The organism is Sporosarcina obsidiansis, assembly GCF_009651005.1.
GTDB classification, from domain to species: domain Bacteria; phylum Bacillota; class Bacilli; order Bacillales_A; family Planococcaceae; genus Sporosarcina; species Sporosarcina obsidiansis.
This window is the reverse complement of the sequence record NZ_WHVW01000003.1, coordinates 57,672-115,342: the sequence shown is the minus strand read 5'-3', so window position 1 is coordinate 115,342 and position 57,671 is coordinate 57,672. Positions and strand designations below refer to the sequence as shown.

60 protein-coding genes and 2 pseudogenes (2 of these 62 cut by a window edge) are annotated in these 57,671 nt (G+C 41.5%); 21 read left to right on the top strand and 41 right to left on the bottom strand.

What is annotated here, in order from left to right:
- The 8 genes from GD002_RS04105 to GD002_RS04070 form a co-directional block, all read right to left on the bottom strand.
- On the bottom strand, positions 1 to 810 hold the 5' portion of the coding sequence (locus tag GD002_RS04105; RefSeq protein ID WP_153731067.1) for an ethanolamine ammonia-lyase reactivating factor EutA. 666 nt of this gene lie to the left of the window's left edge; only the first 810 of its 1,476 coding nucleotides appear in the window; the start codon lies at positions 808 to 810; its stop codon lies beyond the left edge, outside the window.
- 502 nt (positions 811 to 1,312) lie between these two features.
- Positions 1,313 to 1,810, bottom strand: a complete 498-nt coding sequence (locus GD002_RS04100) for a EutP/PduV family microcompartment system protein (protein WP_194841466.1) — start codon at positions 1,808 to 1,810, stop codon at positions 1,313 to 1,315.
- Positions 1,811 to 1,822: 12 nt separating this feature from the next.
- Positions 1,823 to 2,164, bottom strand: a complete 342-nt coding sequence (gene eutS, locus GD002_RS04095; protein ID WP_153731065.1) for an ethanolamine utilization microcompartment protein EutS — start codon at positions 2,162 to 2,164, stop codon at positions 1,823 to 1,825.
- Between the two features lie 32 nt (positions 2,165 to 2,196).
- Positions 2,197 to 3,456: an ethanolamine utilization protein EutH gene (gene eutH, locus GD002_RS04090; protein WP_153731064.1), complete on the bottom strand. Its 1,260-nt coding sequence runs from the start codon at positions 3,454 to 3,456 to the stop codon at positions 2,197 to 2,199.
- A gap of 159 nt (positions 3,457 to 3,615) precedes the next feature.
- Positions 3,616 to 4,185, bottom strand: a complete 570-nt coding sequence (locus tag GD002_RS04085; protein ID WP_153731063.1) for an ANTAR domain-containing response regulator — start codon at positions 4,183 to 4,185, stop codon at positions 3,616 to 3,618.
- On the bottom strand, positions 4,154 to 5,608 hold the full coding sequence (locus GD002_RS04080) for a sensor histidine kinase (RefSeq protein WP_153731062.1): 1,455 nt from the start codon (positions 5,606 to 5,608) through the stop codon (positions 4,154 to 4,156). Before GD002_RS04080 ends, GD002_RS04085 begins: the two co-directional genes overlap by 32 nt.
- A 146-nt stretch (positions 5,609 to 5,754) precedes the next feature.
- On the bottom strand, positions 5,755 to 6,687 hold the full coding sequence (locus GD002_RS04075) for an alpha/beta hydrolase (RefSeq protein WP_228548288.1): 933 nt from the start codon (positions 6,685 to 6,687) through the stop codon (positions 5,755 to 5,757).
- Positions 6,688 to 6,852: 165 nt separating this feature from the next.
- A complete protein-coding gene (locus GD002_RS04070) occupies positions 6,853 to 6,996 on the bottom strand; it encodes a YfhE family protein (protein ID WP_153731060.1) in 144 nt (47 codons plus the stop codon).
- Positions 6,997 to 7,146: 150 nt separating this feature from the next.
- Here GD002_RS04070 and GD002_RS04065 point away from each other — a divergent pair, with 150 nt between their 5' ends.
- Together GD002_RS04065 and GD002_RS04060 are read left to right on the top strand one after the other, a co-directional pair.
- Positions 7,147 to 8,097, top strand: a complete 951-nt coding sequence (locus tag GD002_RS04065) for an alpha/beta hydrolase (RefSeq protein ID WP_153731059.1) — start codon at positions 7,147 to 7,149, stop codon at positions 8,095 to 8,097.
- Positions 8,098 to 8,159: 62 nt separating this feature from the next.
- Positions 8,160 to 8,549 (top strand): OsmC family protein, encoded by a 390-nt coding sequence (locus tag GD002_RS04060; RefSeq protein ID WP_153731058.1) that lies wholly within the window; start codon positions 8,160 to 8,162, stop codon positions 8,547 to 8,549.
- A 66-nt stretch (positions 8,550 to 8,615) separates the two neighbouring features.
- Here GD002_RS04060 and GD002_RS04055 read toward each other — a convergent pair whose 3' ends face one another.
- The 4 genes from GD002_RS04055 to GD002_RS04040 are packed head-to-tail and all read right to left on the bottom strand — an operon-like array spanning position 8,616 to position 10,947.
- Positions 8,616 to 8,978, bottom strand: coding sequence for a DUF3139 domain-containing protein (locus GD002_RS04055; RefSeq protein WP_153731057.1), 363 nt, complete (start codon positions 8,976 to 8,978; stop codon positions 8,616 to 8,618).
- 21 nt (positions 8,979 to 8,999) lie between these two features.
- Positions 9,000 to 9,302, bottom strand: coding sequence for a hypothetical protein (locus GD002_RS04050; protein ID WP_153731056.1), 303 nt, complete (start codon positions 9,300 to 9,302; stop codon positions 9,000 to 9,002).
- 25 nt (positions 9,303 to 9,327) lie between these two features.
- Positions 9,328 to 10,479 carry a PstS family phosphate ABC transporter substrate-binding protein gene (locus tag GD002_RS04045; RefSeq protein WP_153731055.1) on the bottom strand — a complete coding sequence of 384 codons (1,152 nt, stop codon included), beginning with the start codon at positions 10,477 to 10,479 and terminating at the stop codon, positions 9,328 to 9,330.
- 15 nt (positions 10,480 to 10,494) lie between these two features.
- The gene (locus GD002_RS04040) at positions 10,495 to 10,947 is read right to left on the bottom strand and encodes a helix-turn-helix transcriptional regulator (RefSeq protein ID WP_153731054.1); all 453 of its coding nucleotides are present in this window, start codon (positions 10,945 to 10,947) and stop codon (positions 10,495 to 10,497) included.
- A 173-nt stretch (positions 10,948 to 11,120) separates the two neighbouring features.
- Between GD002_RS04040 and GD002_RS04035 the strand changes: the two genes are divergently transcribed.
- The gene (locus tag GD002_RS04035; RefSeq protein ID WP_153731053.1) at positions 11,121 to 12,443 is read left to right on the top strand and encodes a sodium-dependent transporter; all 1,323 of its coding nucleotides are present in this window, start codon (positions 11,121 to 11,123) and stop codon (positions 12,441 to 12,443) included.
- Between the two features lie 38 nt (positions 12,444 to 12,481).
- On the opposite strand, the gene GD002_RS04030 is transcribed toward GD002_RS04035, so the two are convergent.
- The 3 genes from GD002_RS04030 to GD002_RS04020 form a co-directional block, all read right to left on the bottom strand.
- A complete protein-coding gene (locus tag GD002_RS04030; protein WP_153731052.1) occupies positions 12,482 to 12,964 on the bottom strand; it encodes a GAF domain-containing protein in 483 nt (160 codons plus the stop codon).
- Between the two features lie 93 nt (positions 12,965 to 13,057).
- Complete coding sequence (locus GD002_RS04025) at positions 13,058 to 13,312, bottom strand: PepSY domain-containing protein (RefSeq protein WP_153731051.1); 255 nt, start codon at positions 13,310 to 13,312, stop codon at positions 13,058 to 13,060.
- A 123-nt stretch (positions 13,313 to 13,435) separates the two neighbouring features.
- Positions 13,436 to 14,737 (bottom strand): MFS transporter, encoded by a 1,302-nt coding sequence (locus GD002_RS04020; protein ID WP_153731050.1) that lies wholly within the window; start codon positions 14,735 to 14,737, stop codon positions 13,436 to 13,438.
- 209 nt (positions 14,738 to 14,946) lie between these two features.
- Here GD002_RS04020 and GD002_RS04015 point away from each other — a divergent pair, with 209 nt between their 5' ends.
- Entirely contained in the window at positions 14,947 to 15,885 is a 939-nt protein-coding gene (locus tag GD002_RS04015) for a magnesium transporter CorA family protein (protein ID WP_153731049.1), read from the top strand.
- Between the two features lie 99 nt (positions 15,886 to 15,984).
- Here GD002_RS04015 and GD002_RS04010 read toward each other — a convergent pair whose 3' ends face one another.
- The 5 genes from GD002_RS04010 to GD002_RS03990 all read right to left on the bottom strand — a co-directional run bounded on the left by GD002_RS04010 (position 15,985) and on the right by GD002_RS03990 (position 20,691).
- A complete protein-coding gene (locus GD002_RS04010; protein ID WP_153731048.1) occupies positions 15,985 to 16,413 on the bottom strand; it encodes a YugN family protein in 429 nt (142 codons plus the stop codon).
- Between the two features lie 228 nt (positions 16,414 to 16,641).
- Positions 16,642 to 17,676 carry a tRNA 2-selenouridine(34) synthase MnmH gene (gene mnmH, locus GD002_RS04005; RefSeq protein WP_153731047.1) on the bottom strand — a complete coding sequence of 345 codons (1,035 nt, stop codon included), beginning with the start codon at positions 17,674 to 17,676 and terminating at the stop codon, positions 16,642 to 16,644.
- Positions 17,677 to 17,697: 21 nt separating this feature from the next.
- Entirely contained in the window at positions 17,698 to 18,744 is a 1,047-nt protein-coding gene (selD, locus tag GD002_RS04000) for a selenide, water dikinase SelD (RefSeq protein ID WP_153731046.1), read from the bottom strand.
- Between the two features lie 169 nt (positions 18,745 to 18,913).
- Positions 18,914 to 19,582, bottom strand: coding sequence for a GNAT family N-acetyltransferase (locus GD002_RS03995; protein WP_153731045.1), 669 nt, complete (start codon positions 19,580 to 19,582; stop codon positions 18,914 to 18,916).
- Positions 19,579 to 20,691: a mandelate racemase/muconate lactonizing enzyme family protein gene (locus GD002_RS03990; protein WP_153731044.1), complete on the bottom strand. Its 1,113-nt coding sequence runs from the start codon at positions 20,689 to 20,691 to the stop codon at positions 19,579 to 19,581. The genes GD002_RS03995 and GD002_RS03990 overlap by 4 nt, the downstream gene beginning before the upstream one ends.
- A gap of 573 nt (positions 20,692 to 21,264) precedes the next feature.
- Between GD002_RS03990 and GD002_RS03985 the strand changes: the two genes are divergently transcribed.
- Positions 21,265 to 22,077 carry a dimethylarginine dimethylaminohydrolase family protein gene (locus tag GD002_RS03985; RefSeq protein ID WP_153731178.1) on the top strand — a complete coding sequence of 271 codons (813 nt, stop codon included), beginning with the start codon at positions 21,265 to 21,267 and terminating at the stop codon, positions 22,075 to 22,077.
- A gap of 49 nt (positions 22,078 to 22,126) precedes the next feature.
- Here GD002_RS03985 and GD002_RS03980 read toward each other — a convergent pair whose 3' ends face one another.
- The 6 genes from GD002_RS03980 to GD002_RS03955 all read right to left on the bottom strand — a co-directional run bounded on the left by GD002_RS03980 (position 22,127) and on the right by GD002_RS03955 (position 27,083).
- Entirely contained in the window at positions 22,127 to 22,843 is a 717-nt protein-coding gene (locus GD002_RS03980; protein ID WP_153731043.1) for a hypothetical protein, read from the bottom strand.
- On the bottom strand, positions 22,840 to 23,589 hold the full coding sequence (locus GD002_RS03975) for a hypothetical protein (protein ID WP_153731042.1): 750 nt from the start codon (positions 23,587 to 23,589) through the stop codon (positions 22,840 to 22,842). Before GD002_RS03975 ends, GD002_RS03980 begins: the two co-directional genes overlap by 4 nt.
- On the bottom strand, positions 23,561 to 24,469 hold the full coding sequence (locus tag GD002_RS03970; protein ID WP_153731041.1) for an ATP-binding cassette domain-containing protein: 909 nt from the start codon (positions 24,467 to 24,469) through the stop codon (positions 23,561 to 23,563). Before GD002_RS03970 ends, GD002_RS03975 begins: the two co-directional genes overlap by 29 nt.
- On the bottom strand, positions 24,469 to 24,831 hold the full coding sequence (locus tag GD002_RS03965) for a GntR family transcriptional regulator (protein WP_153731177.1): 363 nt from the start codon (positions 24,829 to 24,831) through the stop codon (positions 24,469 to 24,471). The genes GD002_RS03970 and GD002_RS03965 overlap by 1 nt, the downstream gene beginning before the upstream one ends.
- Positions 24,832 to 25,011: 180 nt before the next feature.
- The gene (locus GD002_RS03960) at positions 25,012 to 26,634 is read right to left on the bottom strand and encodes an MDR family MFS transporter (protein ID WP_153731040.1); all 1,623 of its coding nucleotides are present in this window, start codon (positions 26,632 to 26,634) and stop codon (positions 25,012 to 25,014) included.
- Positions 26,631 to 27,083 carry a MarR family winged helix-turn-helix transcriptional regulator gene (locus tag GD002_RS03955; RefSeq protein WP_153731039.1) on the bottom strand — a complete coding sequence of 151 codons (453 nt, stop codon included), beginning with the start codon at positions 27,081 to 27,083 and terminating at the stop codon, positions 26,631 to 26,633. Before GD002_RS03955 ends, GD002_RS03960 begins: the two co-directional genes overlap by 4 nt.
- A gap of 152 nt (positions 27,084 to 27,235) precedes the next feature.
- Here GD002_RS03955 and GD002_RS03950 point away from each other — a divergent pair, with 152 nt between their 5' ends.
- Positions 27,236 to 27,568, top strand: a complete 333-nt coding sequence (locus GD002_RS03950) for a DUF5658 family protein (RefSeq protein ID WP_153731038.1) — start codon at positions 27,236 to 27,238, stop codon at positions 27,566 to 27,568.
- 63 nt (positions 27,569 to 27,631) lie between these two features.
- On the opposite strand, the gene GD002_RS03945 is transcribed toward GD002_RS03950, so the two are convergent.
- Entirely contained in the window at positions 27,632 to 27,988 is a 357-nt protein-coding gene (locus GD002_RS03945) for a hypothetical protein (RefSeq protein ID WP_153731037.1), read from the bottom strand.
- A gap of 219 nt (positions 27,989 to 28,207) precedes the next feature.
- Here GD002_RS03945 and GD002_RS03940 point away from each other — a divergent pair, with 219 nt between their 5' ends.
- Together GD002_RS03940 and GD002_RS03935 are read left to right on the top strand one after the other, a co-directional pair.
- On the top strand, positions 28,208 to 28,873 hold the full coding sequence (locus GD002_RS03940; RefSeq protein WP_228548287.1) for an MOSC domain-containing protein: 666 nt from the start codon (positions 28,208 to 28,210) through the stop codon (positions 28,871 to 28,873).
- 20 nt (positions 28,874 to 28,893) lie between these two features.
- A complete protein-coding gene (locus GD002_RS03935) occupies positions 28,894 to 29,643 on the top strand; it encodes an alpha/beta fold hydrolase (RefSeq protein WP_153731036.1) in 750 nt (249 codons plus the stop codon).
- Positions 29,644 to 29,672: 29 nt separating this feature from the next.
- On the opposite strand, the gene GD002_RS03930 is transcribed toward GD002_RS03935, so the two are convergent.
- Positions 29,673 to 30,719, bottom strand: coding sequence for an NAD(P)/FAD-dependent oxidoreductase (locus GD002_RS03930; RefSeq protein WP_153731035.1), 1,047 nt, complete (start codon positions 30,717 to 30,719; stop codon positions 29,673 to 29,675).
- Positions 30,720 to 30,838: 119 nt separating this feature from the next.
- Here GD002_RS03930 and GD002_RS03925 point away from each other — a divergent pair, with 119 nt between their 5' ends.
- The 6 genes from GD002_RS03925 (at position 30,839) to GD002_RS03900 (ending at position 36,270) form a co-directional block, all read left to right on the top strand.
- Positions 30,839 to 31,636: an ABC transporter ATP-binding protein gene (locus GD002_RS03925; protein WP_153731034.1), complete on the top strand. Its 798-nt coding sequence runs from the start codon at positions 30,839 to 30,841 to the stop codon at positions 31,634 to 31,636.
- Positions 31,636 to 32,568, top strand: coding sequence for an iron-hydroxamate ABC transporter substrate-binding protein (locus GD002_RS03920; RefSeq protein WP_153731033.1), 933 nt, complete (start codon positions 31,636 to 31,638; stop codon positions 32,566 to 32,568). The genes GD002_RS03925 and GD002_RS03920 overlap by 1 nt, the downstream gene beginning before the upstream one ends.
- A 67-nt stretch (positions 32,569 to 32,635) precedes the next feature.
- Entirely contained in the window at positions 32,636 to 33,646 is a 1,011-nt protein-coding gene (locus tag GD002_RS03915) for a FecCD family ABC transporter permease (protein ID WP_153731032.1), read from the top strand.
- Entirely contained in the window at positions 33,643 to 34,650 is a 1,008-nt protein-coding gene (locus GD002_RS03910) for a FecCD family ABC transporter permease (protein ID WP_153731031.1), read from the top strand. The genes GD002_RS03915 and GD002_RS03910 overlap by 4 nt, the downstream gene beginning before the upstream one ends.
- 158 nt (positions 34,651 to 34,808) lie before the next feature.
- A complete protein-coding gene (locus GD002_RS03905; RefSeq protein WP_153731030.1) occupies positions 34,809 to 35,618 on the top strand; it encodes a polyphosphate polymerase domain-containing protein in 810 nt (269 codons plus the stop codon).
- On the top strand, positions 35,587 to 36,270 hold the full coding sequence (locus GD002_RS03900; RefSeq protein ID WP_153731029.1) for a DUF4956 domain-containing protein: 684 nt from the start codon (positions 35,587 to 35,589) through the stop codon (positions 36,268 to 36,270). Before GD002_RS03905 ends, GD002_RS03900 begins: the two co-directional genes overlap by 32 nt.
- Before the next feature lie 150 nt (positions 36,271 to 36,420).
- Here GD002_RS03900 and tnpA read toward each other — a convergent pair.
- A pseudogene (gene tnpA, locus GD002_RS18155) lies at positions 36,421 to 36,552 on the bottom strand (IS66 family insertion sequence element accessory protein TnpA); the annotation flags it as partial.
- A 353-nt stretch (positions 36,553 to 36,905) separates the two neighbouring features.
- Between tnpA and GD002_RS03895 the strand changes: the two are divergent.
- Complete coding sequence (locus tag GD002_RS03895; RefSeq protein ID WP_153731028.1) at positions 36,906 to 39,950, top strand: efflux RND transporter permease subunit; 3,045 nt, start codon at positions 36,906 to 36,908, stop codon at positions 39,948 to 39,950.
- A 62-nt stretch (positions 39,951 to 40,012) separates the two neighbouring features.
- Here GD002_RS03895 and GD002_RS03890 read toward each other — a convergent pair.
- The 5 genes and pseudogenes from GD002_RS03890 to GD002_RS03870 form a co-directional block, all read right to left on the bottom strand.
- A pseudogene (locus GD002_RS03890) lies at positions 40,013 to 40,222 on the bottom strand (IS3 family transposase); the annotation flags it as partial.
- Positions 40,223 to 40,420: 198 nt separating this feature from the next.
- Positions 40,421 to 41,977 (bottom strand): ABC-F family ATP-binding cassette domain-containing protein, encoded by a 1,557-nt coding sequence (locus GD002_RS03885; RefSeq protein ID WP_153731027.1) that lies wholly within the window; start codon positions 41,975 to 41,977, stop codon positions 40,421 to 40,423.
- A gap of 43 nt (positions 41,978 to 42,020) precedes the next feature.
- Positions 42,021 to 42,431 carry a type VII toxin-antitoxin system HepT family RNase toxin gene (hepT, locus tag GD002_RS03880; protein ID WP_153731026.1) on the bottom strand — a complete coding sequence of 137 codons (411 nt, stop codon included), beginning with the start codon at positions 42,429 to 42,431 and terminating at the stop codon, positions 42,021 to 42,023.
- A complete protein-coding gene (mntA, locus tag GD002_RS03875) occupies positions 42,406 to 42,816 on the bottom strand; it encodes a type VII toxin-antitoxin system MntA family adenylyltransferase antitoxin (RefSeq protein WP_153731025.1) in 411 nt (136 codons plus the stop codon). Before mntA ends, hepT begins: the two co-directional genes overlap by 26 nt.
- 108 nt (positions 42,817 to 42,924) lie before the next feature.
- Positions 42,925 to 43,392 carry a RidA family protein gene (locus GD002_RS03870; protein ID WP_153731024.1) on the bottom strand — a complete coding sequence of 156 codons (468 nt, stop codon included), beginning with the start codon at positions 43,390 to 43,392 and terminating at the stop codon, positions 42,925 to 42,927.
- Positions 43,393 to 43,529: 137 nt separating this feature from the next.
- Between GD002_RS03870 and GD002_RS03865 the strand changes: the two genes are divergently transcribed.
- Positions 43,530 to 44,291 carry a glucose 1-dehydrogenase gene (locus tag GD002_RS03865; RefSeq protein WP_153731023.1) on the top strand — a complete coding sequence of 254 codons (762 nt, stop codon included), beginning with the start codon at positions 43,530 to 43,532 and terminating at the stop codon, positions 44,289 to 44,291.
- Positions 44,292 to 44,344: 53 nt separating this feature from the next.
- Here the strand turns inward: GD002_RS03865 and GD002_RS03860 are convergent, their stop codons facing one another.
- Positions 44,345 to 45,829: a BCCT family transporter gene (locus GD002_RS03860; RefSeq protein ID WP_153731022.1), complete on the bottom strand. Its 1,485-nt coding sequence runs from the start codon at positions 45,827 to 45,829 to the stop codon at positions 44,345 to 44,347.
- 364 nt (positions 45,830 to 46,193) lie between these two features.
- On the opposite strand from GD002_RS03860, the gene GD002_RS03855 reads away from it, so the two are divergent.
- The 5 genes from GD002_RS03855 (at position 46,194) to GD002_RS17880 (ending at position 50,927) form a co-directional block, all read left to right on the top strand.
- Positions 46,194 to 47,081, top strand: coding sequence for a LysR family transcriptional regulator (locus tag GD002_RS03855; protein WP_153731021.1), 888 nt, complete (start codon positions 46,194 to 46,196; stop codon positions 47,079 to 47,081).
- 118 nt (positions 47,082 to 47,199) lie between these two features.
- A complete protein-coding gene (locus tag GD002_RS03850) occupies positions 47,200 to 48,603 on the top strand; it encodes a YfcC family protein (protein ID WP_408020075.1) in 1,404 nt (467 codons plus the stop codon).
- 20 nt (positions 48,604 to 48,623) lie between these two features.
- Positions 48,624 to 49,790 carry a M20 metallopeptidase family protein gene (locus tag GD002_RS03845; RefSeq protein ID WP_153731020.1) on the top strand — a complete coding sequence of 389 codons (1,167 nt, stop codon included), beginning with the start codon at positions 48,624 to 48,626 and terminating at the stop codon, positions 49,788 to 49,790.
- On the top strand, positions 49,787 to 50,131 hold the full coding sequence (locus tag GD002_RS17885) for an enolase-like domain-containing protein (RefSeq protein ID WP_255425126.1): 345 nt from the start codon (positions 49,787 to 49,789) through the stop codon (positions 50,129 to 50,131). Before GD002_RS03845 ends, GD002_RS17885 begins: the two co-directional genes overlap by 4 nt.
- Positions 50,100 to 50,927, top strand: a complete 828-nt coding sequence (locus tag GD002_RS17880) for a mandelate racemase/muconate lactonizing enzyme family protein (RefSeq protein WP_255425125.1) — start codon at positions 50,100 to 50,102, stop codon at positions 50,925 to 50,927. The genes GD002_RS17885 and GD002_RS17880 overlap by 32 nt, the downstream gene beginning before the upstream one ends.
- A 44-nt stretch (positions 50,928 to 50,971) precedes the next feature.
- Here GD002_RS17880 and GD002_RS03835 read toward each other — a convergent pair whose 3' ends face one another.
- The 6 genes from GD002_RS03835 to GD002_RS03810 form a co-directional block, all read right to left on the bottom strand.
- Complete coding sequence (locus tag GD002_RS03835; RefSeq protein WP_153731019.1) at positions 50,972 to 52,594, bottom strand: ABC transporter substrate-binding protein; 1,623 nt, start codon at positions 52,592 to 52,594, stop codon at positions 50,972 to 50,974.
- A 273-nt stretch (positions 52,595 to 52,867) separates the two neighbouring features.
- Positions 52,868 to 54,124 carry a Zn-dependent hydrolase gene (locus tag GD002_RS03830; RefSeq protein ID WP_153731018.1) on the bottom strand — a complete coding sequence of 419 codons (1,257 nt, stop codon included), beginning with the start codon at positions 54,122 to 54,124 and terminating at the stop codon, positions 52,868 to 52,870.
- Positions 54,108 to 55,484, bottom strand: a complete 1,377-nt coding sequence (locus GD002_RS03825) for a dihydroorotase (protein WP_153731017.1) — start codon at positions 55,482 to 55,484, stop codon at positions 54,108 to 54,110. Before GD002_RS03825 ends, GD002_RS03830 begins: the two co-directional genes overlap by 17 nt.
- Before the next feature lie 26 nt (positions 55,485 to 55,510).
- A complete protein-coding gene (locus GD002_RS03820) occupies positions 55,511 to 56,785 on the bottom strand; it encodes a TRAP transporter large permease (RefSeq protein WP_153731016.1) in 1,275 nt (424 codons plus the stop codon).
- 1 nt (position 56,786) lies between these two features.
- Positions 56,787 to 57,287, bottom strand: coding sequence for a TRAP transporter small permease (locus GD002_RS03815; protein ID WP_153731015.1), 501 nt, complete (start codon positions 57,285 to 57,287; stop codon positions 56,787 to 56,789).
- Positions 57,288 to 57,301: 14 nt separating this feature from the next.
- Positions 57,302 to 57,671 carry the 3' end of a polysaccharide deacetylase family protein gene (locus GD002_RS03810; RefSeq protein WP_228548286.1) on the bottom strand. Its footprint extends 557 nt past the window's final position, so the window shows 370 of its 927 coding nt (coding positions 558-927); the start codon falls outside the window, past its right edge — the gene reads right to left on this strand; it ends in the stop codon at positions 57,302 to 57,304.

Here is a 57,671-nt window from a genome sequence, read left to right as displayed (position 1 = left end):
ATCAATAGGCTGTTTCCAATTGGGCTCATGCCCTAGCAATAACACTTGATCTTGAGCATGCACATTCTTTTTCAAAATACGAGCTAACGATTCGGCCATAAAGTTCGTAACAAATTCTACAGCTGAAGCATTTTGCGGATCGCCAATTTGTAAAGCATAGCCTTGATCTCCCAACAACTGTTCAATAGGCGGTGAAATTGCTCTCACTTTACCTTGTTCAAATTCGATTAGGCGCCCACCAATATGCATGGTGCATGTGCCAAGCAGTTGTTTATCTTGGTACACGGCAATATTCGCTGTTCCACCGCCAATATCAATATTGGCAATGACACGACCACCTTTTCCAGACTCGTCATAGCTACCTGATCCCTTTGCTGCAATAATACCTTCTAAATCGGGCCCTGCCGTCGCTACAAGAAAGTCCCCGGCTTCATCCGACAGTTGGTGAAGCATCTCGCTAGCATTGCGCTTGGTAGCCGTTTCGCCTGTAATGATGACGGCACCTGTCTCAATTTGAGAAGGTAGAATGCCTGCCTTTTCATATTCAGAGCGAATGATTTCCTGAACGCCTGCTACATTAATCGTTACCGCATCTTGCAGTGGCGTTCGGAAGACTGGACTTTTATACAATATTTCTTTGTCCGTTATTTCAATTCGCGGCACATGCGTAACTCCTGCAACATTTCGCAAAGAGAACCGACTGATAATCAGTTTCGTCGTGCTTGTGCCAATATCAATGCCTGCACTGATGATCGTCTCGTGCTTATTGAAATTGTTCACGCCCACACCTCTTTCTGATGTATCGTTCATTTCATTAGAAATCTGAAACTTCCTTATTTTTCTTTATGTCGTTTGGCGCTTGATCCATTATGGGTTTGGCGCGGTCTTCTATGTGTTTGGATCGGTCCTGCACACTTTTGGAGCGGTGTTTCAATTGATTGGCGCTGTTCGCCATGAGTTTGGATCGGTTCTTCACAACTTTAGATCGTTTCCACTCATTATTGGCGCGTTCCTTACTCTTTCTCCTCCAGTGCCTGTCGAGACTAAACGGCGCTTTCAACTTTTGATAACATCTAGCTGCTAGCGCCAGTCTCTCGGGTCACTTCGGTCTTTCCGAAAAGGTGCAAAGTGCGCACCTTTGTCGGTAAGCCCTCCAGTGCCTGTCGAGACTAAACGGCGCTTTCAGCTTTTGATATAAAAAAACGCCTTTACAGACCCACAGAGATTCCATGGGACGTAAAGGCGCCTTTGCCATTTTTATTCACTTGTATGATCTTCACTATATCAAATTTCCTGACATGTGTAAAGCCTATCAACCAAGGAACAATAAGCGTTCGTCGGCCATCTCTTGAACGTATTGCCGCATGGAAACCAGATCATTCATCTTCGTTAATTCCTTCAAATGGTCGATGCCCACACCCGTTACTGAGGAGGTGATGACGACTGGACCTTGGTTCATGACCGTCTTCAACATACTGAGCGCTCGATCAATATCCGCTTCCGAACGGTCGCACTTCGTAACGACACCAATCGGCAGCTTGGGAATTCCCATACTGAAACCTGGCGGAAAAATGAGCTTTTCGCTAGTTGCATCTTGCAAATACAGCACATGCGAGACTTCCAACGCGGTAGCCATTATATTTTTATAAAACATAGGATTTTCCGAATACTCGCCAGGAGTATCGACAATCCAATCATAATAATTGAGCGTCTGCGTTTTGACAGCTTCGACTTTTCGACCTAACAAGGCATTCGTCAACGTGGACTTCCCTGCTCGCACCGCACCGATCAGCATGGCCTTGTTTCGCATCGTCACCACTCCTTATGACTTCGTAATGGCTGCTGGTGTGTAGCCCAACATTTCAGACAAGAACCGATTAATCTCTAGCATGGCCATTTCAACTTCTGACACACTACCAACAATTACTAGACTACCTGTAAATCGATCTAAAAAGCCAATACGAACATTAGCAGCTTTCGTCGCCAAGTCTCCCGCAATGATGACCGTTTCACTTGGTGTACAAGTGAGGATGCCTAATGCACCCGCTTCTTGAATTCCTAGTTTCTGAAACATATCAGGATCTGGGTTTGCAATTAAATGACTGAGTGTAAGCTGTTTCCCCGGAACAAACTCCTGTATAAATCGTTTCTTTTCTTCGCTCATTCTACACACTCCCTATCTAACTGGTACTATTCTTACGCCTTTGCAGTAGGAGCTTCTTTTACTTCTTCATATTCACCCGCACGGATAATTCCCGCTTCACGGTCTTGCTTTTCCAACTTCAACGCAGTCGGAACAGACAGCTTGTAAGCGATAATAATCGCACAAATACCGGCACTTAACTTACCAATTATAACAGGTAGAATGATATTCGGCTGGAAATTCGCTGTGAATGACAAGTGATCGCCGAGTAAGAATGCAGCACAAACAGCAAACGCAATATTGATCACCTTGTCTTTTGGTCTCATGTAACGAACCAACGAGAACATTGCCAAGATATTTGCGACAGTTGCTAGTAGACCTGCACTTCCTTCAGGAGACAGACCAATTTTTTGTCCGGCAGTTTCCAAAGGTCTTGCTGCATATTTACGAATCAAATAAATCATCGGGAATGCACCCGCTAACATGATTCCAATATATCCTGCTGTTTCAAGTGCACGGAATTGATCAGCTTCATCCGCCATAATCGGATCAAAGCCCCATGCGCCAAAGATTGTAGTGAAAACACCTGTAAATATTTCTACAATAGAGAACACTAGCACAAGTTTAATCGCCGCGTCCATTACGCGACCAAATATCATAAATCCGTTGATCATCATACGAGGGAAGAACTTTAATCCCAAGGCGATCAAGATAACAAAAATTAATAATGGCAATAAGTTTATGAAAATCTGTAAATAACTAATAGCAAACTCATAATTAGAGGATGCTGTTGTGCTGATGACATCGCGTACATCCGTATTGAACAAAACAACTAAACAAGAAGCGATAAACGCACCAATTGGAATTGTTAGTACGCCAGACATAATACCAAGCGCCATATACTTATGATCCCGCTTATCAAGCATCGCAAGTCCCATCGGAATAGAGAATACAATCGTAGCACCCGACATAAAACCGACGATCAATGCCATAATCCAACCTTCATTTGTCACTTTCAAGGCTTCCGCTAACTGATAACCACCCATATCTGACGCCAAAATCGTTGTGGCGGCAATCGCTGGATCTGCACCAATCGAATCAAATATAGGTCCGATAAATTTACTGATAAACCATGTTAAATATGGAATAGATGCCATGATTCCTGCTGCTGGAACGAAAATATGCCCCACTGCGTGTAAACCTGACATGAACTCCGCACCTAATCCTTCTTCCGGATTTTTTATTGCGGCAAATGCACCTGCGATTGCACAGGCCATGATAATATATACGATTACCGTACCTATCATTTCCATTTAGGTTTCCCCCTTTTAATGTAATATTGAGCACTACTTACGGTACTAAAGCCAGCAAACCACCACCTTTTTATTGGATATATTCTCAATAAATAGTAAAAAGACGACGAAAAAGCGCCTAAAGAATATAGCTCTTTAAGCGCCTTTGCTTAGATCTATTTACTTATGTGAATCAATAATTTCCTTGGCAATCGACTCCATCGTCATTTGCCGTGACATACTCGCATCCCGCATTTGCTTAAATGCTTGCTGCTCGGTTAATTGCTCCGTGTCCATCAAGATGCCCTTTGCACGTTCGACAATTTTTCGTTTTTCGACCTCTTGTTTCGCTTGTCGGACGTTTTCCTTCAGCCGCTTTGCTTTATCTGATTGATGAAGCGCCACTTCAACTGCCGGAATTAAATTAGATTCCGAAATAGGCTTAACCAAATAGCCGACCACATTGTCTTGCTGTGCTTTTTCCACAAATTCTTTTTGGCTATATGCCGTAATGATCAAAATGGGTAAATCCAGTTGCTCTCCAATAATTCGGCTCGCCTTCAAACCGTTCATCTTCGGCATCTTGATATCCATTAAAATCAAATCCGGCTTATGCAGGAAAGCCAATTCAATAGCTCTGTCTCCGTCTCCGGCTTCGCCTACTACTTCATAACCATGGTCTTGCAGGGTCATTTTCAGGTCCATCCGAATAATCGATTCATCTTCCGCTATGACGATCCGTTTTCTCATCAAATAGTTCCACCTCCGCGCCCACTGGAAAAATGATTACTGCATGAGTCCCAATCTCCCTAGGCACGTACAAAAATTCACCATTCAAGTCATTCAGCACCAAGTTATGGATGATTTCCGTCCCTAATGAAGTTTGTGGATTCCTCATTCCAACGCCGTTGTCGGAAACATGAAGTTCTACAAAATCATTATCCACGATAAATTCTACATCAATAATCCCTTGGTCTCTATCCTTAAATGCGTGTTTTAAGGAATTTTGTATGAGCTCGTTAACGATTAGCGCGATTGAAACCGCTTTCTTAGAGGTTGTTATTATTTTATTGCCATTTGGCTCAATAATCAAGTCCACTTTTAAATTTATTTCATTTAACACCATCGTAGAGCAAATTTTTCTTGTTAAATTTATAATATTTACATCATCATCATCTGCATCTTCTTTAGCAAGAATAATTTCATAGACAGAGGAAATACTATAGATTCTGTTTAATGTTTCTTCAAATGCGGCGCGACTTTCTGCAGGCACACCATTGCGCATTTGCAATCGCAGCAAGCTTGCAACCGTTTGTAGATTGTTTTTTACCCGATGATGAATTTCTTTAATGACAACAGATTTCATCATTAATTCTTTTTCTTTCGTCCGAAGTTCCGTGATGTCTTGAATAATCAGTAGAGTTTCTTTAGACTTGTTTTTTTCACGCATTTTTATTTTTTTCACAATTAAACTTTTCCGCTCAATCGTCATTTCAAATACAAATACGTCATCTTCTTGCTCAAATACCGTCTTCAAAAACGGTAACATTTCTAATAAATTCCGATTAAGCACTTCATCTTTCCCACTCATTTCGGAAATAAGTTTTAAGCCAGATGGATTAGCGTACACGAGTCGATTAGCAGCGTCTGTCAAGATGAGCATTTCCATCAGTAAATCTGAAACTACACCTAGTCCAGAACTCGTCAACTGGTCTTCCGCCGTTTCCGTGATAACCGAAAAGTTCTGTGACTGCTCATTAGGGAGTGGCATAGCGACTTCCTTCTCCTGAATCAGTACCCCGATCACTTGGTGACAGGTATTCTTGATCGGCACCACAGTCTGATCAACCATCTTGCCTTCTTGCGTCACCGCCTGCCGAATAATCGACTTTTTTCCATTCCGATATGAATAAAAAACACCCGGCTCAAATGATTCGAAAACAATCTTGCCTACGACCGAATTGTCATATAAGGACACACTGCCGATAGGGAATGCCTCAGCCACCACGATCGCTTGATTATGTGGCTTGATCTTGCAATCTATAAACATATACGCCCCTGATAAATCTGCATACGTCTGCAAGCTATACGCCATTTCTTGCAAAATCAGAATGTCCTTGTCTGTCAAGTCTGTATGCTGTTTGCATAGCTGTTCCACTGTTGCTTTAACCAACTTTTCACAACCCCACTCTAAGAAACCTATCCCTAGGACTTTGTAAATTATTATAGGACTGATTTGTTGGAAGGTCAATTGGAGGAGAGTTGATTGAACGCCAACTTATCCATTCAACCAATCAAGCAGCTGTTCTGCCAATGTAATTATGGCAAGTAGGAATTAAGAAAATCATATACTTTTGCCTTATAAGCATTCTCATCCATCACAAACGCTTCCCCATGATTCGCGCCATCTACTAAAAGCAGCTCAGCATCACTAGCTGTTACGTCAAAGAGTTTTCTCGTCATATCCGTAGGTACAAACGTATCCGCCTTGCCATGAATATAGAGAATCCGCACGTCCGCACGTTTTACTGCGCTCAGTGCGTCTGCTTCCTTCAATGAATAGCCCGCTTTCACTTTCGTCAGCATGCTCATATTATCTAGTAGCGGAAAAGCTGGTAAATGAAACATTCGGTCCATCTGGTATGCAAATAATTGATAGACCGATTGATATGGACTATCAGCAATGATGGCTTTCACTTGTTTAGGCAATTCTTCTCCGCTTGCCATTAAGACCGTTGCTGCTCCCATGGATAAGCCATGGTACACCATTTCGGTATCTGACCCAAGCTTCTGTTCCAGAAGTTTCGTCCAGTCAATCAAATCTAAGCGATCCGGCCAGCCAAATCCATAATAGTCACCGCCACTTTTGCCGTGCCCTCTTGCATTTGGCATGAAAATATTGAATCCTAATTGCTCATAATAAAATTGACCATACAACCCCATCTGTTTCGCATTTCCTAAGTAACCATGTGTCAGGATGACTAGATTATTGGAAGGTTGTTTGGCAGGTAAATAGTATCCTTGCAGATCCAAGCCATCTCTTGACGTCATCTTCAGCTCTTCAAAGTCTTGCTCTGCCACCCACTGCCGCCAATTACCATTCAGAAATACTTCCATTGTCTCAGCAGATACTTTTAAATCTGCATTTCCAGTTAAGAAGTCTTTCGGTCCTCGTTTAATTGCCAAGTTGTAAAAGAAAAAACTTCCCGCTATTTGAAAGACTATAAAGAAGGCAACAACAAGAATTAACATCCTCTTCCAGCCTATTTTTCTCACATTCATTTCCCTTTCATTCTCTCTGTCTAAGTATTTATTCTTATTATACAATGAAAAAGAAAGTTTGTTTATGACGATTTAGTGAGAAAAGCCCCAACAAATTCAAGAATCTGTTGGGGCTTTCGTTAGAATAAATTTTCTTTAGTTAGTAGAACGTGATGAACTATCCTGCTCCGTCGCCTTATCTGCCTTTTTAAAGTCTTCGGCATAATGTACTTCCTGCGCAGATGAAAGGCCGTTGTTTTTCTCTGTTAACGTCTTATGTGGTGGTTTCTTTTCACTCACGTTTTAACACTCCTTTCTGTCTGCTTACTAGTCTGCCACGAAGGATAAAAATTAAACGCAGTAAGGAAGTCAGCGTTCATTGCTAATATTTACTATATCTCTAAAGTACATTACTATTAAAACAAGAATTTGCAGGGTAGGAGGGTTTATATGAAGAGGAAGATTGGAGTTTTGATAGGAGCAATACTAGTTTTAATGACAGTTGCTCTTTTATTTGCGGGAAACTATTTCTACAATCAAGCCGTAAAGAGAGGAACCGAGGTAGTCTTGCACACCGAAGCGTCTTCTGTTAACAGCTTGGCAAGCAAAGAAGATCTGCAACATTTACAAGAAGCAAAAGAATGGTTTGGCCAGCAAGAGCCAGAGGTTATTACAATTGAATCTGATGAAGGAATTGAACTTCAGGCACAATTCATTAGCCAGGATAAGCTACAAGGAAAAGGTGTCATTTTAGCGCATGGATTTCGTAATACAGGCGAAGATATGGGCAAGCTTGCGAAATTCTACTACGATCTAGGCTTCGACGTGCTATTACCGGATTCACGCGGGCACGGGGAAAGCGGTGGCGATTATATTGGCTATGGCTGGCACGATCGATTGGATTATAAACAATGGATACATTTTTTAACGATGTACGGTGAAAAGCAAATCATCTTGCATGGTAACTCGATGGGTGCCGCTACCGTACTTATGACGAGCGGAGAAGAACTTCCTGATGAAGTGAAAGGGATAATTGCTGATAGTGCTTACAGTAGTGTCAAAGAAGAGCTTGCACATCAGTTAAAACATATTTACAACTTACCTTCTTTCCCCTTGCTGAATGTCACAAGTATGGTGACCAATATTCGTGCAGGCTATACTTTCGAAGAGGCATCTGTAGTGAATCAAGTAAAGAAAAATACACGACCTTTGTTAATTATCCATGGCGATACAGATGATTTAGTTCCGACTAAAATGGCACAGCAAATCTATGACGCAGCGGAAGGCGATAAGGAATTATGGATTGTCCCAGATGCAGGTCACACAAAAGCCTATGATAATATAACAATCGATTACGAAAAGCATGTGCAGAGTTTCTTGGATCGTACCTTAACAGACTAGAAGCAAAATCTTCTGCTTTTTCTTCAAAACAACGTATACTGACAGCATAAGGAGCTGATAATATGCAATTTCACATGACAGAAAACGGGTTTGACACAGAAACAGAATTCGGCACATTACACATTTCCTCCAATGAAGAAAAAGGATTTCGTCCATATCAACTAATGGTAGCTTCCATCGCAGCGTGTGGCGGCGGTGTCATGCGAAAAATTCTTGATAAAATGCGCATGCCTGCCGATGATATCGCGATTGAAGTGAAGGAAGTCGTACGTTCTCAAGATGATGCCAGCCGACTTATGAAGATTCATCTTCATTTTACGATTATCGGTTCTGACATCACGGAAGAAAAAATGCCGAGAATTATGGAGCTAACAGAGAAAAACTGTTCTATGTTGCAATCTGTAGTTGGCTGTATTGATGTTGTAAAGACGTATGAGATTGGTGGAAAATAAGAAAGACGGCATGCCTGGATTTTACCCGACATGCCGTCTTGATTTTTTAATTAGCACGTACAATCTTTAACGATTATCTTTCTCGTTTTCTTCTCCGAATCCTTCTAAATACTCGTCTGTATTAATCTGCACACCTTTTTCATAAGCAGATGCCACAATGTAATCATTAGAAAAATAGTAATACTCGTATTCACGTTCTGGATATTTTTTATAATAAACGCGAATATAAAATACACCTATTTTCGAATCATACATAGTTTCTTGTGAGAATATATCATCTTGATAGCCGTGCGTCTCTACATAACTATCGAAATTGCGCTCTGCTGACTTTTTATGAATAAATTTGTTTGTAGTGTACAAAAGTAATATAACAAGAGGAATACTCAATGTAATTAGAATGAGTTTTTTCATAATATCTCCCTTAAGCATTTCACTCCTTCACACTCCAGTCTACCCCCACCACATCACGGTGACAAAAAATGAAAATACGGAAATTGGGACAGCGAAGATACTGATCACGAAAAAAGCAGCAATGACTTTCCCTTCGTTCTTCTTTTTCTTCTTCAGCAATAAATGAGCTAAAACGAAGCTGGCTACATACAACAGCATGCTCATCACAGTGAACGCAGTCAAATAATAGATGGGATGAATATCAGCCATATGCTCACTCATGTAATAAGCCAGCCCTTGACCATACACACCCAAGATTGTCGCGATAGTTATGCTCACTCCTATCGATATCACCGTCTTCATTGCAAAGCACCCCTCTCTACATACTTCACTGTTTCTTCACTGGCACATAACCGACTTTTTCCACCAATTTCTGACCTTGTGGAGATACGATCCATTCGATAAACTTCTCTACATTCGGATTGTCTGTACCTGCTGTGATAGCATAAAACTCAGATGAAATTGGATACTCATCTGCACGAATCGTTTCCTTTGTCGGTGCTACTCCATTAATCGCCAGCAGCTTTATTTCATCATTCCCAACCATCTCGGTTGAGTAATAGCGGAACGTATAACCAATTGCGTTTTTGTAATTTCGATACGTTGAAACTTCCTGAATAATACCACCCATTCCTTCTGCTACATTTTCTTGCGGAGCTTCCATAATCGGAATGTCTCCCATCAGCCGCTCAAGCGCCGTTTGGCTCCCACTGTCTGCAGGCCGCTGGAACGCCCGGATCGGTTCGTTCTTGCCACCGATTTCCTGCCAATTCGTAACCTTCCCTGCATAAATATCTTGAATTTGTTTCAATTCCAAACTGTCTATCGGATTTTTTTGATTAACGAAGAACACGAAGGCTTCCCGCCCTATTGGTGTCAGTTCCAACTTCAATCCTTTTTGCTCCGCCATTTTCAGTTGTCCATCAGACGGGCCGGCCGCAAAAATCATATCCACATTGCCTTCGAATAAATTTCGATAAGCTTCGGGTGTCGTATTGACCATCACTTCACTGTCATATGGGCTGTATACCTTTTCAGGATATACGGCCTGAACAAACGATGCATATAGAGGATACAAAGCCGTTGCACCATCCATGCTTGGTAAATGATCTTGAAGCTGCATACTTGCCGGTTCATCTAGCTTAGCAAGTTTTGAGTCCTCTAAAAATGGCTCATATGCATTCACTTCGACCTCCGCATCCACCGTCGGAATACTATTTTTATAGGCTGTAAAAATTGGCCATACCGACGCTCCGAGCAAGATGACAGTAGCAACCGCCCCAAACCCAATCTTCCGCTGCTTCGTGCTGAAAAAGTGAAAAATCATCATCACAATCCACACATATAAAATCACAACTACTGCGATCATTAGCGGTAAATAATGAAACAACCCCATAAACAACAAATAAAAAGAGCCTATTGCTGCGAAAAATAAAATAACGAGTAATAAAAATACAGCAAACATAATTGAAGCAAACATTTCACTCTCCCCTTTCTACTTTCCACTCAATTCATTTAAACGATGTCTCGCTTCACCTTCATCAAACGAGCTGTACCAACGATAATGTTCTTTGTCTAAAATTCGATAATGCTGGCTAATCAAGTTTTGCTGTAAACGGAATCGCCCCTTCTTTTCGAGCTCTCGCCACCACACTTTTCCACCCATCGACTGATCAATTGGACGGTCAATCACATCGTGCGCAATCGTTTCTAGCACTTCTAGCGGATCACCACCTACTGTAGCTTGCAAAACATCACTGTCTCTAAATAAAGCACATACCGCGATCACAGCCGTCCAACTAGCTGCCGCTCTGCCTTTTTCGATTTGGATCAAGGTCTTTTTAGAGAGACCTAATACATCCGCCATCTTCTGTTGAGAATATTCTTTTTCCAAGCGTACAACCCGTAGTTTGAGAGATATCAAATCGATTAGGTCTTGTTGGTTCATGCACTCACCTCTTAGTAACATTTTATACCCTTTGGTGTAATATTACACCATACAGAATGAGTAAGCAAATGAATTTTCAAAACTCTCTGTCAACCTTGTAACCATCGCTTTTTTCTTAAAATTATGATAGGATTTAGTGAATTTGTTTTTATGTATAGGAAACGAGGATTTATATGAAACAGCGTGAACAATGGACTTCTAAGATCGGTTTTATATTAGCAGCTGCAGGTAGCGCCATTGGATTAGGAGCCATCTGGAAATTCCCTTATATGGCCGGAACAAACGGTGGCAGCGTATTTGTCCTGCTATTCATCATTTGTACACTCTTGATTGGCTTGCCAATTTTATTGGCTGAATTTGTAATTGGGCGAAGAGGACAGGCCGATGCGGTTACGTCCTTAAAGAAGCTATCTACTAGACGCAACTGGGCGTGGGTCGGCTGGATGGGTCTTGCCTCCTCTTTTATCATTTTGTCATTTTACAGCGTAGTCGGGGGTTGGATTTTATCTTATTTAGCAAGAGCCTTTACGTTCCAGCTAGGGGGCATTGATTACGGAGAACTATTCAACTCCACCATTGCCAATCCGTGGGAAGTTCTCATTGCACAAGCCGTGTTTATGGGACTGACAATTTGGATTGTACAAAGTGGAATCCGTGGTGGAATTGAACGCGCCAGTCGTTGGATTATGCCATTGTTATTTCTTTCATTCATCGTCTTAGCAATCCGTTCATTGACATTGGATGGAGCGATGGAAGGTGTTCGTTTTCTATTTGTTCCCGATTGGAGCTATTTCAACGGAACTACTTTTCTCGTCGCCTTAGGTCAAGCATTCTTTTCCCTAAGTGTTGGGGTAACTGCGATGATGACTTACGCTTCTTACCTTTCAAAAGAGGAGAAGCTCGGTCAGTCTGCGTTTAACGTCTCGATGTTAAATATTGGAATTTCTATACTGGCTGGCCTTGTGATTTTCCCTGCAGTCTTCGCACTCGGGCACTCGCCTGAAGCAGGACCAGGATTGATTTTTGTTATCATACCGGCCATTTTCAATGAAATACCATTTGGCAGCGTATTTTTAATTATTTTCTTTTTCTTAATGCTGTTTGCTACACTGACATCTGCGATTGCGATGCTTGAAATCGTTGTCTCGACAGGGATTCGTAAGAAACATGATCGAAGAAGACGTGCCGCCTGGGTATTTGGCGGGCTGATCTTTTTGGTTGGTATTCCAAGCGCGTTATCATTCGGTTTGTTGTCGGATGTAAAGCTGTTCAACAACTCCATTTTTGATTTTGCCGACATCCTGACGAGCCGTATTGCGATGCCTTTAGGAGCACTAGCGGTTTCATTATTCGCTGGCTTCGTCCTGACAAAAGAGGACACGGCGGAAGAGCTACAGATGAACCCTATACTCCATTCCCTATGGAAAGTACTCGTCCGCTATTTTGCACCGCTGGCTATAGTAGTTATTTTCATTACCTGGATTTTCGGAATGTAAAAAGCACGCTGGAGAAGTCTCTCCGGCGTGCTTTTCTCTTATTTAATATGCTTCATGAGTACTTCTGCTATTTGTGTGAGTCCTGCAAGATCTTCCTCATTAAATCGGTTAAGCTCTGGACTGTCAATATCTAGCACGCCGAACACTTCGCCATCCTTGATAAGTGGCACGACAACTTCTGATCGAGAAGCTGCATCGCAGGCAATATGACCAGGAAATGCATTGACATCAGGAACGACCAATCCTTTTTTCGTTTTTGCTACTGTGCCACAAACCCCTCTGCCAAGTGGTATGCGGATACAAGCTGGCAATCCCTGGAACGGCCCGAGCACTAATTCTTCGCCATCCATCAAATAAAACCCAACCCAATTGATGCGATCGAAAAATTGATTTAAGAGAGCGGAAGCATTACTTAAATTGGCGTAAACATTCGGTTCTCCCGAAACTAGGGCATCTAGCTGAACTGAAAGCTGCTTATACTTTTCTTGAAGATTACTAGAATAATCAATTGTCGTGAACATACTGTTTCCCCGCTTTCTGTACGTAGATCTTACTTTTATCATACACAGAATAGCCACGAAGGAAAAGCAATCAAACTTACTTTACGATACAACTCAATCCCACTTTACTTTTAACACTTCACCCATCACAGCATCTACTTTCACTTCATACTTATGACCTTCAGCCGTTCGAATATCGATCTCATAAATCAACATACCTTCATCATAATCAAGCTCTGACTTCACCACATGTCCTGGCACCCTTTCCAAAGCAATTTCATTTGCTTGTTCTATTGAAATTCTTCGGTACTGCGGATGCTGCCAGTGATTTGCCCAATAATTATTTTGCTCTTCTTGTAGTTGATTCATTTGATTCCTCCATTTCTTTATTCGATATCAATCTATGCATAGAAATGAAATAATGTACGTCAACATACGATGTCGTTTTAAAGAGAATTTTGCGTTATTTCCCCGGAAATATTTTTTGATTTATTATGCTTTATAAGCAGACTCAACTGAATATCTTTTTTCTTTATACCGCATCCAAACGATGAGTGGAATTAGTAGCAATGATATGTACATTCCTAAAAAGCTCAACACAGCAAAATTGGAGAAAGCTACGATCAAGCCGGAAGCCAAACCTCCCACCGTACCAGCCAGCGCGACAAACACGTCGATACTTCCTTGCGTCTTTGCACGTGTCAGAACGTCTGTTGAATCAATGACAATCGCAGTTCCACTAATTAAACCGAAATTCCATCCAACACCTAGTAGAATCAATGAAAATGACATCCAAAAGACCGAGCCACCTGCTACATAGGCCGCTAGAATACCTGATATCGCTAACGTAATCCCTGATGCAATCACCATAGCTGGTCGTCCAACCTTATCTACTAATACACCTGTAAAAATGGATGGCACATACATACCCGCGATATGAAGACCGATCACCAAACCGATACCCGACAGACCTGCACCATGATGCTGCATATGTAAAGGCGTCATGGTCATAATCGCGACCATTACTCCATGGGATAAGACAAGAACAATCGCCCCCACCCAAACTCCCATACGATTGTAAGTTTGATTGTGAATGAATTGCCCATCTTGTGAATGTTTTCTACGTTCTTCATTCGCTAACTCCATCTCGCGTGCCACCAACAACGGGTCAGGTCGTAAATAGATAAAGAATATGAGACCCGCTAACACGTATGCGACACCAGCTAGCAAAAATACTCCTGTCAGTGTAGGTATGCCAATAAAATTGGCTACATGCCCCATTGGCAACACCAGATTAGGTCCTGCTACTGCACCAATTGTCGTGGAAACCAAGGATACACTGACAGCCGTAGCCCGCTGCTTTTCATTGGCCAGATCGGTTCCGGCATAGCGTGCTTGCAGATTCGTAGATGTCCCCGCACCATAAATAAATAAGAAAATGAATAACAAAGCCAGACTTCCTGTCATCGCGGCAATAATTACTCCTGCTGCACCGATACCACCTGTGATAAAACCTGCTGACAGACCGATACGTCGGCCATAACGCTGTGATAGCCGGCCAACGATATACGCAGCAAACGCAGAGCCAAATGTGGATAGGGCAATCGGCAGTCCAGCCAAGCTCTCACTTCCCGTCATTTCTTGTATTAATAGCGCGCCGACTGTAATACCTGCTGCCAGTCCTGCACCGCCAAATATCTGAGAAATCATAACGACGAACAACGAACGCTTATATAGTTGCTCCTTTGCTGTTTCGGAATGTGTGTAGGCTGAAATCTCTTGGCTATTTTTCACCTTTCATGCTCCTTCCTATTCCTTCTCAATAGGTACTTTCACTAGATTTCAGGATATTTTATTAAGCAGGTCTTCCTGTCTGAATACTCTGCCTCATCTTATCATACTGGCCACTAAGTAGGCTATCTACTGGAATACCTTACCTTCTGCAATGCGTTTGAACAAGCTAGCTAGGTGGGTAAGTTACTGATAAGGAAGGAGGTATTTTTGTGGAACAAACAACTAGTGGAAACGATTGGAAATGGATTGATATAGGAAAAGAGCAAAATCTACGGCAGAAGCTAGTTAAAGAACATCAGATGTGTGAGTCCTGGATGGATGCCTTGGATCAGAATGATTGGAATGCTATTGGAATATCGACTGCAATGGAAGGCGAAGAAGCAATTTGGGGGAACCTGACGTATATTCAAAGTATGGAAGAAAAAGAAAACTCAAACGTCTTTTCATTTTTCCTGACAACTAACTTGTTATTGACTCATCGTTTAGACCTTTCTACCTTTTCTAAGGAAGCACAAGAAGAACTAACGATGAACATGAAAAGAGCTGAAAATGCGCTAGAAGGATTTACCGTCTTACTAAATACCATTTTGTATAGCTTCCTTCAGCAGATTGACCAATTTGAATATAGGTTAAGAGAACTGATTTGGGAGATTAAGGAGAATAATAATTTGCAGTTACTTGATAGAATCTCCCAAAGCCGACACGAGCTTATCATCTGGAACAATTTAGTTATTCCAGTGATCGAGCTACAATTAGCCATTGAAGAAACCTTCAATGAAAATTTGCTGGAAATCTTCTCATTTAGACAGCTATGCAAGAGGTTAAAGCGGATCCGTCTACTGATCACTGAATACATGAAAGAAGTAGAGGCATTAACCGATTTAGAAAGTCTAGTCTCCAGTCAACGTGGAAATGAGATTATGAAAACCTTAACGGTCATCACCACTGTTTTCATGCCAAGCACTGTATTTGGAGCAATTTGGGGAATGAATTTTAAATTTATGCCTGAGCTGGATGAAAAATATGCATATGTCTTTGCTCTTAGTACGATATTGCTCACGACCGGGCTAATTTACTTATATATGCATAAAAAAGGCTGGACCGGAGAAATTCTTCATACACGAAGTAAGAATTCATTATTCAAATGAACATGCTTCCAATGCGCTAATGCATATGTAAAGCTCAAAAAAGAGCTCTCCCTATTTGATAAGGATGGCTCTCTCGCTCTAAAAAATCTATACCGCCTCTTAAACAAAAGGCGCAATGAAAATAGGATGATCGGAAAACTTTGCTATGCGTTCTTCTCCCTCAATGACCCACTTTTCATCATACACAATTGGTGCGTCTTTGTCGGTTGGAGTTTGGAACTGATCTAGTCCAGCAGCAGCCAATACGGGACTATCCTCATTGTCCAACCCAATATTTACAACATGCTTAATAATAAAAGGTGTACGGAAGGATATCATAGCATTATCCTCATCTAACATTCCATCGACAACATCGAAAGGAAGCCTCAAATAGATCGACTCCCCGCCGTCTTGGTTTAAGATCGTGTCGAAATTCCCCCGATCAAAATCCCAGTTACCACCCATTGAAATATCGTGCTCCCCTAGTACCTTACAGGCGTCTCCAAATAACGATTTCTTACCATCCAGATTTGTCTTTAACTCGATCATGGCTTGTCCTCTTTTCCATTTCGATTTAGTCTAGTTAATTATAAACATAGGAATACCCTAGTTATTTGACTACCAAACTAGAATGGACTATTTGAAAGAGGTTATCTTTTACGTTCTGACAGGATTTATGAGCGCTACGATGTCAACCAGAAGTGAATCTATGGCATCACACAAAATAGACTGTCCAGAATGTCTGATTTCACAGACCTTCCAAACAGTCTTCACTACTTATTTCACCAATTCTTTATATCGATTTACACATTCTCCATACGCTTCCTGTACGGTTTTAGCCTGGATCACGTGCTCACCCGACATGGCAAAGCGTGCAACGGAATACTCATATTGAGGATCATAGTAATGAATCAACAACTGTTCAATAGCTTCAGCAAATTGACCAGTCTCTAAATCACTTTTGATTTGCGCAGCAATGGGATGATGAATTCGCTTCTGAATATGCTGGAAAGCTTCTAAAAACTGAGCTGGACGTTTCCAGGGTTCATATTCAGAAATAATTTCTTCCACCCGCACTTCTGTGGGCAACTGAATGATCCACTGCGGACTTTGCTCTTTTTTCTCATATATCGCTTGAGGCATATGTACGTGCCCGATACGCTTGCTTTCTCCCTCAATGAATACATAGCGTTCATTCGCATATTGCACTAGCTTTTCCGCCAATAAAATTTCGAATTTCTTTTGATTGTTCGGCTTTACGCCAATTTGCCCGAAAATCGAACCTCGATGGCCTGCCATGCCTTCCAAATCGATGACCGGGAACCCGTCTTCCATCAGCTTATGAAGAATTCTCGTCTTGCCACTTCCTGTATATCCGTTCAACACGATCAATTGAGGGATGAACGGCTCTTCTAGACATTGAACCACATGCTGGCGGTACGTATGAATACCTCCGCTTATCCGATTTGCGTGGATGCCCATCAAATCTAACACCGTCACAGCCGTTTTGCTGCGCATGCCGCCACGCCAGCAAAAAATCGTAATCGGTGTGTCAATTTGTTTAAACGCTTCAATAAAAGAAGGTAATTTCTGAGAAAAAATCTCCAAACCTCGATCCTTCGCAGCCTGCTTACCTACTTGTTTATATAATGTACCTACTTCGGCCCTCTCTTCATCATTGAAGATTGGAATGTTGAGGCTGCCTGGTATAGTAGCTTCTTGATATTCTTTTGGGGAGCGGACATCGACTAACGTATAGGATTGTCTTTGCTGTAAATCTAGTGCTTCTGTCAATGTAATGTCTCGAACCATGTCCTTCACCATCTCCTAAATTTACTGCACAATGATCCTACCGTCCTGCTCGTCAGTCACTTCTCCGATCAGATGTGCATCTACACCTTCTTTACGCAGTTGCGCTAAAAGGCGATCGGCTTCTTCACTCGCAACAGAAACGAGTAAACCACCCGACGTCACCGCATCACACAGAATCCATTTTCCTACTTGATCCATCGCTTCAGGATAGTCCACAACACTTTCCAAATGAGCAAAGTTGTTTTTCGTTCCACCTGGCACTGAGCCTGCTTCTGCCAATTCTCTTGTACGAGGCAAGATTGGAACTTGCTGACTGTCAATCCGTAAGCAAACGCCACTTCCCTTGGCCATTTCTGACGCATGCCCTAGTAATCCAAAGCCCGTCACATCCGTAGACGCATGCACGGTATACTCGTCCATCACTTCAGCCGCTGTCTTATTGAGCGTGGTCATGACGTTCGTGACACGTGTTACTTCTTCTTCTGTCAATAATTCATTTTTTAATGAAGTGGTCATAATGCCCACACCAATTGGTTTCGTTAAAATTAATCGGTCTCCTGGTTTAGCTCCTGCATTTGTACGAACCTTATCAGGGTGAACTACGCCAGTCACAGCCATGCCAAATTTAGGTTCCTTATCATCAATAGAGTGACCTCCTACCAACACGGCACCCGCTTCCTTCAATTTATCGCCAGCGCCTCGTAAAATTTCCGTCAATACACTTCTCTCTAATGTGTGAATGGGGAACGCAACAATATTCAATGCCGTAATAGGTTTTCCGCCCATTGCATAGACGTCACTAATGGCATTGGCTGCCGCAACCTGTCCAAAATCATACGGATCATTGACAATTGGCGTGAAGAAATCCAATGTTTGCACGATAGCTGTCGTATCGTTCAATTTGTATACGCCTGCATCATCACTCGTATCGAGACCAACGAGCAAGTTGGGATCCGCAAGACCCGGAGGCAAAGTATGAAGTACTTCAGCAAGATCGGCCGGTCCAATTTTACAGCCGCAGCCTCCTTTTGAAGATAATGATGTCAGCTTTACAGAAGATTTATGCATGGAGAAAATCAACCTTTCATTTATAATGCCTTAATTTTACCATAAAGTATTACTTTCATACGGATTCAGCTCTTATGACGCATAAGACTCGTCACTACAAAAAACGAGCTAACACGGAATTCAACATAGAAAAAGACCATGCTATTATTGCATAGCCTCTCCTCACATCTTATTTCACATACACTACATACCATTCTTCATGTTGCTGTTCTATTCGTATGCCCAGCCAGCCATTAGTGAGCAATTGCTGTTGCTGCGCAATGTCACGCATTAAAACAGTACGTACTTGAGAGACTGCTTCACTTTGAAATGGAACGTCAACATCTTTGCAGAAAATATAGCGTAGCTTATTGCCATATTTGTTCTTCAACGCTGCAATATGCATACCAAGTACAAACTTATCTTTCAGACTAGGAATATTAAGCGGTGCGACTGTACTGCAAATGTAGCGGTATTGCTTCCGATCTAACCGTCTCAATAGCCATTCACCTAGTACGATTTGAAGGCCATTCCCTCTAAATTCAGGATGTACATTGGAAATTTCAGAATAAAGAACAATGGATAATTCTTGTTGAGAAATATCAACATCTAGACCTAAATGTTCGTCATCATCTCCCGGATCGAGCATTGCACGGAATGCAATAAGTTGGCCATCTACAAAAGCACCCGCCATCATGCCATTCCCATGCAAAATATACAAAAACTCCTCCTCCGTCAATGGTTGAAGAAATTCTGGCTTTTCAAGTACCTCAGTCACTTTATCTTGCAATGCGATAATCTCAGAAAGATGTTCTTCTGTTAATGAGGCAATAGCTATCTGCAAAGAATTATTCGTCATCCAATCACCTTTTCTCTGCGCACTGTTAATTCTTCCAACACTTGTTCGTCCACTTCAATGCCAAGTCCAGGTTTTTCATTGAGCTGAATGAATGGTACATCATATTGAAGATTTCCTATATCTTTGCTGAACTTTAATGGACCCGTCAACTCCACGCTCGTTATAATCTTTTTTGAGAAGGCGACATGAAAACCTGCTGCTGAACCTATAGAGGATTCGACCATTGATCCGATTTGACATTCGATTCCAGCCATTTCCGCCATGTGGGCAAGTTTCATTGCAGGGTACATTCCACCGCATTTCATCAATTTAATATTCACTTTATCTGCCGCACGTTTCGCAATAATTTCCCGCATTTCACGAACTCCGCGTAAGCCTTCGTCAATCATAAGTGGTGTAGATGTTTTGGATTTGATCTCTACCATCGCGTCCATATCATCTGCTTTGACCGGCTGCTCTAACCAATCTAATCCACTGCTTTCCAACTGTCGTATGGCCTGCAATGTATTTGCACTATTATTCCATCCTTGATTGACGTCCACGCGAATAGCTATGTTAGGTCCTACTCGCTCGCGTACCGCTCGAATCCGCTGTACGTCTTCTGCTATATTTGTGCCTACTTTCATTTTTAAAGATCCATAACCAACCGCCACTCTCTCTGCTGCTTCTTGTGCCATGTTTTCAGGAGATGCGATGCTTAGTACATGAGTGATCGGGAACTTTTCATGGTATCTGCCACCCAATAAATCGTAAGCAGGAATGCCCATTGCCTTTCCCACCACATCGAAGCAAGCAATATCAATGGCTGCTTTTGCGGAAGGTACTCCGTAAATTGCTTGATCCATCACTTCATGAATCCGCTCAAAACAGCTCGGGTTGCTGCCTATTAATTGTGGAGCAAGCGTGTGGCGAATTACTGTAAATGTGCTCTCCCAACTCTCACCCGTGACATGATCATCCGCCACTGCTTCACCGAATCCAACATGCCCTGTATCCGTTGTCAACTTCACAATAATAGATGGCATATCATCATATGATGCATAGCTGATCACAAATGGTTCGTTTAGTGGAAGTCGGATCGCATATACCTCTATTTCAGTTATCTTCATATCATTTCTTCCTCTCCAAAAAATCATCATGTTGGAATGTATTTTACCACACTGCATATCAATTAGTTCTTAGCATAATTTCGAATCTTATGAGCTGTAAAAATGAACAAAGGCTGCTCAGAAAGTCATATCCTCATGACTTTCCGGACAGTTCACTCTATCCAATTGGATTATTTTTCATATGAAAAACTAACTTTCCTCTCGCATGTCTTGTCTGGATCTTTTTAAACCCTTTAACACCTTTCGTAAACGAAAAAACTTCTTCAATTTGTTTCACAAGCTATATCAAAAATGTTTCAATTGCTCTAGAAGCTCCGGCAATAAACAAGGATTCTCCAGATTGCAGCGGCAATGACTCAATTGCTTTCATTCAATTGCTCCTTATACTTTTTCTTTTCCTCCAAGTATAGAATCTTCCGACTTACGCACCTAACCGACTAGCTTACTATTTAGGTAATTCTACCAAAAGCGTTTAAAACAATAAGTAAAAGGGAATATAATAAATTACTTTCACAATTGGGAGGAAAACTACCATTGAATACTCATGTACAAAAAGTACCTTCTATAAAATGCATGACAGAATATGATACGTTACGTCAAGTTATACTATGTCCGCCAAAATTCATGGCAATTGAAGAAGCGATTAACGAAGTACAAAAACAATATGAAAACGAAAATATTAACAAAGAACGGGCAATGAAGCAGCATGCTCAGTTTGAAAAACTCTTGAAAGAAAACGGTGTGGATGTCGTCACATTGCCTGCATCTGAAGAATTTCCCGAGCAAGTGTTTACTCGGGATATCGGTTTTACAATCGGCAGCGAAGTATTCATTGCCGACTTGGCTGCCGATATCCGAAAGGGTGAAGAAAAGCCACTCAAAGAATGGCTAACTGAAGAAGATATTCCCTATCAATCCTCTTCGGATCGTATGGAAGGTGGCGATGTCATCGTTGATAGAAGCACCCTCTATGTCGGAATTAGTAGCCGTACCTCCGAGGAAGCAGTCCGTCAGCTTGAAAAAAAGCTACCTAAATATCAAGTCAAGCGCATTCCATTCGACGGTCGTTACTTACATCTCGACTGTGTATTCAATATTCTTTCATCTGAAAAGGCCCTTATTTTCCCGCCCGCATTTGATCAGGATACACTCGACGAATTAGCCGCTGCATTTGAATTGATTGAAGTCGAATCGGATGAACAGTTCTCACTCGGTACGAACGTCTTGTCTATCGGCAATAGCAAAGTATTTAGCCTTCCACAAAACGAAAAAGTGAATACCGCATTACGCGCAAACGGATTTCATGTCATCGAAGTCGACTTCTCTGAAATCATCAAATCTGGTGGTTCATTCAGATGCTGCTCAATGCCAGTAGTACGCGGATAATCCAAAAGCCTGTCAACAAGCTCTATAAGGAGCTTGTTGACAGGCTTTATTACAGCAATTCTATATACTGATCGTATCCATCACCGGTCTGCTTAATGTCCAATTCAATCGATTCCGGTATGACCAAATGAATTGTCATCACGCCATGCATTGAACCCGACACCATGCCAGAGACATGGCGTTTCTGATCGGTAAATTGATTCAGCACATTCGAATCGTGGTAAATCGTATAGTTAATTTGATTCTGCGGTTGCTTTGGTACGTACATCGAGTGACTGTCCCACACCGGCAGTTCGATTTGCAGTTGATCCGATAAATCATAGAGCGTCTCGTTAGATACATCATTTCCTGCAAACAACTCCGGTTTATAGACCGTTTCCTCTATTTTATTACTTTCTCCAGCTGTACGTTCAATTAGAATATAAGCACCCCTATAGAAATCAGGAATCGTAAATGTTCCCTCTACTTCATGCGTCCTTCTCGCTGCAACGAGCCGTTCAGGAACAGATGCGCCCTGATCGATTGCATATCTCAAATCAAATTGCACGGCATTCTCCGGTGCTTTCGGTGGTGGTTCCTGATCATGATTTTGAACCATGATTTCTGCTGCAATGAGGACAATGAACAGCAACGCAATATACCCGATAACTAACTTGCGGTGGAAATTTTTTTTCAATCGCATATTCGCCATGCTTCTCACTACTAACCAAATTGTTACAATAGCTAATATGATAAGGATAGGTAGTATAATAGTAAAAACAATCATGGATTACGCACCTCCAGTCGATTCGTCACCCAGAAGCTGAGGCCGAATAGGATGCCAACTAACAACAGCACTTTCAGCGTAAATAATAGAATAGATGTTTCTCCATAGAAAACGTGCAATAATTCTCCCGCACTAGTACCCAACATAAAGAATGAGTATTGTGTGACTGCAATCCAGATAAGGGCAAACAGCATGATGAAGAGTCTACTGAGCTGAATAAACGTGCCGATTGTATAACCGATCAGCATAAGCAGCAGCGTATAAACCGTCATTGCATATATTTGCGAAAAGAAATCTAAAGGTGCAGAAAACAAGCCTGCCGATTCAATGATCGCATTATCGCTAAACAGTGTAATGATTTTCATGACCGATCCTAGCAAAACGGTCGTCACGCCGCCAAGCAGTGCTGCCGCGCAAAAGAAATAAAAGTTTCCTAGCTGAAAGGTCAGACGATTCGTCACAAAGGCAAAGGATTCATTACGCTGGGCAGAGGACGTCAGCAAGAAGCCAACGATAAAGGCCCAAAACAGTGTCAGTCCTATCTGACCGTCATTTGATACTGTTGAATAGACGAATGAAAACGGATCATCATAGCTTTCGTAGCCGGACGTCGAAGCACCACCCAGAAAAACGGTCGCGATGATCTGCAGCAGGATTAACATAGTAAAAATCGGACCATTAGCATTTAGCTTGAATAAAAACTGTCGCTTCGCCAGCTCATGCACGCTCCATTGCGTTGAAAACATCATCTACCCCTCCTCTTGTCTGACCTGTCATTGCTAAATAAGCGTCGCTTGCAGAAACCGCTGCTATACGGATACCCGCTTGCTTTAAAGCTACCAGTTCCGCTTCTGTATGTTCATTATCGACAATCCATTCAGCTAGCGGACCAGTAGTTGACCGATGAATGACTGCATATCTATTGGCGTAGATTTCTAATGTTTCTCGTTTTCCCTGCAAAGCTAAAAACTTCTCCTGTAGCTCTGTAATCGGTCCATGAAACCCGATACCTTTTCCATCAATTAGCAATACATCCTCTAATAAGTCTTCCATTTCCTCCACATGATGACTCGATAATAAAATCGTCCGCGGGTGCGCAATATAATCCTTCAAGAGCGCACGGTAGAAATCTCTGCGTGCAGCCGAATCCATTCCTGTAATGGGTTCATCGAACATCGTTAAAGGGCAGCGGGCCGCAATCCCGACAACTGCATTGAATATACTCCGTTTTCCTTTAGACAAAATCCGATGTTTCAATACCAGTGGTAAAGAAAAGTATTCTAGCAACCGTTTCGCCAGTTCCCCATCCCATTTTGCATAGAAGCGTTCACATTCTACTAAAATATCTCCAAGCGTCATTGCATCGGGAAAGCCCATCATATCATCAATGAAAATTGTATTCGCAGAAACAGACAGACTGTTGAAAGGTCTTTCACCAAATACGCGTAATTCGCCACCGGACTCTTTTATGAAGCCTGCAATCATTTTCATCAACGTCGTCTTGCCCGCTCCATTTCGTCCTACTACGCCAGTAATCGCATTTTCTCGAATCTCTAAATTAACTTGATCCAAAATAGTAAGCGAGCGGTATTTCTTCGTCACGTCTCGCAAAGATATCGTCTGCATTAGGTTCTCTCCTTTCGCTCTGCCTGAATGATTTGGAAAAGCTGTTCATCTGCTATGCCCAGCAATTTGGCTTCATCGAGCAGTTCACGAACTAAGCGGTGCAATGTCCGATCCTTTCGCTTTGCCAGCAGCTTCTCTCGAGCATCCGCAGACACAAACGTACCGAGACCCCGCTTCTTATAAATGAGTTCTGCATCAAGCAAAATCGTCAGCCCCTTCCCTGCAGTCGCGGGATTAATATTGAACAGCTCCGCCAACTGATACTGTGAGTGTACTTTGTCATCCGCTTTCAAAGTTTCGTCAATTATCTCTTTCTCCAGCCATTCTGCAATTTGTATGTAAATCGGTTTGTCTCCATCCATTTCGAGCAAGAGTCTCACCACCTTCAGGTTATCTAGTACATTACTGTTGTAATGCACTATACTAGATTTCATTTGAATTTGCAATCTTTTGCCGAGTTCCTCGAAAAATAGCCTCACTTTCACGATTCCGCACAAAAATGATGCCTGGCAGACTGCCAGGCATCATTTTCATACACTCTATTATTCTAAAGGTTTGTCTATCTTTTCTGACGTCTTCGGTTTTGTATCCATTGCCGAAACTAGTGGAATCGCCCGTAAGAAGATGGCCACTATTACCGCTATAACCATAATGACGCCTCCAGCGAAAAACGTCGTCGTCAACGCTTCACTAAATACATCTTTGACAGTAGCAACCATATCTGCTGCCACTCCATGCAATTCAACAGGTAAACTACTTTGTAACTTTTCCAGTGCGGGCTGATCTAACAATATTTCAGGATTCGCTAATGCACCTAGTTGCTTTGCCTGTTCAGGAGGCAATTGAGAGACAACATCCATCTCGCCACCAGCAAACATTTCTTTCATTCGGGTTGCCATCTGTGAACTCATGACAGCACCTAATATTCCAATCCCCATCGTATTGCCGAGTGAACGGAATAGTTGGGAAGAGGCAGACGCGACACCAAGCTGACGTAAGCTGACCGCATTTTGGACAGTTAACGAGAACACCGGCATACTTGCTCCAAGTCCAAGCCCAATAATGCATAGATAAGCAATTAGTATATAAATTGGCGTACTGATCGTAATCGTTGATAACAGGAAGATTCCAACCGCTGTAATACTTAACCCAATAATGGCCAATCCCTTATACTTACCGACCTTAGTCATATAGCTTCCTGCAAATGTTGTCGCAAATACCATGAAAATTGACATTGGCATCATAATGAAACCAGATCCACTTGGGGAAATCCCCTTCGCTCCCTGAATGAAAAATGGTGCGTAAATCATGACGCCCATCATACCCATTCCGAGCAAGAAACCTGCCAGATTCGAAATCGTCACGATATCATTCTTGAATAACGACAATGGAAGCACAGGTGTCTTCACTTTGGTTTCCGTGATAATGAAAGCAATCAATCCAACTATTGTCAGACCGAATAGACCAAGTATCTGCCACGAAGACCAAGCATATTTCCCTGCTCCTTCACCAGCCAAACTGAACGCCATCAACAACGCAACAATCGTCACTGTTAAGAAGAAAGAACCGAAGTAGTCGATTGACTCCCCTTCTCGGCGAGGAACTTTCGGAAATAATTTTAGAATCATCACAAAGGCTACAATACCAAGAGGAAGGAATACCCAGAACACCCAGTGCCAATCTAGATGGTCGACAATATAGCCTCCCATTAATGGACCTAAAACACTTGAAATTCCGAAAATCCCACTCATCAAACCGGTCCAGCGAGCACGTTCGCGCGGTAAATACAAATCACCGACCGCTGTGAATGCAGTAGACATGATCATGCCGGCACCGATACCTGTAATACCTCGGAAAATAATTAATTGGAAAATATCAGAGGACAGACCCGATAAAAACGCTCCGATTACAAAAATTCCAATACCGCCAAGTAAAAACGGTTTCCGTCCATAAATATCAGATAGCTTCCCTACTAAAATCGTAGCCACTGCCATTGTCAGCAAATAAATCGTGATGACCCATGTGTAATAATCCAAACCGCCAAGTGTCGCAATGATCCTTGGCATCGCGACTCCAATAATCGTCTGGTTAATTGCGGAGAAGAACATGGCTGTCATAATCGCAATCATAATGGTCACTTTCTGCTTATCGGACAAATGATTCATACATCGCTATCCTTTCTAATTGTAGTGATGGTAACAGACGCCTCTTCAAAAAGTTCAATGAAATGCTGTAAATCTTCTTCAGACAGATGGGCAAAAACCATTTTCATCGTTTTCCGCCCCTTTAGCCGCAATTCATCGATCGTTTCCTTTCCTTTGTTCGTTATTTCCAAATAAACGACCCGACGATCATTCTTATCTCGTGTCCTAGCAACATAGCCACGTTCAATCAATTTATCGGAAGCACTGGTTACCGCTCCTGCAGTCAATTGAAGGGCTTCCGCTAATTCCGACATACGCTGCGGACCACGACGCTCCAGCATAAAAACCAAATGTGATTGCGAGCCAGGGAAATGCTCTTCGAATATCTTCTTCCATATTTGCCCCATACTTCGCGTCACTTGCCAGAACAGCTCCTCAAAGCGAGAAAATAACTCTTTTTCCTCTGCCATCTTTCACTCCTCCAATTTATAGTTCAATCATTAAATACTTTAATTGTTAAAGTATTTGTTAGTATAGAATGAATAGATGGAGTTGTCAATGAATAAAACTCTCCCTTCTTTCACATCCTATACATTCACAGCACACGTTAGGAGTGAATTATATGGATACGATAAAAGACTTACCTATCCAACAAAATCGGTTATTAAATGCGGGTTTTCTATTAGTTTGTTTATGTTTAGTAGACGCCGTATTTACGGATTATGGTCTTCGTTTGGGTCATATACAAGAAGCGAATCTACTCATTGCATTTCTATACGAGCAAAGTATTCCATTGTATTACACTGTCAAATTAGGATTACCCCTGCTACTTTTGTACATGGTCACTATCAGTAAGTCTGGCATACTGTTGCGAGTTGCTTTGACGACTGCATTGTTTTTGTATATTGTTGTTATTTTTATTCATATTTTTTGGTTAGTTGTGGTTGCTTTATAAAACTTCACAAGAGATTGTTTTAAAAGTCAGATCATAATGACTTTCTGAAACAGTCTCTTTTTTTTACATACTCGAAACCGCATAACCAAGCAACAAAATTAGTAAACCGATAATCGTAATGGTTGCAGTAACCAATGCCACAATTTTATTGTTCCTAAACTCTATAACGGCTGCTATGATCCCCAATATGCAAACAATACTTCCATACGGAAAAAACAATCGATCCGCTATGGCAGGTATGACTGTGAAAAACATAATAATAAAGAGCAGTGCATTCAGCAGGAGTAGACCAAGGACGAAAATAGAAAATACATAAGGTTTCGGCCCTGCACCGTATGTTTTGAACATATAGACTGACAGCGAAAGAACAACTAACATAAGTACAATAATAAAAAGCAATAAAAGTCCTGTAACTCCCATAAAAACTCCTCCTTTTCTGCTTTTACTATACTCATTATATTATTGAAATTCAATTTAAATATATCGTATTTCAATAAATAAAATTATGGTTTTATATAAAATGACAAGCGATTGTAAGCACTACCCAACCGTTCATTCAATGTCCTGACTTACCTAAAATGCCACAAACTATTGTATACTAGCTATAACTTGCTAGAACGCAGAAAGAAGGGAAGTTCATTGGGAATTACAACTACACCAAAATTACATACGTTGTCGATTGGTCTACCGCGTACATTGCAAACAGTAGATGGAAAAGAGTTTATCAGCGCAATATGTAAAGAATCTTCTACAGAAGCATATCTTTCTATAGATGGTTTTCGAGGGGATGGAATTGCGGATACAAAGCATCATGGAGGGCCAGATCGTGGAGTTTGTATCTATCCTGCCGAGCATTATCCATATTTGGAAAATGAATTTTCTTGTACGCTGCCCTCTTCCACTTTTGGAGAAAATCTGACAGTCTCAGGTATGATAGAAGATGATGTGTGCATTGGAGATATATTTCATGTGGGAGAAGCTGTGATCCAAGTGACGCAAGGCCGAATTCCTTGCAGTAAGATCAATAAGCGGACCGGTTTACCGGATCTTATGAAGAAAATTGTAGAAACGGGGTTCACAGGCTATTTATGTCGTGTGCTTGAGGAAGGTATAGTGAGAGACGATTCAAGAATAACGTTAATGAAACGCGATCCACATGGTGTCTCCATACTTTTTGCAAATGAAGTGTATTTTCATCGATCTCGCGACCTAGAAGGATTAAAACGAATTGCAGCTGTGGATGCACTGGCGACTGATTGGCAGGAGAAGATTGCAAAACGCATAATGAAACTGCAATCGTCTTGACGCGAAAGGATGATAGCAATATGAGTGTTCATTATAAAGAATATGGTAATCCACAGGGCGAACTTCTGATGCTCATCCACGGGGGTGGCGTGGACGGCTGGATGTGGGATCAACAAATCACACATTTCAGTTACTACCACCTGATCGTTCCCACACTTCAAGGACACGGTGTCAGAAATGAAGAAAACTCCTTTTCCATTCATCAAAATGCAGTGGAATTGTTGGAACTACTTGAACAAAAACAGGAGGGTAAACTCATACACATTGTTGGATTTTCAATTGGCGCACAAATTTGTTTAGAAATGATTAGTCTTGCCCCAAACTTCATTCAATCGGCAATGGTCAATAGCGCACTACTGAAACCTATGAAGTTTGCCGTTCCATTCATCAAGCCTACTATCAAGCTATCCTATCCACTCATTCAAAATAGGCAGTTTGCCAAGCAACAAGCGAAACAACTCTACGTAGACAAAGACTATTTCGAACAATATTACATGACTAGCTTGCAAATGAAGCCGCGGACACTGATTGAAATGTTGCGAGACAACTTATCATTTTCACAGCCAGATAATATAGCGAACAGTACAACGCGTATCCTTGCAACAGTGGGGACGAAGGAGCCGAGAAGTGTGAGACAATCCGCCTCACTCCTTACTCAGCTGAACAACTGCCAGTCGCTTCTCATCTCAGATATCGGACATGGCTTCCCCATCGCTCAACCTAAACAATTCAATCAACTTCTTTCGCAGTGGATTCAAGGAACGATCTAATCCCAACAGAAGCAACTTGCTAATTTTCATCAGATAAGTTGCTTCATCAACTCGCGATTCCGCTCCTTAAATAACTCATTGTGAGAAGATACCATACCGCGTTCATTCGCTTCTGGATCCAAGTAAGTTTTCACACAGTTCACTGCATTTGCTGCATCTTGAAAAGCCCCTGCAATTAAATGTAACTTTCCCTCGTGACTCAGCACATCGCCTGCCGCATAAATCCCCTTAATTGAAGTAGCACTCATGCAAGTTCCCGCAACTCGCTTATGTTCGGTCAATTGAATACCGAGTTGCTGATCACCAATCAACGAAGTGTCCCGTTCATACCCATGATTAATAATCACTTCGTCAACAGGTACTGTGATGATGGATTGATCTTCACTGTGCTGTAGCTCTACTTTCTCTATCACACTTTGATCCTCCGACGCAATGAAACGTGAAATATTCGTATTAAAATAACAAGTCACTCCACTCTCCAGCAACTGCCGCACTTGGGCTTCATGCCCGTTCAAATTTTCTTTACGATAAGTCAAATACACTTTCTCCGCAATTGGTTGTAATTCATTTGCCCAATCAATGGCCGCATTGCCACCCCCTGAAATGAGAACGGTTTTTCCTTTAAAACGACCTAAAGATTTCACTGTATAGTTCAAGTTCGTCACTTCAAATCGCTCTGCACCCTCCACTTCAATCTTTTGCGGATTCAAAATACCTCCACCTGTCGCTAATATTACTGCTTTGCTGTAATGAATCGTTCCAGAAGCTGCTCGTAAAATGAAATGTCCTTCGGTCGCTTTTTTAATTTGAACAATCTTTTCGTTTAGAACGACCTCAGGGTTAAATGTCAGCCCTTGTGCCACCAATTGCTCAATTACTTGCGCACCTGGCGCAGGTGTGATGCCCCCAATATCCCAAATCATCTTCTCTTGATAAACATGAATTTTCCCACCGAGCTGGGGCTGATATTCAATGATTTTCGCTTTCATTTCCCGTAGTCCACTATAGAAAGCTGCGTATAATCCAGCAGGTCCTCCACCAATGATCGTAACGTCTAATATTTCTTCTCTCTCCACGTTATCTTCCCCTTTAAAAAATGATTGACATTGATAGCATTTCAACTTATAGTTTTCATTGTACTGAAATTGATAATCATTATCAATGAAAATCTTGTGAGAAAGGTGGAATACAGTACATGGTTCGCTTATACACAGAGGACTTGCAAATTGGATACGATGACCAACTTATTGTCAAAGGCCTGTCTGTGCAGATACCTGATCAAAAAGTGACAGCCATCATCGGTGCCAATGGATGTGGGAAATCCACCTTTTTAAAAGCAGTCACTCGTTTGATTCCCCATCAATCTGGAAAAGTCATTTTAGACGGTGGAAATATTGCGAAACAAAACACCAAAAAGTTAGCGCAAAAAATGGCTATCCTTCCTCAAACACAAGAAGCTGCTAGTGGATTAACAGTCGGGGAATTGGTATCCTACGGGAGATTTCCTTACCAGAACGCAATGGGTCGACTCACAGCACGTGATCTTGAGGTAATTGATTGGTCCATGGAAGTAACGAACACGAGTGAGTTCAAATATCGCCAAGTAGATGCCTTATCAGGTGGTCAGCGGCAACGAGTTTGGATTGCAATGGCACTTGCACAGGAAACCGATATTATTTTCCTGGATGAACCAACCACCTATTTAGACATGGCGCATCAGTTGGAAGTACTAGAGCTTCTTCAAAAATTGAATAAAGAACAACAACGTACGATTGTAATGGTACTCCATGACTTGAACCAAGCTGCACGTTTTGCTGATTTCATCATTGCCATGAAAAATGGGGAAATTGTTCGTGCTGGTGAATGTGTGGATGTCATCCAATCTGATATTTTACGCCAAGTGTTTCGGATCGATGCAGAAATTGGAATAGATCCGCGAACCGGAAAACCATTGTGTATTACATATGATCTATATAAAGGAGACAATGAATGATGAAAAAGTTTATATTACCAGCTATCCTGCTTTTTGCACTCGTTTTAGGAGCTTGTGGAAACAAACAAGATGACAAATCAAATGAAAATGCACCAAAAGAAGATGAAGGAAAGAGCGGCACGATCACCTATGAATCTGAAGAGGGTCCAGTGGAAGTTCCAGCTGATCCACAACGCGTCATGGTATTGTCCAGCTTTGCAGGAAATGTCATGGCACTTGACGTAAACTTAGTCGGTGTTGATTCATGGTCGAAAAAGAATCCTCGATTTGATTCCGTGTTAGGGAATGTAGAAGAAGTTTCTGATGAAAACATCGAGAAGATCATTGAACTGGAACCCGACTTAATTATTGGACTTTCAACGATAAAAAACCTTGATAAATTAAAAGAAATTGCACCTACCGTGACGTATACGTACGGAAAAGTGGATTATTTAACACAGCATATCGAAATTGGGAAACTGCTTAATAAAGAAGAAGAAGCTACGAAATGGGTAGAAGATTTCAAACAGCGTGCACAAGATACAGGGAATGAGATTAAAGCGAAAATTGGTGAAGATTCTACGGTTTCCGTCGTCGAGAATTTTGATAAACAACTGTACGTGTATGGCGATAACTGGGGCAGAGGGACAGAGATTCTATATCAAGAAATGAAACTTGCAATGCCAGAAAAAGTAAAAGAAATGGCTCTGGAAGCTGGCTATTACGCCCTCTCTTCTGAAGTGTTGCCTGAATTTGCAGGGGATTACATGATCTTAAGTAAATTCGATACGACGGATAACTCCTTCATGGAAACAGAAACGTACAAAAATATTCCAGCAGTGAAAAATAATCAAGTCTTTGAAGTAAACGGAGAAGAGTTCTATTTCAATGATCCGCTGACATTGGAGTATCAGTTGGAATTCTTTACAGAACACTTTTTAGGTACTAAATAATAATTGATCAAGGGCCCCCCACGCCTGGGAGTGGCCCTTTTCTTATGAACAGAAAGGAGCGGAGCAAATGAAAGCACAGCAAACTAGAAAAGCCATTCCTTTTAGTATGAAGTTTCTTGCGAGTATACTGCTTTTATTTATCGTATTCTTAGTTGCTATGAAGCTGGGAGCCGCTCACACTTCATGGCGAGATGTCTGGCTATCGTTTACAAGTAGTCAAAAAGAGAGCGTGCTAATATTGAAAGAGATTCGGCTCCCGCGTGAATTGGGTGCAATTGTTGTCGGTGCCGCTTTAGCTGTTTCGGGTGCCATTATGCAAGGAATGACACGAAATCCACTTGCCGATCCGGGGTTGCTTGGACTCACTGCCGGTGCTAATGCTGCCCTAGCTATTACCTTAGCAATTATTCCATCGGTCAATTATTTCGGGATTATGATTGCCTGCTTCATAGGCTCTGCTGTCGGAGCACTCATCGTCTTTGGCATCGCATCTGCTAAACGTGGTGGCTTCTCTCCTATCCGACTCGTTCTGGCAGGTGCTGCGGTGTCCACCTTCTTATTTGCAGTAGAAAAAGGCGTTGGATTGTATTTCAAAATCTCTAAGGAAGTTTCCATGTGGACAGCTGGTGGAGTGATTGGTACGACATGGAGTCAATTGCAGACAATTGTTCCTTTCATTCTCGTAGGTATTTTCATTGCCATCTTGCTTTCCCGCCAGCTCACTTTGCTGAGCTTGAATGAAGAAGTGGCAATCGGACTTGGACAAAATACCTTCAAAATTAAAGTGATTCTGTTTATAATTATTATCCTGTTGGCCGGAGCCGCTGTCGCATTGGTCGGTAATTTAGCGTTTGTAGGGTTAATGATTCCTCATATTGTACGTGCCATTGTTGGAACAGATTATCGTTTCATCATACCTATATCGGCTCTCATTGGTGCAAGCTTTATGTTGCTGGCAGATCTACTAGGCAGAACCTTGCAGGCACCTTTCGAAACTCCTGTAGCTGCATTAATTGCAGTCATTGGATTGCCGTTCTTTTTATTGATTGTTCGTAGAGGGGGGCGTGCATTTTCATGATTCTTCCGCATATACGAAAAAAGCAACGCCTTCTTGTTGCGTGCTTAGTTGTCTTGACCTTACTATTAAGTGCTCTTGCCATGGGCCTTGGATATGCATCTATTGACTGGCTTCGAATTATTCCTACATTATTAGGACAAGGCACGTTTAAAGAAGAATTTGTACTATTTTCCATCCGGCTTCCTCGTATCATCATCACGTTGCTGGCTGGTGCTGCATTGGCTTTATCAGGTGCCATTTTACAAGGCATTACACGAAACGACCTGGCAGACCCTGGTATCATCGGAATTAATTCAGGTGCTGGAGTAGCCATCGCTCTGTTTTTCTTATTTTTCCCACTAGAAGTCGGTACTCTCGCGCTATTACTTCCATTAGTGGGATTCGCAGGGGCGCTTGCGACGTCGATCGTCATTTATCTATTTGCCTACAGCCGAAAAACGGGATTACAACCTATGCGTCTAGTACTTGTAGGAATCGGATTTTCAATGGCGCTTTCAGGCATCATGGTCGTAATCACTTCTTCCGCCAAACGGGAAAAGGTGGATTTTATTTCAAGGTGGATTGCGGGAAATATTTGGGGAACTGATTGGCCTTTTATCTGGGCTCTTCTTCCTTGGTTATTGATCTTAATACCTTTTGCGTTGTATAAAGCATATCGTTTGGATCTATTAGGTTTAAACGAATCAACAGCGAGAGGGATTGGAGTTTCCGTAGAACGTGAGCGACTGATCTTACTCCTAACCGCAGTTGCCCTGGCTGCTTCTGCTGTATCGGTTACAGGAGGAATTGCGTTTATTGGTTTGATGGCACCGCATATTGCCAAGTCTCTAATCGGTCCACGTCATCGTTTAAACTTGCCTATTGCCATTCTACTAGGTAGTTTTCTCTTGTTGCTTGCGGATACAATTGGTCGAAATATTTTAGAACCAGATGGGATTCCCGCTGGCATTATCGTTTCATTGATTGGCGCACCGTATTTTTGCTATTTGTTGTTGAAAAAATAAACTTACAACTCCAGAACGGCTCTTCCTTTAAGGAAAATGCTGTTCTGGCTTTTTACATTCCTTCATTCTCACCGTTTTCTAATCTAATACTCCTCTCCCCCTCATTTTGGCCTACTATACTTAACTTATTGAACATTAGAAAAAAGGAGCAGATACATATGGCGATTGAAATATTCAGTCGGAAAGAGCAAAAGTACTTAATCACTCGCCGTCAATACGAAGAACTAGTGAAACAAGTCGGACCGAAAATGCGGGCAGATAAAAATGGCGATAACGGGAAGTATTCGGTTACTAGTCTATACTTCGACAACGCGGAGAAAGGAATTTATTTCGAAACAAAAAACAAACTGAAATATCGTCAGAAGTTACGCTTACGTATATATGATGATGCCGATCTAAACAGCACCGCGTTTTTTGAAGTAAAACAAAAACATAAGAAAGTCGTCAATAAAAGACGAATGCTTTTGCCGCTCGGGGAGGCGTATCGCTATTTAGAGGAGGACGGTCTAGCAGGGCTAGATCACTACAAGACTTCTAATAAACAAGTTATGAAGGAAATTGATTACTTTCGTAAGTTCTATCAGTTACGTCCTGAAATGGTTGTCTCGTATAACAGACATGCTTTGCACGGCATCCTTGATTCAGAACTTCGGATTACATTTGACTTCGACTTACGCTGCCGGAAAGAAGATTTACATATTGAAAATGGTCCGTATGGAGAATATTTCATAGATCCAGATCTCGTCGTGTTGGAAGTGAAGGTCGATCATAGTGTTCCACTTTGGCTGACACGTATGTTACAGGAATTGCAATGCGAACAGCGCAGTGCCTCAAAGTTTTGTACCAGTATGGAACTCCTGAGCGGAGACATATTACCGCAGGCAGGATATTTTGAACCGAAAGAATTGGAAGAATCACTTACAGGGGGAATAGAAAATGGATCAGATCACGAACTTGTTTTCATCTAATGGATTGGAAGGAGCACCCACCATATGGATGAGCATTGCCGCAATGGCTCTTGCTGCTGTTCTTAGTTTAATTATTACAAAGGTTTATCAAATCACGTTTACAGGAGAACGTTATTCACAAGATTTCGTCCACACAATTATTATGATGAGTGTCGTCGTATCTGTTGTGATGAACGTTGTTAGTGGAAATGCAGGAGTCGCATTTGGCTTGTTTGCCGTATTCTCTCTTATCCGTTTCAGAAGCGCTGTGACAAATGCCAAGGATATCGCCTATATCTTCTTCGGATTATGTGTGGGCATGACTACTGGACTCTTTCAGTTCCCTCTTGCTATCGCATTGACGTTATTCGCGAGTCTGATTTTCTATATTCTTTACAAAGTGGATTACGGAAAAGGAAAAGATACACAAATTCTAAAAGTAACGGTTCCTGAAAACTTGAATCATGAAAATTTATTCGATGATATTTTACAAGAGAAAACAGAATCGTATCAACTTCGACAAGTGGAAACAACGAACTTAGGAACGATGATTCTATATACATTTGCTATTCGAAGCAAAACCGACACAAAAGATCAGGACTTATTAAATGAAATTCGTGTTCGCAACGCCAATTTGAAAGTGTCTCTTTCTTATTTAGAAATGCGTGACTAAATGTATACAGAAAATCCAACCGATCACTCGGTTGGATTTTTTATATGTATTATTCAAATTCCCATTTGATGATGTGTCACTGTAACTCCAATTCCTCTTAAAGGCATCAATAAGCTGTAAGTTATTAAATAGACTGAATTACCTGTCAATTTATAGTGTAGGTTTAAAATAGAATTTGGTCAAATTGTCACTGACAAACCTGTTTTCAGACATCAAACGTTTTTTCCAATAATAGAATTGATGGAGATTAATCTGATTGTCGACACACCAAGAAGCCCCACTCTGACCGCTCGATCCTAATTCTCTTTTATCTGTTTTATCCCCTTTAAATTAAATCTGTTGCCACTCTACTTTGTGCGAAAAGCAAAAAGTTTAATTGTGCAGAAATCATCTCAGAGGAACACTCAACAATACAGAAAACACCTCACTTTCAAAATCAAGTTATTATGTCGGCATATTTGCAAGATACTTTTGTAGTAAGCAATTAAAAACTCCTTTAGACTAATACATTCAAAAAAGGAAAACTGTGCAATTTTTCGAGTCACCTAAATTGTGATTGCTCGGTCGCTATGACATGATAAAGAATAGTAATAGAATTGCTTTGCCATTAAAAAATATAGAAAGGGAGTACACAATTGACGTATTTATTAAAACGGAGTAAATTATTCATTTTCCTGATTTTCATTCTTATGCTAGTTGGAACTTATACGTTTTTAACGCTGCCGAAGCGGGAAATTCCTGAAACTCCTGTTGATCTTGTGATGGTATCAGCTATTCTTCCGGGAGCAGAACCTTTGGAAGTAGAAAGAACAGTAACGAATCCATTGGAGCGGGCAATTAAGAAAATAGATGGAATCGATACAATGAAATCTGTTTCTGCAAATTCCGCATCGATTATCACACTGTCATTAAAAGATGGAATCGACTCCGAGAAGACAGTCAATCAGGTGCAGCAAGAAGTGCAGCGTTCTGCCAGTGAATTACCAGAGAACACACAAGCACCTGAAGTAAAAAAACTTGATTTAGCGTTTCCGCTTGTTTCTTACATGTTTACTGGAGAAGATAAAGCACTTGCAGACATGGAGACATCGTTTGCTGCGTTATCAGACGATATCCAGTCTATAGAAGGAGTTGCAGGAACAACAGTTAAAGGGTTTACAGAAAAACAATTACTGATTACGCTCGACCCTGAAAAACTGGCTGAAAATCGACTGCAGCCCTTTGATGTACTCAGTGTCTTGCAACAAGCCAATCAACCCCTCTCACTGGGTACCCACGATGACGGCAAGGAACGTGTTGTATTGACAGTGAAGCAGGATGAGGGAATCGAAAAACTAAAACAATTACAAATTGGAGATGCTGCTGTGCCGCTGGCTACAGTAGCCGACATTGAAGAAGTAGCAAAAGAAGCGAAAGACATTGTATCTTTTGACGGACAATCTGCAATTTCTTATACAATTTTCCTTCAGCCAGCTCAAGATATTCCTTCAATGGATAAAACGATTGCGAAGAAAATGGATCAGTACATTGAAGACCTTCCTAAAGAAATAACGGCTCATACGTATGAATCTCAGGCTGAAAATGTGAACTCAATATTCGATAGTTTATATATTTCACTGCTCATCGCAGTCATTGCAGTACTAATTGTGACGACTGCCGGACTGACATTATTCGGTTCGTTTGCGGTCGCATTGACCGTTCTTGCATCCGTACTCATTGGCCTCATTCCCATTCCATACATGGGAGTCGACTTAAACCAAATATCCGTTATCGGGCTCATAATTGCAATTGGGATTCTCGTCGATGATAGTATCGTCGTGAATGACAATATTCAGCGCCGCTATAAGCTGGGAGATTCGCCACTGGATGGTGCCGTTAACGGTGTCAAAGAAGTCTATACATCCATCATTTCTTCCAGTTTGGCGATCGTTGTGACGTTTTCACCATTACTTTTGCTATCTGGCGGTAATGGAGCATTTATCAAAGCACTTCCAAGCATCTTAATCACAACAATTATTGCATCGACTGTCTTATCAGTCACGCTCGTGCCGATGCTTCAATTCCTTAAGACGAAACGACGCAATAAAAAGATATCGGAAACACCAGGATTTTTAGGGAAACCATTAGAAAAAACCGCCATATTCTACTCTGAAAAAGTGCTGCGTACCGTGTTGAAGCGGCCGTTACTCGTCGGAGCCGGAGGATTGGTCGTAGCGACAGGACTGTTATTTTTAGCACTTCTAACACCTTTTGAATTCTTCCCAGCTGCGGATAAAGAAGAAGTGACAATGAATGTTCGTCTGCCAGCAGGAACGACAATTGACGAAACAAATAACGAGATTCAAAAGATCATAGACGAAGTTTCAGAAGAAGATAAAAATGTAAAAGAAACAGCTATTTTTACAGGTAGCGGATTACCTAATCTGTTTGCTACTTCTATGGATAACACTGGTGAAAACACCGGACAAGCGGTGTTTCGTATCAAAAAAGACATTACAAGTGCTTCTGATTTCATCGAAAAATGGGAGCCTGAATTACGGAAGCGCTATAGTGACGCAGAAATTTTCCTTGATACAATTGTCCAAGGACCGCCTGTCGGCGCACCGGTTACCGTTACGATTACAGGTGATGATATCAACCAACTCGCACAGCTGCGTGATGATTTGAAAAATAGCTTGCTCGAAAAGGGTGCTGACATCGTAACAGACGACTTGGGAGAACCCATCCCAGCTATCCAGTACGTGCCGAATCGTCAAGCACTTGAGGATAATGGAATTCCCTTGAACTTAATCACAAATCAACTTCAATTGCTGACGCAAGGTGTCCCTTTGTTTAAGTTGTTTGAAGGTGATATTCCCAAGCAAGTTGTGTTAAAGGAGAAAGGTGTACGCGAGGGGGAACCTGTAGATATTTCAGAAACTTTCGTGCCTTCCATGACGACGCAAGGTCCACCAATACTCGTGCCACTGGATGAATTGCTGACTTCAGAGAAAACATCACTGCTTGCACAAGTGCCTCATGAAAAAGGAGAGCGGGCGATTACGTTAAAAGCGTATGGCAATACAGATAGCTTTAAAGCAGATATGATAGATGCTGCAAATGCAAAAAAGAAAGACCTGCCTGAGGGCTATACAATTTCCACAGGTGGTGAGAATTCAGATCAGCAGGCATTCTTTGCAGAGATTGGTATTTTATTCCTAGTTGTCTTGCTACTTGTGTACTTAGTAATTGCGTTCCAATTTAAGTCGTTCAGTTTACCTTTCCTTGTATTATTCGCAGTGTACCTCGGTGTTTCGGGTGCAATTCTAGGATTGTTTATCACACAGACACCTCTCAGCTTTCTTGGTGTCATGGGGATTGTCTCATTGACCGGTATCGTAGTGCGAAACGCGGTTGTCTTAATCGACTTCGTAGAAACGCGACGTCTTCTAGGCAATATGGATATCATTGAAGCAATTGTCGAGTCAGGATACGCGCGCATCAAACCTATCATTTTGACATCTTTGACCTCAATTGTAGCTTTGATTCCGGTTGCTGTATCAGGTGATCCATTGTTTGAAGCACTTGCAATAACAATCATTGCAGGGCTTGCATTCTCAAGTCTGTTTACATTGGTGATGATTCCATCGTTATATCTTGTGTACTATAAACTAATCGGACATAAAGCAGAACGTGTATAATAAAATGAGAAGTCCACAGCGGTTTAAAGTGTACCCTTTGTAAAGGACACTTTTAAAAGAGTCTAAGCTACTGATTGAAGCTGTTGTCTGTATTTTGCAGACGGCAGCTTTTTCAAATTCCATTGACCTCGATAATGGTTGTAATACGTCATATAACTCTTGATCTCTCGTCATACTTCTTCTAATGTCTCGCAATCTTTTATATTGGTTTCATCCTTAAAGTGACCAAAAAATGATTCTTGCGGGGCGTTATCCCAACAGTTTCCTCTTTGTAGGTGATGGATTTGTCACTAAAGGAATACATTGTAATCGTTCTGTCATGTTCAGCCGCTCCCACATCTTTTTTCTCATTATAGACAAAAGTACCCTACAGGATAGACTTTTTTCAAAGTGTCTATCTTATAGGGTACATTTTGTCACTCGGTTGTATCTTATAACGTTTCACGTGGAACATTGTAGATTTTTGTCAATTAAAACATTTTAGTCGTCCAAGACTCACCATTCCATATAGTCGATACAACGCCTTCATAAAAATCAGGTTCATGTGAAATAAGCAAGATACTTCCTTTATATTCTTTCAACGCACGCTTCAGTTCTTCCTTTGCATCATAATCCAAGTGATTTGTCGGCTCATCCAACACTAACAAGTTTGTCTCTTGATTCACTAATTTACAAAGCCGTACTTTCGCGCGCTCTCCCCCGCTCAGTACTTTCACTTTGCTTTCAATATGCTTCGTCGTCAATCCGACACGCGCTAACGCTGCACGCACTTCATATTGCGCAAAGTGCGGGAATTCACTCCAAATTTCTTCCAAACATGTACGGTCGGAATCTGTTTTCATTTCCTGTTCAAAGTAGCCGATCGATAGATGTTCTCCTTGCTCGACCTTACCTTGCAGTGCAGGAATCTCACCTAAAATACTCTTCAATAGAGTCGTTTTCCCAATGCCATTAGCACCTGCCAAGGCTATCTTCTGTCCACGTTCCATCGTCAAGTCCAAAGGTTTTGAGAGTGGTTCCTCATATCCGATGACAAGCCCTGTCGTTTCAAATAAATACTTACCAGGTGTCCGCGCCATTTTGAAATCAAAATGTGGCTTCGGTTTTTCGGAGTCCAATTCGATGACATCCATTTTATCCAACTTCTTTTGACGCGACATCGCCATGCGACTGGTCGCAGCATTGGCTTTATTACGCGCTACAAAGTCTTTTAAATTTGCGATTTCCTTCTGCTGCTTTTTATATGCGGCCTCGGCTTGCTGCTGTCTCATCTCATGTACACGCAAGAACTCGTCATAATCACCTGGATAGCGATTTACCTGCTGATTCTCCATATGATAAATCAAATTAATGACACTATTTAAAAACGGAATATCATGCGAAATCAAAATGAACGCGCCAGGGTATTCTTGCAAATAGGTGCGTAGCCATTCAATATGCTCTACATCTAAATAGTTCGTTGGCTCATCGAGTAACAAAATATCAGGTTTTTCTAGCAATAGTTTCGCAAGTAATACTTTTGTCCGCTGCCCGCCGCTCAGATCGTGTACATCACGATCCAATCCAAATTCATTTAGACCGAGCCCGTTTGCTACTTCCTCCACTTTCGCATCAATCATATAAAATCCATTTTGTTCCAAAGAGTCTTGAATTTGACCAGTTTCTTCTAGCAATTTTTCCAGTTCGTCGGGCTCTACCTCACCCATCTTGGTAAATAGCTCATTCATTTCTGTTTCCATATCGTATAAATACTGAAACGCTGTGCGCAATACATCACGAATAGACATCCCTTGCTTCAATACCGCATGCTGATCTAAATAGCCTATACGGACACGCTTCGACCACTCCACGGTTCCCGCGTCTGGCTCCAACTTATGCGTAATGATGTTCATGAATGTGGATTTACCTTCTCCATTCGCACCAACTAATCCAATATGTTCTCCTGCTAATAAACGGAACGATACGTCGTCAAAAATCGCCCGATCTCCAAATCCATGGCTAATATTTTTTACTGTTAATAAACTCATACTGTACACCTATTCCTTTTCTATTCATTCACACTAGCCAAACTCATGACATAATCTCCATGATACGCTTCGTGAACACTGTAAAATCATCCAAGTGCTTTTCAATAATCGACTGTAGAATCTCAAGATTTACGGCTTGGTAATCGTGAACTGCGATATTTCGGAATCCTACCATAGACTGCAATCGGTTTGCCAATGATTCTTCGATCAAACGTTGCTCCATCAAAAGTCTAAAGGCGTCCCTGCTCGTCTGAGGCAATCCTAATTGTTTCTTGCTCACTAAGTGCATTGCTAAATCAATACTCGCCTCGCACGCTCGCTGGATATTCAAAATGATACTGTCCTGTTTCGTGAAGTCCTCACGACTTTCTGGATTATTATCGTAAACTTCTCTCACTCTTCTAAGACAGCGTTCAATAATGGAAATTTTATTGTAGGTTACGTCCATTGTCATGAATAAAACCTCTTTCCTTTATATCTTGCAAAATTTCCGCTCGTTGTTCATTGAGGGCCGCGTACATTGAAAAAGCCTTTATTCGCTCTTTAGCCAATGTATTTTCATCCCTGCAATAAATTACTGTTCCTTCAGAGAAAATTTGGGCAACGAATACAGTCGTAGCTTGACGAATATCAATCAAGTCTACATCTTTCCCTAGTGCGCTCGCTATTCGTTGGGCTAGCATAAAACGATCATATGCAGATAAAGAGCCTTCTGCCAAATAGGCAAGATCTACATCACTTTCTCCATGCTCAGTTCCTTTCGCAAAGGAGCCGAAAAGTATGAGGAAATACGGGTTGATTTCGTCTTGGAGAATTCGAATCGCTTCATTCAAATTCATTACGTCTCCTCCCTCGATCTATCTAACACTTATCATTTCTGTTATTTTACCACCCTACGCCCGTAATTGCTTTAGAAAACAGAAAACCAGCCCAATCACTGGCTGGCTCTAGCATCCATCTTCCAATTCCACAACCATTTCAATTTCAACAGGAATATTGAACGGCAGTGTATTGACCCCGATCGCTGAACGAGCATGTTTACCCTTCTCGCCAAACACTTCGATAATGACATCCGATGCCCCATTGATCACTTCCGGCTGCCGAATAAAATCATCGGTTGAATTGACAAAGCCCAGTACTTTCACGAAGCTTTTGATCCGATCCAATGAACCAAGCTCCGCCAGTAGATTACTCATCAGCTGCAACGCTGTTTCACGAGCTGCATGGTAACCCTGTTCTGTTGAAACGTCATTACCTAGTTTTCCCGTAAGCATTGGTTTCCCATTGCGCATATAGCCTGCACCCGACGTATACAGAGCATTTCCAAGTCGCGCAGTCATTTCATAATTTGCCATGGGGCTTGACGGAGGTGGCAACGTAATTTCCAGTTCCTTGAGTCTTTCCTCGATATTCATATGATATCCTCCGATTTCTAAACTATTGAATCGATCGTAACATGTTCCATACGATACAATCAAAATTATTTTGGCATTAAAGGGTATTTTTTGAAGTTTGTAGAATAATACACTGTAACTCTAAAGGAGGTCTTTTGATGGGAACATTAATGCTGGACAAAGTAGGAATTATTACAGCAGCTGGTAGTGGAATCGGTAGAGCAAGTGCACTTGCTTTTGCTGAAGAAGGAGCAAAAGTTGTCGTTTCAGATATCAATGAAGAAGCAGGTCATGAAACTGTTCGCCTAGTGAAGGAAATCGGTGGAGATGCTATTTTTATTCAATGTAACGTGGCGGAAGAACAGGATATCATTGATTTGGTGAAACAAACGGTTGAACATTACGGACGCCTAGATTGGGCGCATAACAACGCTGGAATCGGTGCACCTTCTAAACCGATTGCCGACACGGAAACAGCAGACTGGGACCGCTGTATTCAAATTACCCAAACTAGTCTGTATCTATCGCTTAAGCATCAAATTCCCGCCATGCTGAAATCGGGCGGTGGCGCTATAGTGAACACCGCCTCTACTTCTGGTCTGTTGGGCTCTGAAAACTTAGCGACCTACAGTGCGGCAAAGTGGGCAGTCAACGGTCTGACGAAATCGGTAGCACTTGAATATGGAAAACAGGGTATAAGAGTAAACTCCATATGTCCAGGGATGACTCTAACGCCAGCTGTAGAAGCTTGGGCTAAAGAAGTACCCGAACAAGCAAAGTATGTAGAAAACGATATTCCGATTGGTCGCATGGGACGCTCTGAAGAACAAGCGCAAGCAGCAGTATGGCTATGTTCAGACAAAGCATCTTACATTACAGGAGTTAATCTAGCCGTTGATGGTGGACAGACAGCTAAATAACACAAAAGAGGAACATGCGGTCATCATCGCCTGTTCCTCTTTTGTTCGTTAACTCACTTCATTTGTTTTAATTCCTTATTCATTGATTTGAACAAAGAAACCATCATCAGCAGTATAATGAAAGAAAACGGTAAGGCCGCTATAATGATCGTATTTTGGAGGGCAGCCAATCCGCCTACAGAAAGTAGGATCAGCGCAATGGATGATTGGATAATTCCCCATATAACCTTTACGGAGTTCGGTGGCGTCAATGAGCCATAGGTCGACTGCATGCCGAGCACATAGGTCGCAGAGTCTGCCGATGTGATAAAGAAAGATGTCACGAGAAGAATTGCGAATAACGAGATCAAAAATGACCAAGGAAGCACGCTAAACATTTCAAAAACAACTAACTCAATATCCGTAGATGCCAAGTCTACTACGCCCGATTGCTGAATATCAACGGCTGTCGTTCCAAATGCAGCAAACCAGATAAAGCCAAAGAAAGAAGGTGCAAGCAAAACACCTGCCATAAATTCACGCACCGTACGTCCCTTGGAAACACGTGCAATGAACATACTGACAAATGGCGACCATGAAATCCACCAAGCCCAGTAAAAAATCGTCCAGGCATCAAGCCAACCCCGATTTTCTTCATTTAACGGACTTGTGCCTAAGCTCATATTAATAAGGTTTTCAAAATAGCCACCCACTGAATCGGTGAACATGTTCAAAATAAGCAATGTTGGTCCTAAGATCAGAACGAATCCTAATAGTGCTACCGCCAATATTAAATTAGTGTTGGACAAATAACGAATTCCTCGACTCAATCCAGACCAGGCAGAACCGATGAATAAAAATGTTACGACTGTGATAATAATAAATTGTGAGCGTGTACTAATGCTAAAATCGAATAAATAATTCAGCCCCGCATTAATTTGAACAGCGCCAAAGCCGAGAGAAGTTGCAACGCCAAAAGCTGTTGCAAACACAGCGAGCACATCAATTAGTGTCCCCCAAGGACCTTTCATTTTAGCTCCAAAAATCGGCTTCAGTGTTGCAGAAATTAAACCTGGTTCCCCTTTTCGAAACTGAAAGTAAGCTAACGCCAAGGCGACCATTCCATACAACGCCCAGATGTGAAGGCCATAGTGTAAAAACGTTTCCCGCATCGCTTCTTTAAAAGCAGCAGGAGTATTCGGATCTTCCGAAGCAGGATTCACTGCATAATGCGATAATGGCTCTGCCGCACCATAAAAAACTAGACCAATGCCCATACCTGCTGAAAATAGCATTGCAATCCACGTGATGGTAGAAAACTGCGGACGGTCTTCATCTTTCCCGAGGCGGATCTTTCCGTACGGGCTAAATATAATAAAAATACTAAGCAACAAGAGAAGTGTCATGAGCAGCATATAATACCAACCAAACGTTGATGAAACAAACCCTTTTACAGAGTTTGTAATAGACTCAAAGTGTTCTGGATCAATCACGCCATATCCAACAGCTAAAATGACTAACCCAATCGTAATATAAAAGACATTCGAAATTTTCTTCATAGTTCCCTCTCTTCGACATAAATTTCACAAGCAGTTCAACACTATACTCGAAATTAATGAAGAAATCAAATGAACACATCAAAATTATTTAATTTTATTAGAATGCACTCGAACTTTAATAGTGTTATTATATACTGTTTTCAATAGTTCATTCTCATAATTAGAATAAATTTTTATACTAATTACGTTTGATGTTTGTAAGTAATTTTGATGTATTGGAAATAGTTTGCCCACCTGCTTCCCCTGTTATACGATTACAGTAGTAAAAGCGATCATGAGGAATTTCGCAATGATCTCTCATATTTAACAGATGCCAAGTAGTGTCAGATGATTAGATCTCGATTAGAAAGAAGGAAGCAACCCAATGGACTTACGCCACTTACAAACCTTTCATATCGTCTCAACACATTTAAACTTCACGAAAGCTGCACAAATTTTAAACTATAGTCAGCCGACTGTCAGCCAGCAGATTAAATTTTTGGAGACGGAGTTGGGGCATACATTGTTAAACCGAGTAGGAAAGAAAATGTATTTGACGCCAGCAGGCAATATTGTGAAGCGCCATACGGAGAACGTTTTCAGCACACTTGACAATTTAACGAGGGAGCTAAAGAAACTTGAAAAGCCCGCAGGTAGTTTAACCATTGCAGCACCTGAATTTTATTGCGGTCACTATTTGTCCCATATTATTGGGCCCTATGTCAAAATGTATCCAGATGTTAACCTAAGGCTGCTCTGTTGTAATAGTGAAGAGACGTTGAAACTCGTCAGTACAAATGAAGCAGATATCGGTTTTGTTGCAGGAAACTTACACCAATCTGGGATTGAAAGACAATTGATTGATGAAGAAAAATTGATTTTGGTCGCCAACCCGAACTTGACAGCCGATTACTCGTTGCAACAAATGTTCGATGCCTACCCCTTTATTACATACGGAATGACAGACATTATTCAAGATTGTTTAGATGAAATACATTGCGCACCCAAAACCATTGTGGAATGTGGGAGTGAAGAAGCAATCAAGCGTGCCGTCATGGGACAAGCGGGAATTGCTTTGCTTAGTGATATGATCATAGAAGATGAAATCAATCAAAATGAACTTCAAGTATTAAGCCATTTTTCAACCAACTTACCTACTTATTTAATTTTCCCTGAAAATCTAAAAGACTTCAGTACAGTTAGTACCTTTACAGATCTAGCCGTAAAAATGTGGAGTTTATATAAATCCACATCAAGCCACGAAGATTTCTAATAGTAACCATTGATGATTTCAATTTTCGCTTTCTCTCCTTTTCTTATACAATGAATAAACAGAAATTTATATTTATGCAATAGAGCTTTTAATTTTACATTAATGGAGAGTGTATATATTGAAATCATCGACTGATAAACATAAGAAGGAAAAGAACGGCATTAACGTCTTTGTTCTGCTATTTTGTCTAATTATCTTATCCGCAGTATTAACGTATATTATACCTGCCGGAGAATTTGGACGGACAGAGGTTGATGGACGTGAAGTGATTCAACCTGATCAATTCTCGTTCGTAGAAGGTCAACCAACAGGATTTTTAGATATATTCAGTAATATTCATTCAGGAATGGTGAACGGCTCCGCCATCATTTTTTTCGTTCTCATTGTCGGAGGTTCTTTTGGCGTATTGTCAGCAACGGGTGCTTTGGACGCCTTTATCACCATGCTATCGGTTAAGATGGCACATCGAGGAAAGTTACTAATACCCGTCTTAATGTTCTTCTTTGCTTGTGCAGGTTCTTTGATGGGGATGTCTGACGAAACAATCGTTTACATTGGGATTTTAGCTCCTTTGGCCGTTGCGTTAGGATTCGATGCGCTCACCGGTTTTGCTATCGTAACGTTAGGCGCGTCGGTTGGTTTCTCATCCGCTGTGATGAATCCATTTACCGTCGGAATTGCTCAAGAAATAGCTGGATTACCTACCTTCTCAGGAATCTTCTTCCGCATTGTCTTGTTTATCGTTCTCTACGTAGCAGCCGTTTGGTATGTGTATCGTTATGCAGGGAAGGTGCAGAAAAATCCGTCGATCGCACTTTACGGGAACTACCAGCCAGGCGCACAAGACGCCATTGAAAACTTATCCAGTAAGATGGCTACACGACATAAGCTCGTATTACTAGTATTTTTATTAAACTTCGTTGTCCTCATGTATGGCGTCATTAAAATGGGGTGGTATATTACCGAAATTGCAGGATTGTTCCTATTGTTCGGTGTCATCATGGGATTGATCGGAAAATTAACACCTTCTCAAATCGCTGACAATTTCATTAAAGGCGCTGGTCAATTAATCGGCGGTGCTTTGATTATCGGATTGGCACAAACGATCTTAGTTACGTTTAAAGATGCTCAATTAATGGACACGATTCTTTACTATACAGCAGGTGCGCTCGATACACTTCCTGCCGCCTTAAATGCAGTCGGCATGTTCATCTTTCAATTAGGATTAAACTTTTTAGTGCCTTCTGGGAGCGGACAAGCTGCCTTGACGATGCCAATCATGGCTCCTTTGGCAGATATGACCGATGTGACCCGCCAGACGGCTGTCCTCGCCTACCAACTTGGTGATGGCATGTCGAACCTTATATTCCCGACAGTTAGTTTCTTGATGGCTGGACTCGCGATGGTCGGCATTTCCTGGACTAAATGGGTGAAATGGGTCTTCCCTTTCATGCTGATTCAGGTAACCATTGGCATCATCGCCTTAGTCATTGCACAACTTATTCAATATGGACCTTTCTAATGTAAGAAGGAGGATTATAAATGAACCATCAACTAACAATTGAATCTCTTGCTAAACAGGCGATCCAAGATAGAAGACATCTGCATCAATATCCTGAACTTTCAGGAGAGGAATTTGAAACCTGTGAAATGATTCGAAAACGCCTTGAAGGTCTACAAATTGACATTCTAGACTACGCGTTGCCAAGTATCGTTGGATTTGTGAAAGGAACAAGCGGTGCAAAGACCATTGCCTTACGAGCGGACATTGACGCCCTTCCTATTCAAGAAGAAGGGGATATTCCTTACATTTCAAAACGTCCGGGTATCTCCCATATGTGTGGTCATGACGGTCATACAGCAGTCTTGCTTGCCGTGGCCGAGTGGTTAGCTGCTAACCGTGATACGGTCCAACCAAATGTCTATCTAATTTTCCAATCCGCTGAAGAAATTACTCCAAGTGGTGCGCAGGCACTTGTCGAACAAGGCGTTTTGGATAATGTGGATGCGATATTCGGTCTTCATCTTTGGCAAGGTCTGAAGAAAGGTTATTTCGGCATTACGCATGGACCGATGATGGCTTCTATTGACGATTTTGAGGTTACTATTACAGGTTCTGGCGGTCATGGATCCACGCCTCACGAAACGATTGATCCGATCTACATAGCGACACATGTCATTCAGGCATTCCAAAACATTATTAGTCAGAAACTAAACCCTTTAGATGCCGGTATCATCACGGTCGGTAAAATAGAAGCAGGTAGCTCTCCCAACATTATCCCGAATACCGCTAAGCTAATTGGAACGATCCGAGCACTGACGCCAAAAGCTGTAGAAATCATCAAACAGCAAATCATCCAGATGACAGAAGGGATTTGTCAGGCATTTGGCGCAACGGCTCATGTGGAGTTTATCGTTGGTACGCCCCCTCTTGTAAATGATGAAGTGCAGTCACGCTTCGTTGAAAAAGTGCTCGTTGATGCATTCGGTGAAGAGCGTGTGAAATTAGTCGACCCAAATATGGGCGGAGAAGATTTTGCTTACTATTTGCAAGAAAAGCCGGGTGCGTATATTTTCGTTGGGATGGAAAGCGAGAAAAGCGCCTATCCTCATCATCATCCAAAATTTAATATTGATGAAGATGTGATACCCGATGCAATTCAAGTATTTATAGAAATTCTAGAACAATATAAGGATATCGCGATATGAAAATTACAAAAGTAGAATTGTTTGCAGCACGTTTGCCACTCAAAGAACCATTTATCATTTCTTACGTTCGACTGGATGATATGCCAACTATTTTTGCTCGTATCGAGACAGATGAAGGGATTGTCGGTTGGGGAGAAGCAGTGCCAGATCAAAACGTTACTGGTGAGACGTGGGAAAGTACTTACCATGTCATCCAGAACGATTTGGCTCCTTTACTGCTCAATGAAAATCCGTTTTCAATCGATAAGATTCATCAAAAGTTTACACAAGCTATATTGGGTGTTCCTTCTGCAAAGGCAGCACTTGATATTGGGTGTTCCTTCTGCAAAGGCAGCACTTGATATTGCCCTCTACGATATTATGGGAAAAGCGTCTAACCTACCCGTCTACCAGTTACTTGGTGGAATATCACATGACGAACTACTAGTCCCTCAAGTATTGAGTATCAAATCGCCTAAGAAAATGGCTGAGGATGCACAACGCTATGTATCCGAAGGCTTTCGTAGTATCAAGATAAAAGTCGGTACGGATGCAACAACAGATATTGAGCGTATTAGACAGGTTCGACAGGCTATTGGCGAAGGTATTCACTTGCGTGTGGATGCGAATCAAGGATGGAATCGTCTTGAAACATTGCGTATCATTCGTGAAACGGCTGATTGTCAGGTAGACTGGTTTGAACAACCAACCATCGCTCATGATCTAAAATCACTCGCTGAAATTAGAGCTGTCTCCCCTGTTCCTATCATGATTGATGAAGGAGTTAGCAATACCGCTGATTTATTGAATGTCATCGAATTGCGAGCGGCAGATCTATTAAATATTAAGCTAATGAAAGCTGGAGGGATTTATCCCGCGCTTGCCTTGACTAGCATGGCAGCGGCGGCAGGAATACCTTGTCAGCTAGGTTCTATGGTAGAATCCGCTATCGGTACAATGGCGGGTGCTCATATAGCGATAGCACAATCGAATATTAAGACAAATGAAATGGTGGGACCACTAAATTTCAGTAAAGATGTGGCACATATTCCATTCATCAAAGATACACTGCAATTCAGTGATCTCCCCGGTTTAGGTGTCGAAGTAGACGAAGCTTATGTAAAAGAAATCACGAAGTTTTCATGTGTCATTCAATGACAATAAAGCCGGCAAGGAGATTGATATCTCTTGCCGGCTTTATTTTATTTATCTAAATACATTACTGCAAAGTTATCATTTTCCATTGGATGAGGTTCGTATCCTTTTACGTATTTAGCAAAACCAATAGGTGGTGTAGTATGCGCTAACGGTACCCATGGTGCATCTTCATGGAAAATTTCCTGCGCTTTCTTGTACAGCTTGATTCGTTCGTCTTGATCGAATGTGACACGTGCCTGCTCAATTAGATTTTGGAATTCTTCATTGTCGTAAAATGCTTTGTTATTCGCCGGCACTTCCATATTGGTGTTGCTCAGATTCGGATAAAGGAAGTTGTCCGGATCTGCCATGACACCCGTCCAGCCGTACAATGCCATTGGATGCTGCCCGGCTCCTGTTTTTTCTAAATAGGTCGCCCATTCATACGTAACAATTTTCGCTTCAATACCAATTTCCTGTAAATTAGCTTGAATCGCTTCTGCTGTTTTCATTGGCTGTGGAAGATAGGGACGCGGATTATTCATTGTCCAAATTTCTGTTTCGAATCCATCTGGATAGCCAGCCTCTGCAAGCAAGGCCTTCGCAGTATCTACGTCAAACTTGTAGTCCTCGATTTCATCGTGATAGCCCCATAATGCAGGTGGAACAGGATTTTTCGCAACTTCTGCAAAACCACTGTAGAATCCATTGACCAATGCCTTTTTGTCAATCGCCATATTGATCGCTTGTCTAACTTTCACATCATCAAATGGCGCCTTCTGTGTGTTCATGACCATAAAGCCTTCATTAAAACTTGGACGTTTGACGAGTTCCAGGTTTTCATCGTCTTCTACCGTTTTCGCATCTTCCGGATTCATCCCGTCAATGAAATCTGCTTCTCCACTCAGTAATACATTCAATCGTGCAGAGTTATCGGGAACGACCGTAAAAATAATTTGATCTAGTAACGGCTGATTTTCTACATAGTAGTCTTCATTTGCTTTGACGATAATTTTATCATTGCGTGTCCAGCTATCAAATTTGAACGGTCCCGTACCAACTGGATTTTCAAAGAATCGCTCATTATACTGCTCAATCGCTGTTGGACTAGCCATCCCAAACATAGGAATTGCCAAATAGCTGATGAACGGTGCAATTTTCTCTTTCAGCTTGATTTCCACTGTATGTTCATCTACAGCTTTCACATAATCGATTTTGTGATCCTCGTCTCCTTTAAATCCACCATATAAAAATGGATAGTACGGGAAATCACCAATATGATATTCATTGTCTGGATCCATCCAACGCTCAAAGTTGAACACAACAGCGTCTGCATTGAAGTCGGTACCGTCATGGAATTTCACATCTTTTTTCAATGCGAGCGTCCACGTTAATCCATCTTCACTCGTTTCATAAGATTCTGCTAATTTAGGTTGTAATTGTAAGTCTTTATCATATTCAAATAACGTTTCGAAAATAGCATGTGTCACTCGAATAGATTCACCGTCTGTAATATTGATCGGATCAAGTCCTACTGAATCAGCGCCTCGTGCATAGACCATCGTACCGCCTGCTTTTGGGTCACTCTTTTCTTTCGAAGCATCTGCCTCTTTGTCACTTCCATTGGAACAAGCACTTAGAATGAACAATCCTAAGAATACGCTTATTACGTATACAAATCGTTTCACAACATATCCCCCTCTAGGTAAGTATCTTAGATGTACCTTTCTATTCTCAGTTAATTGATTTGAAAAGTCAATATACTTCCGTAATAGATAGTGGTCTAGCACATAAACTTTCCAACAACCGTCTTTTCATCTGCCCAATGAAATCTTGCACGATACCTCCTCCTTTGCTACTGATCACACCTCTACATTCTTTATTCACAATGAAAGAACCCTTTTCCATGCGTAATACACATTAGAATAGGGTTCTTACTAATACTAATCAGCTAGACTCGTTTATATCTTATCAAAACACCCATCAAAATAATGAAGAGAATTCCACAACGCTTGAACTCCTTTTGCTACTAGTTCATAGTCTGTCCACTCATCAGCAGAGTGACTAATACCGTTTTGACTCGGAACAAAAATCATTCCAACCGGTGCAATAGAAGCTATTTGATTGGCATCATGTCCAGCTCCACTAGGGAGTTTTATACTGCTACCCACTTTATTGCAGCTTTCTTCAATTCCTTCAATAATATTGTCTTGGATTACGATGGAGTCCGATACGGATATCGGTATCATACATATCTCTATATTTCTTTTAGAGGAAATGGATGCGATACTCTGCTCAATGTTACGAGTCGCTTCATCTAATACATCAGGTTGCAACGATCTAAGTTCGAAATCGAATGTTACATGTCCTGGAACTACATTGGACGCGTTTGGTTCCACAAATAAGCGTCCCACCGTACCAACGATTTGCGAAGTATAGGATTGATTGGCTGCGTCTTCAATGGATAAAACGACTTCTGAAGCAGACGTCAATGCATCTGTACGCATATTCATAGGGGTCGTTCCTGCGTGATTCGCTATTCCTTTACAAACGACTTGGAAACGCCGGATTCCAACAATGCCGGTAACAATTCCTAATTCATGATTTGTTTGTTCCAAGACCGGTCCTTGTTCAATATGCAATTCCAAATACAAGCGAATATCTCCAGCCGTTTTCTTTTCTTCATTAATTGCTTCTGGTCTTCCATCTAACTGTTCAATTCCTTTACGAAGTTTCAATCCTGTATGATTGACCCTATCAAGAACCTCATCTGTCAGATTTCCTACCATGCCGCGGCTACCAATAGTAGAAATACCAAACTCACTAGCTTCCTCTGCAGTGAAATCGACAATTAATAAGGTGTGTTCTAATGTCACATCTTGTTCCATCAATTGGCGTGCGATTTCAATTCCACCTAGTACACCAATAATTCCGTCAAATCGACCACCGCCAACGACTGAGTCCGTATGAGACCCGATCATGATGGGTGGGAGTTCTGGACGGCTCCCCTGTCGTTCACCTATTAAATTGGAAGCAGCATCTACATAAACGGTAAGTCCCGCACTTATCATTTCAGACTTCAGCCATTCCCTACTTTGTTGATATTCTTCTGTGAATGGCCTGCGGGTATATAAAGGACGCTCTTTATCAATAATTGTAGCCAAGGTGGTAATCTTCTCTTTGATTCGCTCAACATTCAACTTACATTGTGGTTGCATTGGAGTTCTCACCTCCAAATACAGCAGGAATATATTCTCCATACCCTTTTTTACCGTTCACTTTTTCGCCATCGAAAATGACTTGTCCACGCAAGAATGTATACTGGATTTGTCCTTGAAGCTTCATCCCTTCATAGGGGCTCCAGCCAGCATTAGAATGCATATTCTCTGCTCGCACAACTGATTCTTCTTTTGGATCCAGCACAACGAAGTCAGCATCGTATCCTGGAACTAGTTTTCCTTTTCGATGTCCTAATCCGAAGCGGCTCGCTGGATTTTCACTAACTAACTGAACCAATCTGTTCAATGAAATTCTTCCCTTTGCAACACCTTCGCTATACAGAATAGGAAGAAGTACTTCCACACCCGGAGCACCTGAAGAATTGTCAAAAATATTCTCATGCTGTTTTGCTTCTATTGGCCAAGGTGCATGATCAGATGTCACTATATCTATTTCACCTTCGCTCAATAACTCCCATAAACCAAGACGGTCTTGTTCTGATCGCAATGGTGGATTGATCTTTCCTAAAGCACCCAGTCGATCCATGTCCTCTTCACTAAACACAAGATAATGTGTGCAAGTTTCTGCCGTGACATCTGCACCAAGCGATTTATAATGCTCAACCAGTTCAAAGACATGAGGGAATGTCGTATGATGCAAATGAGCCTTCGCATCCAATTGGAACGCCATCTCTAGGATCGTCAATGCTGCAGTGGATTCTGCTAGTTTAGGACGGCTCAAACAATGGGCTATAGGATTATTGAATCCTTGGTCTTTGTACTTTTCGATATTCTTACGGACAATCGAATCGGTTTCCGCATGAACACTGATCGGTCTTCTAGCAGCTTTTGTTAGTTGAAAAGCTTCCGCCAACACACCTTCTTCAATCTTAGGAAACCGTACTGGATGGGTATTGAATAATGAAATCTTAAACCCACAAGCACCTGCTTCTGACAAGATCGGAATTTGATCCAATCCGTTTTCAGGAGCAATCGTAGCTAATAGCGCTACATCTACCACGGATTCTTTTTCAAGCAATTGAATCTTATCTGTAAATACCTTTTCATTGCATATTAACTTATCTGCATCATAAGGCATTTCAACAATCGTAGTGACACCGCCACCCGCTGCTGATCTTGTAGCTGCCTCGAATCCTTCAGTCAATGCACTGTAGCAATGAACATGCGCATCTACCGCTCCTGGCAATACATACTTACCTGACGCGTCAAAAACCTCAATATCAGAAGCAACCGTTTCTTCAATAGAAACTACTTTACCGTCTTTATATAATAGAAAGTGGTCAAAACACACTTGATTGGGGCTTACGATATTTCCTTTTATAGCTTTTAAGGTACTCATAAATACCATCCTCTCCTAACAATAACTCATTTGAACAAATCAACAAGGAACGTACTAATCGCTGGAATGTAACTGATAATCAAAACATCGACGATTAATATGAATACAAAAGGCAATATAGCCTTTGTGATTTGTTCTAGTCGAATTCCTGCAATTTGACAAGATACAAATAAATTTACTCCTAATGGAGGAGTGCACATACCGACCGCTAAGTTGGTGATCATGATCATACCAAAATGGATTGGATCAATACCCATACCAACTGCGATTGGAGTTAACAATGGAGCCAAAATGATAATGGCCACACTTCCATCGAAGAACATACCAATAACTAGAAGTAACACATTAATGATCAATAAAAAGACAATCGGGGATTCTGTTACAGATCCGAAAAACAAAGCCAGTTTTTGTGGAACAGCTTCTCTTGTTAACACCCATGCAAACAACCCTGCGTTCGCAATAATGAACATGACAATAGAAGTGCTGACAACAGATTTGGATAATATCTCTAGTAAATTAGGAATTTTTATTTCTTTATAAACAAATGTACCGACTAGGAAAGAATACGCTACCGCTACGGCTGCAGCTTCCGTCGGGGTGAAAATACCACCGTAAATACCCCCTAAAATAATGACTGGCATTAAAAGCGCCAAGGTTGCATCTTTAAAAGAAGCCCAAATTTCTCCTTTAGGTAAATCTGATTCTCCCTTGTATCCTTTAATCTTAGAGATTATAAAAACACCAATCAGCAATGAAACGGCAATCAAGATACCCGGTAGAATTCCTGCGATAAACAGATCACCAATCGATACGCTTGCTGCAACTCCAAATAAAATCATGGATACACTCGGAGGAATAATGACTCCTAGTTCACCGGCCGTAGCTTGAAGTGCTCCCGCGTAGCTTTTGTCATAACCTTTTTTGATCATCGCTGGAATGAGAATAGATCCTAACGCAGCAGTCGTTGCAATCCCAGAACCCGAAATCGCTCCGAAAAACATTGCCGTCACTACGACGACCATCCCGAGTCCGCCTGTAAATTTGCCAACTAAAGCATTGGCAAACCGTACCAGTCGTTTCGCAATCCCACCTTGTTCCATTAATGTTCCAGCAAAAATAAAAAATGGGATTGCCATTAAAGGAAACGAATCAATAGAAGTGAATAATTTTTGAGTAACTACGCTTAACGGCAAATCACTTCCGAAAAGAATAGCCAATAAAGAAGAAAGACCTACAGAAACCGCGACAGGTACTGATAGGATGAGCAAAATGGCGAGAGAAACTAATAAAATAGCTAACATGTTACAAATCCACCTCGCTCTTTATCGTCTCTTCATTTTTAATCAGCTCCAACAGAACTGCTATTGAATTCAAAATTAATGCCGTCGCACCTATTGGAATGGACATGTATGGAATCGACATGCTAATTTGCAGTGCTGGACTTAGCTGGTGTTGAACAGCTGTAACTGTGGATATTCCAAATAACAATAAAGCAATGAAAAAAGCAAGGCACACTATGTAGACTGCTAATTTAAGAATTCTTCTCTTACCTGGAGATACTTTTTCTGCAATAATTTCTAATCCAATTAAAGACTGTGTTCTTAGAGCTAGAGATGCTCCAAGAAGAATCGTGAGTATCATTAAGTATCGTGCTAATTCTTCTGACCATGAAAATGTACTGTGAAAAAAGTATCTGGATATAACTTGAGCCACAATAACAATGGACATGATCGCAAGACTAAGGGCTGCTACAACTTTGATCCCTTTATTAAATCCATCAATCCATCGAATAACTGTAGACATAGGAATCGTCCTTTCTATTCTGTCTTATATTGATCTTTCCAAAACTCAGCGATTTCCAACCGTTTCGCAATCCAAACCTTGTCCTTCTCAAGTACATATTGCAAAAATTCCTTCAATGCTGAAATCCGATAAGGCTGTCCGATAATTCTAGGGTGAAGGCCAATTGTCATCGTTTTCGGATGCGTCTCTCCTTCTTCCCACAAATAATCGAATGTCCGCTTGAGCGTGTCTAGAAAGTCAGTAGCACTGCCAAAGCCTTGTGGTCTAACAAACTTTCCGTCATTCAGTGTCTGGTTATACGGTACGATCAAGTGTCTGCTTCCGTTCACCGTTTCGTAGTAAGGTAATTCATCGTTATAGGCATCGGAATCATATAGGAAGCCA

What these genes read in the sequence shown, in the direction of transcription:
- GD002_RS03860 (WP_153731022.1), bottom strand. Translation starts at nt 45,829, where the DNA reads ATGAAGAAAATTTCGAATGTCTTTTATATTACGATTGGGTTAGTCATT.
- GD002_RS03945 (WP_153731037.1), bottom strand. Translation starts at nt 27,988, where the DNA reads ATGGGAGTTACAGGACTTTTATTGCTTTTTATTATTGTACTTATGTTA.
- GD002_RS03985 (WP_153731178.1), top strand. Translation starts at nt 21,265, where the DNA reads ATGACAGAATATGATACGTTACGTCAAGTTATACTATGTCCGCCAAAA.
- GD002_RS03920 (WP_153731033.1), top strand. Translation starts at nt 31,636, where the DNA reads ATGAAAAAGTTTATATTACCAGCTATCCTGCTTTTTGCACTCGTTTTA.
- GD002_RS03820 (WP_153731016.1), bottom strand. Translation starts at nt 56,785, where the DNA reads ATGTTAGCTATTTTATTAGTTTCTCTCGCCATTTTGCTCATCCTATCA.
- GD002_RS03935 (WP_153731036.1), top strand. Translation starts at nt 28,894, where the DNA reads ATGAGTGTTCATTATAAAGAATATGGTAATCCACAGGGCGAACTTCTG.
- GD002_RS04060 (WP_153731058.1), top strand. Translation starts at nt 8,160, where the DNA reads ATGCAATTTCACATGACAGAAAACGGGTTTGACACAGAAACAGAATTC.
- GD002_RS03995 (WP_153731045.1), bottom strand. Translation starts at nt 19,582, where the DNA reads ATGACGAATAATTCTTTGCAGATAGCTATTGCCTCATTAACAGAAGAA.
- GD002_RS03925 (WP_153731034.1), top strand. Translation starts at nt 30,839, where the DNA reads ATGGTTCGCTTATACACAGAGGACTTGCAAATTGGATACGATGACCAA.
- GD002_RS03915 (WP_153731032.1), top strand. Translation starts at nt 32,636, where the DNA reads ATGAAAGCACAGCAAACTAGAAAAGCCATTCCTTTTAGTATGAAGTTT.
- GD002_RS03825 (WP_153731017.1), bottom strand. Translation starts at nt 55,484, where the DNA reads ATGAGTACCTTAAAAGCTATAAAAGGAAATATCGTAAGCCCCAATCAA.
- GD002_RS03845 (WP_153731020.1), top strand. Translation starts at nt 48,624, where the DNA reads ATGAACCATCAACTAACAATTGAATCTCTTGCTAAACAGGCGATCCAA.
- GD002_RS04035 (WP_153731053.1), top strand. Translation starts at nt 11,121, where the DNA reads ATGAAACAGCGTGAACAATGGACTTCTAAGATCGGTTTTATATTAGCA.
- GD002_RS04065 (WP_153731059.1), top strand. Translation starts at nt 7,147, where the DNA reads ATGAAGAGGAAGATTGGAGTTTTGATAGGAGCAATACTAGTTTTAATG.
- GD002_RS03965 (WP_153731177.1), bottom strand. Translation starts at nt 24,831, where the DNA reads ATGGATGGAGACAAACCGATTTACATACAAATTGCAGAATGGCTGGAG.
- mnmH (WP_153731047.1), bottom strand. Translation starts at nt 17,676, where the DNA reads ATGGTTCGAGACATTACATTGACAGAAGCACTAGATTTACAGCAAAGA.
- eutS (WP_153731065.1), bottom strand. Translation starts at nt 2,164, where the DNA reads ATGAGCGAAGAAAAGAAACGATTTATACAGGAGTTTGTTCCGGGGAAA.
- GD002_RS03830 (WP_153731018.1), bottom strand. Translation starts at nt 54,124, where the DNA reads ATGCAACCACAATGTAAGTTGAATGTTGAGCGAATCAAAGAGAAGATT.
- GD002_RS04040 (WP_153731054.1), bottom strand. Translation starts at nt 10,947, where the DNA reads ATGAACCAACAAGACCTAATCGATTTGATATCTCTCAAACTACGGGTT.
- GD002_RS04030 (WP_153731052.1), bottom strand. Translation starts at nt 12,964, where the DNA reads ATGTTCACGACAATTGATTATTCTAGTAATCTTCAAGAAAAGTATAAG.
- GD002_RS03910 (WP_153731031.1), top strand. Translation starts at nt 33,643, where the DNA reads ATGATTCTTCCGCATATACGAAAAAAGCAACGCCTTCTTGTTGCGTGC.
- GD002_RS03950 (WP_153731038.1), top strand. Translation starts at nt 27,236, where the DNA reads ATGGATACGATAAAAGACTTACCTATCCAACAAAATCGGTTATTAAAT.
- mntA (WP_153731025.1), bottom strand. Translation starts at nt 42,816, where the DNA reads ATGAATTTGAATGAAGCGATTCGAATTCTCCAAGACGAAATCAACCCG.
- GD002_RS03865 (WP_153731023.1), top strand. Translation starts at nt 43,530, where the DNA reads ATGGGAACATTAATGCTGGACAAAGTAGGAATTATTACAGCAGCTGGT.
- GD002_RS04100 (WP_194841466.1), bottom strand. Translation starts at nt 1,810, where the DNA reads ATGCGAAACAAGGCCATGCTGATCGGTGCGGTGCGAGCAGGGAAGTCC.
- GD002_RS03905 (WP_153731030.1), top strand. Translation starts at nt 34,809, where the DNA reads ATGGCGATTGAAATATTCAGTCGGAAAGAGCAAAAGTACTTAATCACT.
- GD002_RS03980 (WP_153731043.1), bottom strand. Translation starts at nt 22,843, where the DNA reads ATGATTGTTTTTACTATTATACTACCTATCCTTATCATATTAGCTATT.
- selD (WP_153731046.1), bottom strand. Translation starts at nt 18,744, where the DNA reads ATGCATAAATCTTCTGTAAAGCTGACATCATTATCTTCAAAAGGAGGC.
- eutH (WP_153731064.1), bottom strand. Translation starts at nt 3,456, where the DNA reads ATGGAAATGATAGGTACGGTAATCGTATATATTATCATGGCCTGTGCA.
- GD002_RS03855 (WP_153731021.1), top strand. Translation starts at nt 46,194, where the DNA reads ATGGACTTACGCCACTTACAAACCTTTCATATCGTCTCAACACATTTA.
- GD002_RS03870 (WP_153731024.1), bottom strand. Translation starts at nt 43,392, where the DNA reads ATGAATATCGAGGAAAGACTCAAGGAACTGGAAATTACGTTGCCACCT.
- hepT (WP_153731026.1), bottom strand. Translation starts at nt 42,431, where the DNA reads ATGACAATGGACGTAACCTACAATAAAATTTCCATTATTGAACGCTGT.
- GD002_RS04075 (WP_228548288.1), bottom strand. Translation starts at nt 6,687, where the DNA reads ATGTTAATTCTTGTTGTTGCCTTCTTTATAGTCTTTCAAATAGCGGGA.
- GD002_RS03900 (WP_153731029.1), top strand. Translation starts at nt 35,587, where the DNA reads ATGGATCAGATCACGAACTTGTTTTCATCTAATGGATTGGAAGGAGCA.
- GD002_RS03970 (WP_153731041.1), bottom strand. Translation starts at nt 24,469, where the DNA reads ATGCAGACGATATCTTTGCGAGACGTGACGAAGAAATACCGCTCGCTT.
- GD002_RS03815 (WP_153731015.1), bottom strand. Translation starts at nt 57,287, where the DNA reads ATGTCTACAGTTATTCGATGGATTGATGGATTTAATAAAGGGATCAAA.
- GD002_RS03885 (WP_153731027.1), bottom strand. Translation starts at nt 41,977, where the DNA reads ATGAGTTTATTAACAGTAAAAAATATTAGCCATGGATTTGGAGATCGG.
- GD002_RS04055 (WP_153731057.1), bottom strand. Translation starts at nt 8,978, where the DNA reads ATGCTTAAGGGAGATATTATGAAAAAACTCATTCTAATTACATTGAGT.
- GD002_RS04050 (WP_153731056.1), bottom strand. Translation starts at nt 9,302, where the DNA reads ATGAAGACGGTGATATCGATAGGAGTGAGCATAACTATCGCGACAATC.
- GD002_RS04085 (WP_153731063.1), bottom strand. Translation starts at nt 4,185, where the DNA reads ATGAGAAAACGGATCGTCATAGCGGAAGATGAATCGATTATTCGGATG.
- GD002_RS04025 (WP_153731051.1), bottom strand. Translation starts at nt 13,312, where the DNA reads ATGAATCAACTACAAGAAGAGCAAAATAATTATTGGGCAAATCACTGG.
- GD002_RS17885 (WP_255425126.1), top strand. Translation starts at nt 49,787, where the DNA reads ATGAAAATTACAAAAGTAGAATTGTTTGCAGCACGTTTGCCACTCAAA.
- GD002_RS03975 (WP_153731042.1), bottom strand. Translation starts at nt 23,589, where the DNA reads ATGTTTTCAACGCAATGGAGCGTGCATGAGCTGGCGAAGCGACAGTTT.
- GD002_RS03990 (WP_153731044.1), bottom strand. Translation starts at nt 20,691, where the DNA reads ATGAAGATAACTGAAATAGAGGTATATGCGATCCGACTTCCACTAAAC.
- GD002_RS04010 (WP_153731048.1), bottom strand. Translation starts at nt 16,413, where the DNA reads ATGATCGAGTTAAAGACAAATCTGGATGGTAAGAAATCGTTATTTGGA.
- GD002_RS04045 (WP_153731055.1), bottom strand. Translation starts at nt 10,479, where the DNA reads ATGTTTGCTTCAATTATGTTTGCTGTATTTTTATTACTCGTTATTTTA.
- GD002_RS03960 (WP_153731040.1), bottom strand. Translation starts at nt 26,634, where the DNA reads ATGAATCATTTGTCCGATAAGCAGAAAGTGACCATTATGATTGCGATT.
- GD002_RS03955 (WP_153731039.1), bottom strand. Translation starts at nt 27,083, where the DNA reads ATGGCAGAGGAAAAAGAGTTATTTTCTCGCTTTGAGGAGCTGTTCTGG.